We start from the raw sequence: 56,154 nt of genomic DNA, 5'->3' as shown, positions 1-56,154 counted from the left end.
GGCTGCATCAGCCTGCACCAGCAGGCGCGTACTCTGCAGCAGCGCCGCCCGCGCGTCGGCATCCAGCCGGGCTGCATCGCTCGCGCGGGAGAGGCGGCCGAATAGGTCCAGTTCATACGAGAGGTTCAGTCCTGCCGTTCCGAGCGTGGCGGGTGCGCTGCCTCCCGTGGTGCCGGCACCGGCCTGGCGTGCCACGCCGGTGCTGGCGCCGACCTGCGGCGAACGGTCGGCGTTGGCCGACCGCAGCAGGGCCCGGGCCTGCGCCAAGCGCGCCGCGGCCTGGCCCACATCGGTGTTGGCCTCGCCAGCGCGCTCGACCAATGCACTCAGCACGGGATCTCCAAAGGCCAGCCACCAGGCGCCGCGCGCCTGGGCCTCCGCAGGCAACGCGGTGGTCCAGGGCACCGCCCCTGCGGCGGCCTGCGCGAACGCCGAAGGCACGGCCACACCCGCGTGGGGGTCGGGAGGTGACAGCGGCGTGCCCATGCAACCGGCCAGGGCCAGGGCTGCCACCAGGGGCGCCAGCCTCGGCAGGCGCGCGGAAGACTTCATCCAGGAGGAGTTCATGGCTGCAATTCCTTGTTCACGAAGAGCGTTCATTCGTGGGCTCCGCGGGGTGCCGCCAGCACGGGATGGGCACTTGCGCCCGGCCCCGCGTCGGAGAGGGGCGCGGTGTGCCCGCCGTGGTGCTGCAGCGGTCGGTTGCCGGCCAGCCGGCGCAGCACCACGTAGAAGACGGGCGTGAGGAACAGGCCGAAGGCCGTGACACCGATCATTCCTGCGAAGACCGCCACGCCCATGGCGCTGCGCATCTCCGAACCCGCGCCCGTCGACAGCACCAGCGGCAGCACGCCCATCACGAAAGCCAGGGAGGTCATGAGGATGGGCCGCAGGCGCAGCCGGCTGGCCTCGATGGCGGCCTGCACGGGTGTGCGCCCGGCGAATTCGAGTTCGCGCGCGAACTCCACGATCAGGATGGCATTCTTTGCAGACAGCCCCACCAGCACGATGAGCCCGATCTGCGTGAACACGTTGTTGTCTCCGCCGGACATCCACACGCCAGCCATTGCAGCCAGCAGGCCCATCGGCACGATGAGGATGATGGCGATCGGCAGCGTCAGGCTCTCGTATTGCGCAGCCAGCACCAGGAACACCAGCAGGATCGCGATGGGGAACACCAGCACCGCAGAATTGCCCGCCAGGATCTCCTGGTAGGTCAGTTCCGTCCATTCGAAGCCAATGCCCTGCGGCAGCGTTTCGGCGGCAACGCGTTCGATGGCTGCCTGCGCCTGCCCCGACGAGAAGCCGGGCGCGGGCCCGCCGTTCACGTCGGCGGACAGGAACCCGTTGTAGCGCATGGCACGCTCCGGACCGAAGCTGGGCTCGACCTTCATCAGCGCCGACAGCGGCACCATCTCGCCCGAGGCCGACCGCACCTTGAGCAGCCCCACGTCTTCGGGCCGGGCGCGGTAGGCCGCGTCGGCCTGCACGCGCACGCTGTAGGTACGGCCGAACTGGTTAAAGTCGTTGGCGTAAAGGCTGCCCAGGTAGATCTGCAGGGTTTCGAAAATGTCCGTCACCGGCACCCCGAGCTGGCGCGCCTTGGTGCGATCGATGTGGGCATAGAGCTGCGGCACGTTCACTTGCCAGCTCGTGAAAAGGCCCGCCAACTCGGGCGTCTGGTAGGCCTTCGCCATGAAAGCCTTCATGGCCGCATCCATGGCCTCGTAGCCGAGCGAGGCCCGGTCCTCGATCTGCAGCTTGAAACCACCCGTGGTCCCCAATCCCGCAACCGGCGGCGGCGGGAACATCGCGATGAACGCATCCTGGATGCTGCCGAAGGCCTGGTTCAACTGCCCTGCGACCGCACCGCCGCTCTGGTCCGCGCGCTTGCGCTCGGCGAACGGCTTGAGCGTGACGAACACGATGCCTGCGTTGGAGCTGTTGGTGAAGCCATTGATGGACAGCCCCGGGAAGGCGATGGCGTCTTCGACGTTCGGGTTCTTCTTCACGATGTCGCCCATGCGGCGGATCACATCTTCGGTGCGGTCCAGCGTGGCGCCGTCCGGCAACTGGGCGAAGCCCACCAGGTACTGTTTGTCCTGCGCAGGCACGAAGCCACCCGGCACGGCCTTGAACAGTCCCCACGTGGCGCCCACGAGCACGAGGTACACCGCCAGCATCAGCGCCTTGCGTCCGATCACACGGCGCACACCGCCGCTGTAGGCGTCCGACCCCCTGTGAAACACCGCGTTGAAGCGGCGGAAGAACCCGCCCAGCACCCGGTCCATGCCCCGCGTGAGCGCATCCTTGGGCTCATGATGTCCCTTGAGAAGCAGCGCGCTGAGCGCCGGCGACAGCGTGAGCGAATTGATGGCCGAGATCACCGTGGAGATCGCGATGGTCACCGCGAACTGGCGGTAGAACTGCCCGGTGAGTCCGCTGATGAAGGCCAGCGGCACGAACACCGCCACCAGCACGAGAGCGATGGCGATGATGGGCCCGGAGACCTCGCGCATCGCGCGGTAGGTTGCCTCGCGCGGGGTGAGGCCGGCCTCGATGTTGCGTTCCACGTTCTCCACCACCACGATGGCGTCGTCCACCACGATGCCGATGGCCAGCACCAGGCCGAAGAGCGACAGCGCGTTGATCGAAAAACCCAGCAGGTGCAGCACGGCGAACGTGCCCACCACCGACACCGGCACGGCCAGCAGCGGAATGATGGAAGCGCGCCAGGTCTGCAGGAACAGGATCACCACGACCACCACCAGCGCAATGGCCTCCAGCAGCGTCTGCACCACCGACTTGATCGATGCACGCACGAATTGCGTCGGGTCATAAGCGATGCGGAACTCCACACCTTCCGGCATGTTTTTCTGCAGCTCTTGCATGGTGGCGCGCACGTTCGAAGAAATGTCGAGCGCGTTCGATCCCGGGGCCTGGAAAATGCCCATGCCCACCGCCGGATCGTTGTTGAGGAGCGACCGCAGCGAATAGTCCGCGGCACCCAGTTCCAGGCGCGCGACATCGCGCAGGCGCGTCACCGCACCATCGCTACCGGCCTTGACGATGATGTCGCCGAACTCTTCTTCGGTCGCTAGACGGCCTTGCGCGTTGATCGACAGCTGCATGTCCACGCCGGGCAGTCCCGGAGAGGCACCGACCACCCCGGCCGCAGCCTGCACGTTCTGGCCACGAATGGCCGCCACCACGTCGCTGGCCGAAAGCCCGCGCTGTGCCACTTTCTGCGGATCGAGCCAGGCACGCATGGAATAGTCGCCACCCCCGAAGATCTGCACCTGCCCCACACCCTGGATGCGCGCCAGCCGGTCCTTCACGTTGAGTACGGCGTAGTTGCGCAGGTAGTCGATGCCATAACGGCCATTGGGCGACACCATGTGCACCACCATGGTCAGGTCGGGCGCGCTCTTGACGGTCGTCACCCCCAGGCGACGCACTTCTTCCGGCAGGCGTGGCTCGGCCTGGGAAACACGGTTCTGCACGAGCTGCTGCGCCTTGTCCGGATCCGTGCCCAGCTTGAAGGTGACGGTCAGGGTCATCACGCCGTCCGTCGTGGCCTGGCTGCCCATGTAGAGCATGCCTTCCACGCCGTTGATGGATTCCTCCAGTGGCGTGGCCACCGTTTCGGCGATCACCTTCGGGTTGGCACCCGGATAGGTGGCGCGCACCACCACGGAGGGCGGTGCCACTTCCGGATACTCCGAAATGGGCAGCACGCGCATGGCGATGAGCCCGGCCAGGAAGATGATCACCGACAGCACCCCGGCGAAGATGGGGCGATCGATGAAGAAGCGGGAGAGATTCATTGCGGTATGTCTTTCTCTGCGGAACAGGGCCCTGTGCTCAGGCCGCCGGCTGGCGCGCTGCGGCACGCGCCTGGGCGCCTTCGCCGGCCAGTTCGGCCTTGGTGGCCATCGGCACGTCTTGCGGAGCGACCTGCATGCCCGGGCGCACACGCTGCAGACCGTTGACGACCACGCGGTCGCCCACCTTGAGGCCAGCGGTCACCACGCGCAGTCCGTTGACCGGCGCACCCAGCTGCACTTCGCGGTACTCGGCCTGGTTGCCAGCGCCGACCACCAGCACGAATTTCTTGCTTTGGTCGGTACCCACTGCACGCTCGTTGACCAGAATGGCTTGCGTACTGCGGGCCTGCGCCATGCGGATGCGAGCGAATTGCCCGGGAATGAGCGCCCCGTCCGCGTTGTCGAACACGGCGCGCACCCGCACCGTGCCGCTGCGGGCATCCACCTGGTTGTCGATGAGCTGGAGGTGCCCGGCATGGGGCGTGCCGCCGCTCGTGCCGGTGCCCATCTGCACGTCGATGCTCTCGATCAAGGCACGCGCGCTCTTGCCGGAGCGCAAGCCTTCCAGGGCCCGCGTCACCACCTGCTCATCGGTGTCGAAGCTCGCATAGATCGGGCTCACCGATACCAGCGTGGTCAACACCGGGGCACCGGCGCCGGAAGCCACGAGGTTGCCCTGCGTGACTTCGATGCGGCCGACACGGCCGGCCACCGGGGCCCGCACCTGCGTGTAGCCCAGATTGAGGCGCGCCGTCTGCAGGGCGGCCTGGGCCGCGCGCAGGTTGGCATCGGCCTCGCGCTGGGCGTTCACGCGTTCATCGCGCTCGCGCTGGGCAATGGCCCGCTCTTCCCAGAGGCGTGCGGAGCGCTCCATCTCGCTGCGCGTGTACGACTGGCGGGCCTGCGCCGCGACCACCTGTGCCTCGGCACGGTCCACTTCGGCCGCGTAGGGCGCCGGATCCACGGTGAAGAGCAGCTCGCCCTGCTTCACGAGGGCCCCTTCCCGGAAATGCACGGACTGGACCGCTCCGGCCACGCGCGGCCGGACCTCCACGCGCTGCACGGCCTCCAAACGGCCCGAGAACTCGTCCCAGAGAGTGATCTCCTGCTGCAGTACCGAGGCCACGGAAACGGGCACCGCCGGGGGCGCTGCGTTCGCGGCGGGCGCCTCGGCGTGCGAGTTGGACAGACCGAACACCGCGCCGGCAGTGGCGACAAGCGCCCCCGCAGCGCCTGCAGCGGTCCACCACCGGCGTGCGGGCGAAAAAAGGGATGGCTTCGTTGATGGCATGGCAGATCCTCCGGGTCCTTGGAAACAGATTCAGTGAACAGAAAAAAGCGGTCGAAGGCCGGCTTCGGGCAAAGCCGTGCCCCTCCAGCGTCGTGGCTGGAAAAAACGTCAATCAGATGGGCGCCGTGCTGCTGCAGCGGCGAATGTCAGTCACCGGTCCGCCGGGTCACACCCCAGCCACCGTCGAAGTCACCGCACCGGCCCGCGGGCCGGAGGGCATCAGGTCTCGAGCAAAGTCATCGTGGCACCGGACATCGGGACGCATCGCTGAAGAACTGGCGGAACCGCTCTCGCGCCTCGTCCGCGCAGGGGCACGGCTGGGGGCCGGGCTCCAGCAACGCATCCGGCCAGCGCTCTGCCTTGCGCAGCACATGCAGATCCACGGCAAGGCCGGCAGCCTTGAGCCGCGCCGCATAGGCCAGCGTTTCGTCGTGCATCGGATCGGTATCGCCCACCAGTAACAGCGTGGCCGGCAGGCCCGCCAGCCGCTGCGCCGTACCCGGCACGGCATACGGGTGTTCGGCATCGCGCGCGCAGCGCAGGAACTTCTCCCAACCGTCAGCCCATCGGCACGTCGCACCATCGAAGCTCGCTGCGCGCAGCGACGGGGTACCGGCGCAAGGATCGAGCATGGGCGACACCAGAATCTGCCCCGCCAGCGGCGGATGGGACTGGTCGCGCGCCATGAGGCAGACACCCGCGGCGAGATTGCCCCCCGCCTCCTCGCCCGCCACGTACACCGGCGCTCCAGCGCCCGCGAGCCGCGTACGGTACCGGTAGACCCACTGCAGGACGGCATACCCCGTTTCCAGCGGCTGCGGGAACGGATGCTCCGGCGAGAGCGGATAGGCCACCGACACCACCAGGGCCCCCGCCTCCTGCAGCAGCCCCGCGATGGTGCATCCGGTGTCGAGATCTCCCGACACGAACGCGCCTCCGTGGAAATGCACGACCAGCGGCGACGTCTCGCCTGTCTTCTTGCGGCCGTACATGCGCACGGCGACGTCCTGTCCCGGCGCCACCGCAATGGTGGATTCGGAACGGGCGCCGGCACGGGATGAAAGGGTTGGGGTGGTGGTGGGCATGGGGATCGACCGGGGGGATACCGGTGCAGCAAATGTAGATGCGCAGGTTGCGACGATAAACCAGCCCCGGCGGGCCGCACTGTTTCCAAACCCCGAACAATCCGCCCCTTGCAGCGTGTGAGAATTCGCCGGCCCGACCAGGACCCAAAGAAGGACCGCCATGGACCAGATCCAGGCCATGCGCATCTATGCGCGGGTGGTGGAAGCCGGCACGTTCACGCGCGCTGCCGACTCCCTGCAGCTACCCAAAGCCACCGTGACCAAGCACATCCAGGCGCTGGAAGCGCGCCTGCGCGTGCGCCTGCTCAACCGCACCACGCGCCGCGTCACCGTGACGCCCGATGGCGCGGCCTACTACGACCGCGCGGTGCGGCTGCTGGCCGACTTCGACGACATCGAGGCCAGCATGACGCATGCACGCGCCACCCCCAGCGGCCGCCTGCGTGTGGACGTGGGCACCGCCATGGCCCGGCTGCTCATCATCCCGAACCTCGAGGAGTTCCAGTCCCGCTATCCGGACATCCAGCTCGACCTGGGCGTGAGCGACCGCATCGTGGACCTGCTCAGCGACAACGTGGACTGCGTGATCCGCGGCGGCGAACTGACCGACCAATCCCTCGTCGCGCGCCGCATCGGCATGCTGGACTTCATCACCGTCGCGGCGCCCGCCTACCTCGCGCGCCACGGCACGCCTCGCGATCCGCTGGAACTGGAGCGTGGCCACAAGAACGTCATCTACTTCTCGCCGCGCACCTCGCGCCGCTACCCGCTCGAATTCCACCGCGACGGAGAATCGATAGAAATCGGCGGACCGTCGCAGTTGTCGGTGAATGAAAGCAATGCCTATCTGGCGGCCTTGCTCGCCGGGCGCGGCGTGGGCCAGGTCACCACGCTGCAGGCCCATGGCCATCTGGAGCGCGGTGAGCTGGTGCGGCTGCTTCCAGAGTGGTCGCACCCGCTCCTGCCGGTCTACGTGGTGTACCCGCCCAACCGGCACCTGAGCGCCAAGGTGCGCGCATTCGTCGACTGGGCTGCAGAACTGTTCGCACGGGAGCGCCACCTCCAGGGTTGAGCTTCGGGCGGAAGCGATCGCGGACGCCCGCGCACGGCGGGCCTATGCTCGGCACCTATGACCGCCTCACCTCCCCCCTCTCCCCGTCCGCCCCAACCGGACCAGACACCGCCGGCAGCAGTCCTGCCCGCTTCCATCGCCCCGGCACAACCCCGCAACCCACTGCACGGCGTCACCCTGGAGGCCATCGTGGTCGCACTGCAGCAGCACTACGGATGGAACGGACTGGCCGAGCGCGCGCCCATGCGCTGCTTCCAGAGCGACCCCAGCGTCGCCTCCAGCCTGAAATTCTTGCGCAAGACGCCGTGGGCGCGAGAGAAGGTGGAAAGCCTCTACCTGTTCATGCTGCGGGAGCAGCGGCGGCAGGGCGGCGGCCGCTGAAGCGGGCGGCCGCGGCGACCAGGGGCTTGCGTGCCCCGGGCTGCACGCTGCCTGAAAGCCCCATGCGCCGCGCGCAGCCTGTGCCCGCCAAACGGTATCCCGCGCCCTCGGCAGGCCGTTTCGTCGCATCCCGTTGGGCACGGCGCGGTGCGCGCCGCACAGTGGAGGCACGGAAGGCATGGCGCCTCCCGGCCACCACCGAAGGACACCGCACCATGCCGCATTCCACCCACACCCCGCTCCACCTCCACTCCCTGCGCCTGGCGCGCTTCGGCACCTGCGCCGCACTGGCGTTGATGGCTTTCGCCGCCGTACCTGCGCAAGCGGCCGATGCCCCCGCCATGGTGACGGACACGGTCGCTGCGGCCCCTGCCAGCGTGGCCCCACCGCCGGTGCAGACCGGGCGAACGCGCGCCGAAGTGGTTGCCGAACTGGCCTGCGCACGGGCCTCCGGCGAGCAGCAAGCCCTGGCGCTGGAAGGCTACGGCTTCATGGGCGGGCGCGCCATCGACCGCAGCGTGCCCGAATGCGCGCCCCTGGGCACCGCCGTCGCCGGCAGCAGCGCGGCGCGTTGATCCGCGCCCTTTGTACCGGACGCGCAGGAAGCGCGGCACCGTGCGCGCCCTGCGGTCTCAGGCCCGCACCGGTACCAGGAAGTCGCGGCTGATGCCCGCGCCGAGATGGCTCACGCGGTCGAGGAACTGCGTGAGGTACGCATGCAGGCCCGTCGCGAGGATCTCGTCGATGCGGCCATAGCGCAGATCGGCCAGCAGCCGGCCGGCCTTGCGCTGCGTCTCGGACGACTGGTCGTTGGCCACCACGGCCAGGTTGTCGGCCACCTCGCGCAGGCTGGCGTGCAGCGAACGCGGCATGTCGGCGCGCAGGATCAGCAGGTCTGCCACGCGCTCGGGCGTGATGACGTCGCGGTACACCTTGCGGTACACCTCGAAGGCCGACACGCTGCGCAGGATCGCGCTCCAGTGATAGAAGTCGAACTCCTGCGGCGCGGCGCGGCCCCGCTCGCGCAGGGATCCATGGAAGTCGCTCTGCACCGCGTGGAACTTCACGTCCAGCAGGCGCGCCGTGTTGTCGGAGCGTTCCAGGAACGTGCCCAGCCGCAGGAAGTGGAAGGCCTCGTCCTGCAGCATCGTGCCCAGCGTCACGCCGCGCGACAGGTGCGAACGGTGCTTGACCCACTCGAAGAAAGCGCCCGGGTCGCGCTCAAAATCGCGGCCCTGCAGCTGGCGGTGCAGTTCCAGCCAGGTCTGGTTCTGCGTCTCCCACACCTCGGTGGTGAGCGCGCCCCGCACGGCACGCGCGTTCTCGCGCGCGGCCCGCAGGCACGAGAGGATCGACGACGGGTTGTTGCCGTCGCGCACCATGAACTCCAGCACCCCTTCGCGCGTGACTTCGCCGTGGCGCTCGGTGTAGGCCGGGATCAGCTCGCTGATCGACAGCAGCCCCAGCCAGCTCTCCTGCGCCACGTCGGCCGACTGCGGCAGCAGCGAGGTCTCGTAGCTCACGTTGAGCATGCGGGCGGTGTTTTCTGCCCGCTCGGTGTAGCGGGACATCCAGAACAAATGATCGGCAGTGCGGCTCAGCATGCGTCCTCCCCGGGCAGAAAACCCCGCACGCGCTGCGCGCGCAGGCCGTGTTTTTGCGAAAGCGCGCCTGGGGCACGCTTTTCGGCCCGCTCGGTGTAGCGGGACATCCAGAACAAATGATCGGCAGTGCGGCTCAGCATCTTATTTCCCTCCCATCGTCTGCGACATCGCCCCGGAGCCGGGAGCGCCCATGGACTGCGACATCCCGCCCAGCGATTGCGCCTGCATGGCGCCCTGCGGCAGGTCGTCGTCGCCCAGCACCCAGGTGTCCTTGGTGCCTCCGCCCTGCGACGAGTTGACGACCAGCGAGCCTTCCTTGAGTGCCACGCGCGTGAGGCCGCCGGCCACCATCTGCACCTTCTGGCCCGAGAGCACGAAGGGCCGCAGGTCGATGTGGCGCGGGGCGATGCCCGATTCCACATAGGTCGGGCAGCTCGAAAGAGACAGCGTGGGCTGCGCGATGTAGCCCGCGGGGTTGGCCAGCAGCGCGGCGCGGAATTCCTCGATCTCGGCGCGGGTGGCGGCGGGGCCGATGAGCATGCCGTAGCCGCCAGCGCCGTGCACCTCCTTCACCACCAGTTCGTGCAGGTGGTCCAGCACGTACTTCAGGTCGTCGGGCTTGCGGCACATCCAGGTGGGCACGTTGGCGAGGATCGGCTCTTCGCCCAGATAGAAGCGGATCATCTCCGGCACATAGGGATAGACGGACTTGTCATCCGCGATGCCCGTGCCCACGGCGTTGCAGATCGCGACGTTGCCCGCGCGGTAGGCCGCCATGAGGCCCGCGCAGCCCAGCGTGGACGTGGGCCGGAAAACCTGCGGGTCAAGGAAGTCGTCGTCCACGCGTCGGTAGATCACATCCACGCGCTGCAGGCCGCGCGTGGTGCGCATGTAGACGAAGTTGTCCTTGACGACCAGGTCCTGACCCTCCACCAGCTCCACGCCCATCTGCTGCGCGAGGAAGGCATGCTCGAAATACGCGCTGTTGTACATGCCGGGCGTGAGGACCACCACCGAGGGCTCGGCCGCGCCGGCCGGCGCGCTGGCGCGCAGCGTGTCCAGCAGCAGGTCGGGGTAATGGGCCACGGGCGCCACGCGGTGGCTGCGGAACAGCTCGGGGAAGAGCCGCATCATCATCTTGCGGTTCTCCAGCATGTACGACACGCCGGAAGGCACGCGCAGGTTGTCTTCCAGCACGTAGTAGATGCCGTTGCCCTGGCCGTCCGGGGCACGCACGATGTCGATGCCGGCGATGTGCGCATACACGTCACGCGGGACGTCCACGCCCACCATGTCGGGCCGGAACTGCGCATTGCCCACGATGAGGTCGGAAGGCACGATGCCCGCGCGCAGGATCTCCTGCCCGTGGTAGATGTCGTGGATGAAACGGTTGAGCGCCGTCACGCGCTGCACCAGGCCCTGCTGCATGCGCGCCCACTCGTGGGCGGGGATCACGCGGGGGATCAGGTCGAAGGGGATGAGCCGCTCGGTGCCCGCCCCGTCCTCGTCCTTGGCGCCGTACACCGCGAAGGTGATGCCCACGCGCCGGAAAATCATCTCGGCCTCGGCGCGGCGCGCCTGCATCATCTCGGCCGGCTGCTGCGCCAGCCATTGGGCATAGCGCTCGTAATGGGGGCGCACATCGCTGCCATCGAAAGGCAGCATCTCGTACATCTCGTCGAACTTCTGCATCAGTGGTGCCTCCTGCAGGCAGCATAGCAAGTTGCAAGCCTGCTCAGCGGCAGATGACAGGGCGCGCGTGCAGGACGGCACCGGATGCGGCGGTCGGCGATCGGCGGTCAGTGGCCCTCGGCGGCAGGCGGAGGTGCGTGGTGCCAGTAGCGCCGCGCGGCTTCGCGCTCGCAGCGCCAATGCAGTGGCCGCTCCGATTGCCACCGCATCGCGCCGCACGATGCCGAATTCACCACCTGCGCGCCGCGCACTGCGTAGCGGCCGACCACCTCCGGCGCGGGGTGGCCGAAGCGGTTGCGGTAGCCAGCCTGCACCACGGCGGTGCGTGGCCGGACGGCGTCGAGAAAGGCATCGCTCGACGAGGTCTTGCTGCCATGGTGCGGAACCAGCAGCACGTCGGCCGGCGCCATCCCGCCCGCGGCCAGCACGGCCTCCTGCGCCCGCTCGATGTCGCCCAGCAGCAGCGCGGAGGGGCCGTCGCCTTCACCGTTGCCCTCGCCCTCGCCCGTTGCCCCGCCTTCGTCCCGGCCGGCGCGGCGCCCGTCCGCCGCGGGCGCCGCCGTCACGCGCAGCACGCAACTCAAGGTGTTGGGTTTCACCGCGCGCGGCCCGGCGGGCGCGGCGCCCGCCTCCGCCGGCATGGCGGCGCCGAACGCCCCCGGCGGCGGATGCAGCACCTCGAAACGCACGCCGTCCCAGGTCCACCGCTGGCCCGCCGCGCAACGGGTGATGGCGCGCGTGCCCTGCGCTTCCAGCGGATGCCCCGGCTCCAGCGAACCCCACAGCTGTGCGCCCGGGTGCGCCGCCAGCACCGCCTGCGCACCGCCCGTGTGGTCGCTGTCGCGGTGGCTCAGCACCAGCCGATCCAGCCGCTCGCCCCGGTCACGCAGCAGCGGCACCAGCACGCGGTCGCCCGCATCGCTGTCGGGGCCGTAGCGCGGGCCGGCGTCGTACAGCAGCGCGTGGCCGGCCGTGCGCACCAGCACGGCCTGGCCCTGGCCCACGTCGGGCGCCAGCAGTTCGAACTGCCCCGGCACAGGCCGCACCGGCTGCCACCAGAGCACGGGCAGCAGCAGCGGCAGGCCCTGCAGCCGCAGGCCCCAGGGCAGGCGCGCCACCAGCAGCGTGCCGCCCGCCACCCCGGCCACGCCCGCCCAGAGCGGCGCGGCCGGCAGCGCCAGCGTGGCCCATTCCCAGCCCGCCATCCACTGCAGCAGCGCCGCGAAAGGCGCCAGGCACGCGGCAGCCGCCGTCCACAGCGGCGCCCACAGCACGCCCAGCAACGCCAGCGGCGTGACCACCAGCGTCATCCACGGAATCGCCACCAGATTGGCCGCCAGCCCCACCACCGACATCTGACCGAACAGCAGCAGCGTGAGCGGCGTCAGCGCCAGCGTGACCACCCACTGTTCCCGCAGCAGTGCCCAAGCCCGGGACTTCAAGCCAAACAGGCCAGATGCCGCCGGTTCCATTGAATAGTTTGCTATCGAATTTGAAGCAAACAGGACCGCCACCGCCACGAAGCTGAGCCAGAACCCCGCCTGCAGCAGCGCCCACGGATCGGCCGCCACCACCGCCGCGCAGGCCAGCAGCCACACCTGCGGCCACGGCCACCGCCGCCCCGACAGCCGCAGCAGGCCCACCACCGCCAGCATGCCCACGGTGCGCTGCGCGGGCACGCCCCAGCCGCTGAACAGCGCATAGGCCGCCGCCAGCAGCACCCCGCCCGCCAGCGCCGCCGAAGGGGCCGGCACCGCCAGGCACAGGCGCGGCGAGCGCCGCCACAGCCAGCCCACAGCCCCGGCCGCGACCCAGGCGAACAACGTGATGTGCAAGCCGGAGATGCTCACCAGGTGCGCCACCCCGGTCGCGCGGAACACGTCCCAGTCGGCCCGGTCGATCATGCGCTGGTCGCCCGTGACCAGCGCCGCCACCACGCCCGCCGTGCGCAGCCGCGCCGCGCCCTCGGGATCGCCGCGCCCCGCCATCCCTTCGGGTGCCAGCCGCGCCAGGATCGCATCGCGCACCCGCTGCCGCGCCTGCTCCACCGGATGCCGCCACCAGGGCGCGGCCTGCAGCAGCGCGGGCGGCGCATCGCGCGCACCGGCCCGCACGTAGCCGGTGGCCTGCACGCCCTGCTCCCACAGCCACAGCTCCGCATCGAAGCCGCCCGGATTGCGCAGGCCGTGCGGCGCCTTGAGGCGCACCGTGAATGACCAGCGCTCGCCCGCGCGCACGGGCGGCAAGGCTGCGGCCGCAGCATCGCCCAGCCAGGCCGTGCGGGCCTCCGCAGCGGGCTCTCCGGTGCCGCCCTGCGCGAACCAGGGCGCGGTCGCGGCATACCAGGCCACGTCGATCACCGGCGGAATGCGCGCCGGCGGCTGCGCGGCATCGCTGCCGGATGGCGGAGCCGCCGCCGCGGCACCTGCCCGCCCGGCCCGCCCCCGCCCCCGCCCCTCGCCCTCCAGCCGCGCCGACTCCACGGCCAGCCGCAGGCGCAGGCCCGCATCGGTGGATTGGGGCATCGCCGCGACCACCGCGGTGATGCGCAGATCGCGGCCTTCGAGCGCCGGGTCCAGCGCATCGGCCAGAAATGCCCCGGCACGCAGGCCGCAGACCGCGAAGGCCGCCAGCGCAGCCGCCAGGAAAGCGAGCCCCCGCAGCACTCCATGGGGCGCCCGGGTCGGGCCCATGGCCTCGCCGGGCCGTGGGGCGCGCACATACCGGGCGCTCACGAAAAAAGCCATCCCCGCGATCAGCAGGGCCGCGTAGATGCGCGGGAACCAGAGTGCCGGCTGCGTGACCTGCACGAGCGCACCGGCGATGCTGCCCAAGAGCAAGGCGGGCCAGAGCCAGGGCAGCGGGTGGGCCCGCCGGGGCAGCGGAGGAAGGGGATCGGCATGGACTTGCGAGGAGGCGTCGGCAGGACTGGGCAAGTGCATGGGGCAACGATGCTAGGCAGAGCCGCGTTGCGGGAGAAGGTGCGGATCGGCATGCAATGCATGCTGTTTAGTAGCAGCCGATCTCAAAGCAGTTTGGGACTACTGCGGCGGCCGCCGAGGGGCTCCCACCACTCTTCTCGGTGGCAGCGCCTTTGCTGCGGTCTGGGGTGTGCAGCGCCTGCTACGTTGCATACGACACCTTGTTGCAGAAAGCGGGAAGACGCCCATCGAGTGCATCGATAGCATTCGCGCCCATTCAATCAACGAACCGGGAGGATGGGGATGAGTGCGGAACTGGCGGCAACGTTTTTCAACATGGGGTACGGCCAATCTTTGGCGCAAACCATGGACAGAAATCAGGTCGATGTGCTGGTACTCACGCAGAGCCAGTACCTGAGCATCCTGCAGGACAAGGCCAGAAACAATCCAGCCCTGGAGTTCACCATCCGGAAGATACTTTCTCAATCGAGCTTCGGGCAGTACTGGCAACAGTCGTTCAGCCCGAATGCCTCAGAACCATGGGTGGGGCCTGTCGCACAGGGTGCTAACGATGCAATCACCATCACGCGAACGCTCAACACCATCGGCATGGCAGGAATCACGACCTATGTGAAGTCCACAGCCACCGGCACCTACATCATCATCAAAGGCTACTCGGCCAAGCGCAGCAGCGCATTGCAGGGCACGCGCTACCTTGCGACACACCCAAAGATGATCCAGTTGGGGCTTGGGATGACAAGCCTGCAGGGCATCGCGAAAGGTGGTTTTATGCTCGGCGTCGTGGTCTCCACTGGCATCGAATTGATGGATTTCATGTTCAACAACGAGAAGACCATGTATGACTTGGTTGGAGGAATCGGCGTGGAGGCGGTCAAGGGGGGACTGGCGGGACTTGTGGCATATGGTCTAGCGGCCTCCATCGCTGGCGTCACAACCATCGCGGTGCTTCCATTGGCGTTCATGGCGGTGGTAGCGGTAACGGGAGGCATCGCACTGAATGCCCTGGACAGCCACTACGGTGTCAAAGGCAAGGTCATCGCGGCACTGAGGCTAATTCCTGAGCAGACTGCCCAAGGTGTGTATTACATAAACACCCAGGCTCAATCATGGGAAACAGAATTGCGCAGGGCCATTCAACAGAAAAAGGTAGACATCGGCCGCGCCATGGAGCAAGGAATGAGAGATTGGCTCTGCCGTATCACCTGCATCAACTATTAGATCTTGAGCCCCTCATACCGACACCATGCTGGACATCCACAAAGTTCGCAAAACCCTGCTCTGGGGCATTCCACTCAACCTCGGCATGACAGTGGTGTGCATCCTGCTCATCGGGCACCTGATCGTGCCGACCCTGGACGCCATGGCAGCACGCGCACCCGTGCTGCGAGTCGCCCCTGCTGCGCAATTGGCGCCCTTCGTCGGCATCGCTTGCCTGCTGGTGGTAGCCCTTGGCCTGCTGCGGGCCGTGCCCTGCAGCGAGCGCAGCATTCGGCGTTGCGAGCGCATGCTGGTGGCAGCCGTGCTGGCCAGCGTGGTCGCCATGGCGCTGATCCCCGTCACATCGATGGCTACCAGCCACTACCTGACCCGATGGGGCTACTCGGCCTGCTATGCCCTGCAGGGCAACCCGACGCTGTGGTTCACCGACTGGGTGCGCGACCCGGCGTGGTGCGTGAAGGGGAAGACGGTGGATTGGGTGAACGAACAGGCGCGCTCGCCTCAGCCATGAGCAGCCTGCCATCGCGGTCGCAGCCCGTGAACGCGTTGGCGTTAGTTACAGCCAGGCAGGCAACCAAGCAGACGATTGGGCCGGCATGGTGGTCACCACCTGCCCGGCGCAAAATGGCCCGCACGGGCACCCTGCCCTCCGAGGAAAGACACCCCCATGAAAGTGGACGGCCAATGCCATTGCGGCGCCATCGCCTATGAAGCCGAGGTCCAGCCGGGCAGTATCACCATCTGCCACTGCACCGACTGCCAGACCCATTCTGGCTCCGCGTTCCGCGCGAACATTCCTGCGCCGGCGGACGGCTTCCGGCTGACGAAGGGTGCGCCGCGCACCTACGTCAAGACCGCGGCCAGCGGGGCGAAGCGGCTGCTGGCGTTTTGCGAGCACTGCGGAACGCCGTTGTATGCGTGCGCGGTGGAGGCGCCTGCGGCGTACTCGCTGCGGATCGGGGCGATACGGCAGCGGCACGAGTTGGGTGGGCCGAAGCGGCAGATTTGGGCGAAGCGGAGGCTGGCGTGGGTGGGGTTTTCTGAAGAGGTGGACTGCTTTGAAGGACAGCCGTGAGGCCAGTGCAACACGTCGGCCTTGGACAATTGCCGCTTGTTCAGCGGGGCGGGCACTGCAGCAAGATGCTGCTTCAGGCGGATAGCTGACGTTTACGCGACCAGATTCAGCGGCCGCAAAGGGCCCAAAGCAGCCGATCGCCATTGATTGCTGACTGGCTGCTTTGCATTTCTACCTCACGCCGGACGCGCAAACCACGGTGACCATCCCAACATGCTCCGCCGCCTTCGGACGGCTGCCAATGAAAGAAAGCGTTGTGAACGGATGGAGACCGGCATCGGTCACAGTGGATTGCAAATGGATTGCGCCTGAGGTGGTTGGCAAGCCCCCTCTGCTCAGGCAAAGGGTGCCAAGTGCTTGCCACATGATTCGCGCGGCCGCTGCGCTCTGGGTTCGCCGCTCCAGTGGTGCGCCGCGGAGAACACATCACTTCACATGCTTGTCCAGGAAGTCGCGGATGACCGGACCGATTTCTTCCCCATGGGTCTCGAGCGCCAGGTGACCGGTGTCGTAGAAGCGCACATCTGCGCTCGGGATGTCGCGTTTCCATGCCTGTGCACCTGCGGGCAGGAAGAAGGGGTCGTTCTTGCCCCAAACAGCAAGCAAAGGCGGCTGGTGCTTTCTGAAGTAAGCCTGGAACTCGGGGTACTTGGCCACATTGGAGGCGTAGTCCAACAGCAGGTCCAGCTGCACCTCGGCATTGCCAGCGCGGGCGACCAGCATGCTCTCGAGCGCGATGGCGTCGGGGGCCACCAAGCTCGCATCACGGACGCCCTCAAGGTACTGCCACTTGATGGAAGCAGGCGTGGGAAAGTCGTGCAGCGCTTCGCGATTGGCCTTCGTTGGTTCCTTCCAGTACTTCTGAATGGGCGCCCATCCCGGGCCCAAGCCCTCTTCGTAAGCGTTGCCATTTTGGGAAACGATGGCGCTCACGCGTGAGGGGTTGGCCACAGCCATGCGCCACCCCACCGGCGCGCCGTAGTCGAAGACCTGCATCGCATAGCGGCTCAGCTTGAGCTGCTCCGTGAACTGGGTCATGGTTTTCGCGAGCTGGTCGAACGTGTAGTCGTACTTGCCGCGCTCGGGCGCTTCGGTGAAGCCGAAGCCAGGCAAGTCCGGTGCTATGACGTGGTACTTGTCCGCGAGTTTCGGAATGAGGTCGCGGTACATGAAAGAGGAAGCCGCGAACCCATGCAACAGCAGAACCGTCGGGGCATTGCGGTTGCCGGCCTCCCGGTAAAACACTTTCACGTCGCCCACCTGTTCGAACCGATGGCGCACCTGAAGGTCTGCGGCATGCGTTCCACCGGACAGCACTGCGGCTGACAGGCCCACTGCGGCCAGGGAAATGTGAGAAGTCATGGTCGATTCCTTGTAACCTTTAAAAAAGAAATTAAAGGTTACTCTGGCATGAAGTAACTGGTCAAGCTATTTTTAATGGGTTACATTGGGGCATGCCTGAAAGCCATACCAGCCAGCAAGTCCCCCCGTTCGTGGGCGACAACTTGGCGCTCGATTTCATTAACACGCAGTACGGCGTGGGGACTGCGCACCGAGAGTGCCTGGTCGATGACGCCAGCGTGGTCGCCTGGCTGAAACTGGCCAGGGTTCTGCCAGAGGATTTCGAAGCGACACCCAAGGGGCTGCTGAAGCTCGCACTGGAGCTGCGTGCGAGCGCCCAGTCGCTGGTGAATGCAGCCAAATCGGACGGGGACGCTTCCGTTGACGTGGTGAACCGCGTGCTGGAGGCGGGGCGGGCAGCGAAAGTGCTGGACTGGGATCGCGCCAACCAGTCCTTCAAGGTGGTCGTGCAGCGCCGGAACGACGGCGCTGCGAGCCTGCTCGAGCCTGTCGCTCAGGCACTGGTGGATTTGTTGACAGGCACGCAGCTGGAACTGGTGCGCCAGTGCGAGGCCCACGACTGCACGCTGCTGTTCCACGACCTGACGAAATCGCACCGCCGCCGCTGGTGCAGCATGGCGGTGTGCGGGAACCGGATGAAGGTCGCGGCGTTCCGGTCCCGGAAGAACAAGGAATAGTGCTTCCGGCAGCGCCACCACTTGCCGCTGTCGGGTTGGGCGCCGCTGCGTGACTCGCAAAGCCGAGGCGCTGCCATGCGTTCTGCCCCTGGGGCGAGCGCGGCGTGCACTGGAATGCCCTTCGGCAGGGCTCTGCAGGTGGTAACTTTGCCTTGACGGCCGGCTGGCCGAGCGCCGCTGCGGCGCCGCGCTGCCCGTGCCGTTGATCCATCCATCCCCACCTCCGACAAGGCCTCCCATGAAAATGGACAACATCCCCTTTGCCACCACCGATTGGTCCGGCGTGCCCCGCACCGAGCACTCTGCCGAGGCCGGCCAGGCGTTCTGGCAGACACAGAATTTCGGCGGCATCCGCGTGCGGATGGTGGAGTACACCCCCGGCTATGTGTCCGACCACTGGTGCAGCAAGGGCCATGTGCTGCTGTGCCTGGAGGGCGAGATGGAAACCGAGCTGGAGGACGGCCGCACGTTCCTCCTGAAGCCCGGCATGAGCTACCAGGTGGCGGACAACGCGGAGCCGCACCGCTCGCGTTCGCCCAAGGGGGCCAGGCTGTTCATCGTCGATTGAGCGCCCGCGCCGCCGCTCCAAGGGGTGGCCCGCGCGCGCTGTGTACCATCATGCGTTCCGGCCGAAGCTTCCCGGTGCGGCCTCCGGCATGAACCGCGCCTCGGGGCTGTTTTCTTTCCTACCTTCCTCTGCGACAACACCATGAGCGTTTACGACAAACTCACCGCCCTCAACATCACGCTGCCCCCGGTCGCCACGCCGGCCGCGGCCTATGTGCCCTACGTGCAGACGGGCAACCTGGTCTTCCTGAGCGGCCACATCGCGCGCAAGGACGGCAAGCCGTGGGTGGGCCAGTTCGGCCGCGACATCTCGACGGAAGAAGGCAAGGCCGCGGCGCGTGCCGTGGCGATCGACCTGATGGGCACGCTGCACGCGGCCACGGGCGGTGACCTGAACCGCATCCAGCGCATCGTGAAGGTGATGAGCCTCGTGAACTCCACCGGCGATTTCACCGAGCAGCACCTGGTGACCAACGGCGCGAGCGAGCTGCTGGGCGAGGTGTTCGGCGAGAGGGGCAAGCATGCGCGCAGCGCGTTCGGCGTGGCACAGATCCCGATGGGCTCCTGCGTGGAGATCGAGCTGATCGCCGAGCTGGGCTGATCGGTTCCGGCCCGGGGCACTCCACGCCGGGCCGCGAAAAAGCAAAAAGCCATAGCGCCGCTACCCGCGGCGCTTTTTTCTGGGGGACGTGCGTCGGCCCCCAAGGTGTCGTGTCAGAACGTCTCCCAGTCGCTGTCGGCACCGGCGGCCTGCGTGGCCGGTGCGGGGGCGGGGCGGGTTTTGCCGGCCGGCGCCGTGGCAAGCGCCGGCTTCGCCGCGGGCGCAGCGCGCGCAGCGCGCGCAGCCAGTGGCACCGCGGCCGATGGCGCTCTTACCGCCGCAGGGCGCGGCAGCGGGGTGCGTTGCGCCGCAGGCGCGGCGCGGAGGGTGTGGGCCGGCAGGGTGGCCGGTGCCCGTGCGATGGCGCCCTGCGGTGCCATTGCCGCGGCCTGCCCCGGCGCAGGTGCGGGCGCGCCGCCCCCGCCTGCCGCCGTGCCGGCCACGCGGAACAGTGCGGTGGCCTGCGCGAGCTGCTGCGCCTGGTCGCGCAGGCTTTGCGCGGCGGCGGCGCTTTCTTCGACCAGCGCGGCGTTCTGCTGGGTCATCTGGTCGAGCGCGCCCACGGACTGGTTCACCTGGGCCACGCGGGCGTTCTGCTCGGTGGTGGCGGCGGTGATCTCGCCGATCATGTCGGTCACGCGCTGCACCGATTGCACGATGTCGGTCATGGTGGTGCCAGCCTCCTGCACGAGCCGCGCGCCGCTTTCCACGCGCTCGACCGAGGCGCCGATCAGCTGCTTGATTTCCTGCGCGGCCGATGCGCTGCGCTGCGCGAGGCTGCGCACCTCGCCCGCCACCACGGCGAAACCGCGGCCCTGCTCGCCCGCACGCGCGGCTTCCACGGCGGCATTGAGCGCCAGGATGTTGGTCTGGAAGGCGATGGAGTCGATCACGCCGATGATGTCGGCGATCTTGCGGCTGCTGGCGTGGATGTCTTCCATGGTGCTCACCACGCCGCCCACCACTTCGCCGCCGCGCCGCGCCACGTCGGAGGCGCTGGCCGCGAGCGCGCTGGCCTGCCGCGCGCTGCCCACGCTCTGGGCGATGGTGCCGGCGAACTGGTCCATGGCCACGGCCGTCTGCTGCAGGTTGCCCGAGGCCTGCTCGGTGCGCGTGGAGAGGTCCTGGTTGCCGGCCGCGATCTCGGCGCTGGCGGTGGCGATGCCGTCGGTGCCCTGGCGCACCTGCCGCACCATGCGCGCGAGCGATTCGCCCATGGCGTGCAGCGAGCGCAGCAGCTCCCCGAATTCATCGCCGCGGCCCTGCGGCACGGGGGTGGCCAGGTCGCCGGCCGCGATGCGCGCGGCCACGGCGTTGGCCTGCGCCAGCGGCCCCTGGATGCCGCGGATCAGCACCATGCCGCCCGCGACCACGCCGGCCAGCATCAGCGCGATGGCGCCGGCCGCGGCCAGCAGGGTGCGCTGCAGCGCCGCGGCGGTGCCAGCGCGCAAGGCGTCGGCGGCCTGCGACTGCGATTGCGCAAATTCGCGCAGCGCCTGCAGGTAGGCGCCCACGGCAGGCTGGTAGCGCTGCAGCACCAGGGCCTGGGCCTCGTCGCGGCGGCCGCCGGCCGCGAGCTGGCGGGCCTGGCCGCGCAGGTCCAGCGTGGCCTGACGCGCAGCGGCGATGCGCGCCATCTGCGCCTTGTCGGCATCGGTCAGGTCCATGGCGGCGAGCGCCTTCTGGGTTTCGGAGATCTGCGCCGAGGTGGCGGCGATGGCGTCCTTGAACTGCGCTTCCAGCAGCGGCTCGCCGCTCAGGATGACGGACAGCGTGCGGGCCGCGTTGGTCTCGGTCAGGCCAGCCCAGCGCAGCGCGGCCTGGGTGCGCAGGTCCATCTGCGCGCGCGCCGCTTCGGCGTCCGCCTGCTGGCGCTGGTACCGATGGCCGGCGATGCCCAGCACCGCGGTGAGCGCGATCACCAGTGCGGCGACGGCGATCCAGAGTTTGTGCACGACACGCAGCGTTCGGGGCATGGCGGATTCCTTTCCAAGGGTCGCAAACGGTCGCGTTGCCCGAGCATCGTGCCCCATCGGCGGGAGGCCCGGCTCGGTAGTTTCACCAGCGCAACCGATTCCGCCTGCCGCAGGCCTGGCGGCTGCGCGGCGCGATTCCGTCAGCCGGCAATCCCAGGCGGCGGGCGCCCGCGCGGGCCGGTGCGCGGGGAGCGCTCAGAACGTTTCCCAGTCATCGTCGCTGCCGCCCTTGCGCGGCGGGGTGGCGGGTGCCGCGGCGGCCGCGGGTGCCGGAGTCGCGCGCGCGGTCAGGGCGGGTGCGGGCGCGCGTGCAGGCCCGGGGCGGGCCGTTGCCGCCACGGCCTTCGGGGCCGCGATCGGAGCGCGGGCCTTGGCCAGGGCCGGCGCCGGTGCGGGCCGGCCGGGCACCGGCACGGCGGCGGGCCGAGCGGGCGGAGCCGATGGTGGCACCGGCGACGGGGCCGGAATGGCGCCGCTGCCCTCGCGCAGGCGGAAGGCGGAGACCACTTCGGCCAGCAGGGCCGCCTGCGACTTGAGGGCGCCGGTGGCGGCCGCGGCCTCCTCGACCAGGGCGGCGTTCTGCTGCGTGACCTGGTCCATCTGGCCGATCGCCTGGCTCACCTGCGCGATGCCGGAGCTTTGCTCTTCGCTCGCGGCGCTGATCTCGCCCATGATGTCGGCCACGCGCCGGATGCTGTCCACCACGGTTTCCATGGTGCGGCCGGCCTGCGCCACCTGCTGGGAGCCTTCGTCCACCTTGGCGACCGAATCGCCAATGAGCGTCTTGATGTCCTTGGCGGCCTCGGCGCTGCGCCCGGCCAGCGCGCGCACCTCGCCGGCCACCACGGCGAAGCCCCGGCCCTGCTCTCCCGCGCGGGCCGCCTCCACGGCCGCATTGAGCGCCAGGATGTTGGTCTGGAAGGCGATGCCGTCGATCACGCCGATGATGTCCGCGATGCGGCGCGAGGACGCATCGATGGCGCCCATGGTCTGCACCACGCCCGCCACCACCTGCCCGCCCTCGCCCGCCACCTGCGAGGCGTGCGCGGCCAACTGGTTGGCCTGGCGCGCGCTGTCGGCGTTCTGGCGCACGGCGCTGGTGAGCTGCTCGATGGAGGCCGCCGTCTGCTGCAGCGCGCTCGCCTGGTGCTCGGTGCGGGACGACAGGTCCTGGTTGCCCGCGTCGATCTCGCGCGCGGCGACGGCGATGCTGTCCGCGCCGTTGCGCACGCGGCCCGTGACCTGCGCCAGGTTGTCGTTCATCTGGCGCAGCGCATCGAGCATCTGGCCGGTTTCGTCGCGCCCGTGCACGGTGATCGTGCTCGTGAGGTCGTTGTCCGCCACGGCGCGCGCCACGCGCACGGCCTCGCCCAGCGGCCGCGAGATGCTGCGCGTGATCCACCAGCCCACGCCCGCGCCCAGGAAAAGGGCCAGCACGGTGGCGGCCACCACGGCGATGCGGGTTTCGCCGTAGCCGGACTCCACGTGCGCCAGGGCGCCGTCGATGTTGGCGCGCTGCAGGTCCAGCAGTTGTTGCACGGTCTTGAGGTATTGCTCGGTCAGCGGCTGGAATTCCTGCGCGAACAGGCGCTGCGCGTCGTCCAGGCGCCCTTCGCGCTTGGCCTTGTAGAGCGCGTCGCGCGACGCGAGGTAGCTGGTGCGGATTTTCTGGATATCGGCCATCAGGGCCTTCTCCTGCCCGGTCTGCGACATGGCGTCGATGCGCTTGAGCAGATCCGCCGACTGCGTCGACGAGGCCGCGGCCTCCTGCGCGAACCGCTCGCTCAGCGACGCGTCGGTGCTCAGCGCCACGGCCTTGGTGCGCTGCACGCTGGTGTAGATGTTGCGTGACCAGTCGCTGATCAGGCGCTCCTTGACGAGCGATTCGGAGGCGATGCCGTTCACGGAGCGGACCATCGCCCCCATGTTGCTGAGGCCCAGCAGGTTCATGAGGAACATGACCAGCAGGATGAGCGAGAAGCCCAGCGCGAGCCGGGTGGCGATTTTCATGTCTTTCACGGTAGGTGCTCCTTGGCCGCATCACACGGAATGCACGACCGGGCAGCCCCGGTTCCGGTGCCGTGCCGGCCGATGGTGCGCGGATACATGCAGAAACACCAATCGGCATTTACACCATGGCGCCGGGGCGATGCGGCAGCGCAACAAAAAAGGGCTGCCCTGCGGGGCAGCCCTTTCCGGGTCACGGAACGGTCACGGAAAAGGGCTGCGGCAACGGCACGCCTCTCCCGCCCGCGGCACTACTCGACACGCACCACGGCGGTCGGCTTGAAGCCCAGGTCCGCCGCCTTGCCCTTGCGGCCGCGCGGGAAGCGGGCGTTGTTCAGGCTGCGGATCTCCAGCGTCTCGTCGCGCTCCTTGCCGCCGCGGCCCACGCCCGCGATGCGCACGCTGCGCGTGTAGGCGGCGGCCCCGGCCAGCGTGTCCTTGGGCTCCAGGTCGATGAGCATCAGGCCCCGGCCGCCGTTGGCCATCTGCTTGAGTTCGGCGATCTCGAAGGTGAGGATGCGCCCGCCCGCCGAGGCGCAGCAGACGTGCGTGGCCGGCGCCAGCGGCTGGCCGCCGTTCGAGAACGCGGCGTGCGAGGGGCGGCACAGCTGCTCGCCCTCGCCCAGCGTGACGAAGGCCTTGCCGCCGCGGTTGCGCGCGGTCATGTGCTCCACGGCGGCGATGAAGCCATAGCCGCCCGAGCCGGCCAGCAGCAGCGCCGCGTTGGCCGGGCCCGCGAAGTAGTGCACGGGCTGCGTGCCGGCTTCCAGGTCGATGAGCGTGGTGATGGGCTGGCCGTCGCCGCGCGCGCCGGGCAATTGCGCCACGGCCACGGAGTACACGCGCCCGTTGCTGCCGAAGGCGATGAGCGTGTCCACCGTGCGGCATTCGAAGGTGGCGTAGAGCGCATCGCCGGCCTTGAAGGCGAAGGTGCCCGCGTCGTGCCCATGGCCCTGGCGCGCGCGCACCCAGCCCTTCTGCGAGACGACCACCGTGACGGGCTCATCGACCACCTTGACCTCGGCCACGGCCTTCTTCTCGGCCTGGATGAGGGTGCGGCGCGCATCGGCGAACTGCTTCGCGTCCTGCTCGATCTCCCGGGCCATCAAGCGGCGCAGCGACGCGGGGTTGCCGAGGATGTCTTCGAGCTTGCCCTGCTCTTCGCGCAGTTCCTTCAGTTCCTGCTCGATCTTGATGGCTTCGAGCCGCGCGAGCTGGCGCAGTCGGATTTCGAGGATGTCCTCGGCCTGCCGGTCCGAGAGGTCGAAGCGTGCGATCAGCGCGGCCTTGGGTTCGTCGGCCGCGCGGATGATGGCGATCACCTCGTCGATGTTGAGCAGCACGGTCTGCCGCCCCTCGAGGATGTGGATGCGGTCCAGCACCTTGGCCAAACGGTGCTGGCTGCGGCGCGTGATGGTCTGCTGGCGGAAGGCGACCCATTCCTCCAGCATGCGGCGCAGCGATTTCTGCGTGGGCTTGCCGTCCAGGCCCACCATGGTGAGGTTGATCGGCGCGGAGGTCTCCAGGCTGGTGTGCGCGAGCAGCGTGGTGATCAGTTCCTGCTGCGGCACGCGGCCGGTCTTGGGCTCGAACACGAGCCGCACGGGCGCGTCCTTACTCGATTCGTCGCGCACCACGTCGAGCACGCCGAGCACCGTGGCCTTGAGCTGCGTCTGCTCCTGCGAGAGCGCCTTCTTGCCGGCCTTCACCTTCGGGTTGGTGAGTTCCTCGATCTCTTCGAGCACCTTCTGCGACGAGACGCCGGGCGGCAGTTCGGTGACCACCAGTTGCCACTGGCCGCGCGCGAGGTCCTCGATCTTCCAGCGGGCGCGCACCTTCAGGCTGCCGCGGCCGGTGCGGTAGGCGTCCTGGATGTCGCCGGCGCTGCTGATGATCTGGCCGCCGCCGGGGTAGTCGGGGCCGGGCACGAAGGCGTACAGCTCCTCGTCCGTGAGCTTGGGGTTCTTCACCAGCGCCACGCAGGCGTCGGCCACCTCGCGCAGGTTGTGGCTCGGGATCTCGGTGGCCAGGCCCACGGCGATGCCGCTCGCGCCGTTCAGCAGCGCGAACGGCAGGCGCGCGGGCAACTGGCGGGGCTCCTCGGTGGAGCCGTCGTAGTTGGGCACGAAGTCCACGGTGCCCTGGTCGATCTCGTCCAGCAGCAGGCCCGCGATGCGCGTGAGCCGCGCCTCGGTGTAGCGCATGGCCGCGGCGCCGTCGCCGTCGCGGCTGCCGAAGTTGCCCTGGCCATCGATGAGCGGATAGCGCTGGCTGAAGTCCTGCGCGAGCCGCACCAGCGCGTCGTAGGCCGACTGGTCGCCGTGCGGGTGGAAGCGGCCCAGCACGTCGCCCACCACGCGCGCGCTCTTGACGGGCTTGGCGGGCACGTTGCGCGTGGGGCCGCCGTAGGCCAAGCCCATGCGCTCCATCGCGAACAGGATGCGGCGCTGCACGGGCTTCATGCCGTCGCACACATCGGGCAGCGCGCGGCCCTTGACCACGGAGAGTGCGTATTCCAGGTAGGCGCGCTGCGCGTAGCCGGCCAGACCCAGCGAGTCGCCGGACTCGGGCTGGGAGAAGTCGAGGGTGGGTTGGTCGTTGTCGCTCATGCGTCGGAAGGGATGGGAAAAGGGAGGCGGCGCACGGTGCGCCGGACGGTCGTCGGTCGGAGGCGGCTCACGGCGCGGCGGGCGCCGCCAGCTCCATGCGCACGCGGCCGGCCGCGGCACCCCGGCCGCCCGGCAGGGCCGCCGGTGCCCGGGCCGATGCGGCGGCCGGCGCGGCGGCCGGCTTGAGCAGCGCGTAGAGGCCGAGCACGCTCTTCACGTAGTTCTGCGTCTCGCGGTAGGCGGGAATGCGGTGGCCGGCGCGCTGCACGGCGCCCTCGCCCGCGTTGTAGGCGGCCAGGGCCAGGTCGAGCCGGCCCTCGAAGAGATCGATGAGGTGGCGCAGGTAGCGCGCACCGGCGGCGATGTTGGTGCCGGGGTCGGTGAGCTTCTGCTCCACCGAGCGTCGGGGCTCGCGCGCGACGCCGAAGCGCTCCGCCGTGGCCGGCATGACCTGCATCAGCCCCACCGCGCCGCGCGGCGAGACGGCCTGCGGATCGAACCCCGATTCGGTGGCGATCACCGCCTGCAGCAGCTCGTAGTCGAGCCCGTGCCGGGTGGCGGACGCGCGCAGGTGGTGCTTCACGCGCTTGACCTCGGGGGCGATGTCGAAATACGCGAGCCGCCGCGCCCCCGCCGCCGTGGCCGCGGGCGCCACGCCCGGCGGCACGATGCCGGTGCCCGACGGCGCCGCGCGCCCGTCGGTGGCCGAATCGAATACGTCGCCGCGGAAATACAGCGCATAGCGCTCGTCGATGCGCTCCGCCGCGAAGTGCGTCACGCCGCGCTCGTCCACGTAGGCCCACAGGTCGGCATGGGCGGTTTGCTGCAAAAACAATAGCAAACTTCCTAATAAAACCGGCGGCATGGAGGCAAAAACACCCTTGAACCAGCGCAGCAGGCGCCCCACACGCGGCGGGCGCGGGGCAGCGGCTGCCAAGGGGGGCGGTGCGGTGGGGGCGGGCATGGCGCGATGTTCGCCGGTTTCAGATGTCCACTTCCACGGCGTCGCCATGCAGTTCCATCAGTTCGCGCCGCGCGGCGGCCTCGCCCTTGCCCATGAGCTTGGTGATGAGGCCCTCGGTCTCGGCGAAGCCCAGCACGCCCAGTTGCACGGGCAGCAGGCGGCGCGTGTCGGGGTTGAGCGTGGTCTCCCAGAGCTGCTCGGCGTTCATCTCGCCCAGGCCCTTGAAGCGGCTGATCTGGCACTTCTCGCGCGCCACGCCGTCGGAGGCAGCCTTGTCGAGGATGGCTTCCAGCTCGCCGTCGTCCAGCGCATAGAGCTTGGACGCGGGCTTCTTGCCGCGCGCGGGCACGTCCACGCGGTAGAGCGGCGGCCGGGCCACGTAGATGTGGCCGGTCTCGATGAGCTTGGGGAAGTGGCGGAAGAACAGCGTGAGCAGCAGCACCTGGATGTGCGAGCCGTCCACGTCGGCATCGGACAGGATGCAGACCTTGCCGTAGCGCAGGCCCGACAGGTCGGGCGTGTCGCCCGGGCCGTGCGGATCGACGCCCAGCGCCACGGAGATGTCGTGGATCTCGTTGTTGGCGAAGAGCCGGTCGCGGTCCACCTCCCAGGTGTTGAGCACCTTGCCGCGCAGCGGCAGCACGGCTTGGCATTCCTTGTCGCGGCCCATCTTGGCGCTGCCGCCGGCGGAGTCGCCCTCGACCAGGAAGACCTCGTTGTGCGAGAGATCGCGGCTTTCGCAGTCGGTCAGCTTGCCGGGCAGCACGGCCACGCCGGAGCCCTTCTTCTTCTCGACCTTCTGGCCGGCCTTCTGGCGTGTCTGCGCGGCGCGGATGGCGAGTTCGGCGAGCTTGCGCCCGTAGTCCACGTGCTGGTGCAGCCAGAGTTCGAGCGCGGGGCGCACGAAGCCGCTCACCAGCCGCACGGCATCGCGCGAATTGAGGCGCTCCTTGATCTGGCCCTGGAACTGCGGATCGAGCACCTTGGCCGACAGCACGTAGGAGGCGCGTGCGAACACGTCCTCGGGCAGCAACTTCACGCCCTTGGGCAGCAGCGAGTGCAGTTCGATGAAGCTCTTGACGGCGTTGAACAGGCCGTCGCGCAGGCCGCTCTCGTGCGTGCCGCCCGCGCTGGTGGGGATGAGGTTGACGTAGCTCTCGCGCATGGGCTGGCCTTCCTCGGTGAAGGCCACGCACCACGCGGCGCCCTCGCCCTCGGCGAAGCTTTCGTTGTGGCGGTCGGCATAGCCCTCGCCCTCGAACAGCGGGATCACCGGGTCGGCCGCGAGGTTCTGGCCCAGGTAGTCGCGCAGGCCGCCCTTGTACTGCCAGGTCTGCGTTTCCTTGCTCTTCTCGTTGACGAGCGACACGGTGACGCCCGGCATCAGCACGGCCTTGCTGCGCAGCAGGTGCACCAGTTCGCCCATCGGCAGCGCGGACGATTCGAAGTATTTGGGGTCGGGCCAGACGCGCACCGAAGTGCCCTGGCGGCGCTCGCCGGCCGCCAGGGGCCGGGCCACGAGCGGTTCGACCACGTCGCCGCCGGCGAACACCAGGCGTGCGATCTGCCCCCCGCGGTGGGTGGTGGCCTCCAGCCGCAGCGCGAGCGCGTTGGTGACCGAGACCCCCACGCCGTGCAGGCCGCCCGAGAAGCTGTAGGCGCCGCCCTTGCCCTTGTCGAACTTGCCGCCCGCGTGCAGCCGCGTGAAGACCAGCTCGATCACGGGCGCCTTCTCCTCGGGGTGCAGCCCGAACGGAATGCCGCGGCCGTCGTCCTCGATGCCCACCGAGCCGTCGGCGTGCAGCGTGACCTTGATGCGCTTGCCGTGCCCGGCCAGGGCCTCGTCGGCCGCGTTGTCGAGCACTTCCTGGATGATGTGGAGCGGGTTGTCCGTGCGGGTGTACATGCCCGGCCGCTGCTTCACGGGCTCCAGGCCCTTGAGCACGCGGATCGAACCTTCGGAATAGTCGCCGGGCGACACAGGAGAGGGTTTGGCTGCCATGGGCGCGGATTGTAGTGCGGCGCCCTCGCCAGCACTGGATATAAAGACAGCCGCCCCGGGAAATGCGGGTTAACCCGCAGCACGCGGCCAGCGGCGGAAGACGCTTTTGGCTACATTCGACCGATGTCCTCCGAACCGCAAAAACTGTCCATGGTGCAGGTGCTCGCCTGCGGCGCCGCCATCGTCACGCTCTCCATGGGCATCCGCCACGGCTTCGGCCTGTGGCTGCAGCCCATCACCCAGGACATGGGCTGGACCCGTCAGACCTTCGCGCTGGCGATCGCCGTGCAGAACATCGCCTGGGGCATCTTCGGCATCTTCGCGGGCATGGCGGCCGACCGCTTCGGCGCCTTCCGCGTGCTGATCGGCGGCGCGGTGCTCTACGCGTTCGGGCTGGCCGGCATGGCGCTCTCGCCCACGCCGCTGCTGTTCGCGCTGACGGCGGGCGTGCTGATCGGCGCGGCGCAGGCCGGCACCACCTACGCGGTGATCTACGGCGTGCTGGGCCGGCAGATCGCGCCCGAGAAACGCTCATGGGCTATGGGGGTGGCGGCCGCGGCCGGATCGTTCGGCCAGTTCCTCATGGTGCCCGTGGAAGGCCAGTTGATCGCGCGCCTGGGCTGGCAGGAATCGCTGCTCGCCCTCTCGGCCATGGTGCTGCTCATCGTGCCCCTGGCCTTCGGCCTGCGCGAGCCGGGCTTCGGCCGCGCGGCCGGCGCCGCCGCCGGAGCGCCGCGCAAACAGACCGTGGGCGAGGCGCTCTCCGAGGCCCTGCGCTACCCCAGCTTCCTGCTGCTCACGGCCGGGTATTTCGTGTGCGGCTTCCAGGTGGTGTTCATCGGCGTGCACATGCCCAGCTACCTGAAGGACCACGGCCTCTCGCCCCAGGTGGCCAGCTATGCGCTGGCGCTGATCGGGCTCTTCAACGTGTTCGGCACCTACATCGCCGGCACGCTCGGCCAGCGCATGGCGCGGCGGCACATCCTGGCCTTCATCTACTTCGCGCGGGCCGTGGCGATCACGGTGTTCCTGCTCGTGCCGCTCTCGCCGGTGTCGGTCTACGTGTTCTCGGCGGTGATCGGCGCGCTCTGGCTCTCCACCGTGCCGCCCACCAATGCGACGGTGGCGCAGATCTTCGGCGTGCAGCACCTCTCGATGCTGGGAGGCTTCGTGTTCTTCAGCCACCAGATCGGCAGCTTCCTGGGCGTCTGGCTGGGCGGGTACCTGTACGACCGCACGGGCAGCTACGACGTGGTCTGGTACCTCTCCATCGCGCTCGGCGTGGCGGCGGGGCTCATCAACCTGCCGATCCGCGAGGCGCCCATCCGCCGCGCGGAAGTCCGGCCCGTTTGAGGCGCGACGCTCCGCTCGCCATGCACGTCATGCACGCCTCCGCACCGCCCCCTTCCCCCGTCCACCCCGGCCGCCCCGCCCGGCCTGCGCCGTGGGGCCGCCGGCTGGCCTGGGGCGCAGCCGCGGCAGCCGTGCTCGCCGCGGCCTTCGCGCTCTATGCCGAGCCAGGCTTCGTCGTGATGATGGCGGACCAGGTCTGGTCCTGCTTCTGACCGGTGCCGCGGTCTGCTCGCAGCGCGGGGTTCATGCCGGCCCGCGGCGCGTCCGGCGCAGGCCGGCCAAGCCCATGGCTGCCACGAGCAGGGCCATGAGCCCCAGGCCCCACCCGCCCGCCACGGGAACCGCCTGGATACCGCCCGCCGCCGCCAGCACCACCGCGGCCAGCCGGCCTTCGACGGCTCCCGCGGCGACGGTGTCCCCATCGAAGGCCCCGTCGTCCGCCACGGCGTAGGTCACCGTGCGGCGGTCGGCGCTCAGGCTGGCGCCGGCAGGTTCCGACCAGGCAGCCGCCTGGCCGGCCACCGGCGGGCCGTACTGGTAGATGCGCGCCCCGGCGGGCAGCGGCCCGGGATAGGTCACCGACACCGTCAACGCGGCGCCCGCGCACCCCTCGGCACGGAAGCGGAAGACACCGGCCGCCAACGTCGCCCCCGCGGGCAGGCCCGCCGGCACGGCGGCGCCGAAACCCGTGGCTGCGGGCACCAGCGCGCACCCGCTGCCGCCGCCCGACACCACCGTGCCGGCCGCTCCCGCCATGCCGGGCACGGCACCGGCGGAGGCCACCTGCACGGCATCGGAGGCCGCGCTGTCCCCGGCGCCGCTCGTGGCCCGGACGGTGAAGCGGTAGACCACTCCGTCGCCCAGGCCGGCGGCCGTGCATTGGGTCGCTGGCGCCGTGGCCGCGCAGGAGACGGCCGCGCCGCCCCCGACCGGCGTACCGGTGGCCGTGTAGCCCGACACGGGGCTGGAGCCCGCATCGGCCGGCGCAGTCCACGCGAGGCGGGCCTGCCCGTCGCTGGCGGTGGCGCCCAGGCCCGTGGGCGCCCCTGGCGGGATCGGCAGGGAAACCAGCCGGGTCCGGAAATTGGCCGAATCCGCCAGGTACAGAAGCCCGCGGTTGCGCAGCGCCAGGGCGAACGGGAACTGCAGCTGCGCCGCGGTGGCAGGGCCGCCGTCGCCGCCGTATCCCGACGTGCCCGTGCCGGCCACGGTGCTGACCGTACCGGCCGCGTCCACCCGGCGGATGCGGTTGTTGCCCGCGTCGGCGATGTAGAGCACGCCGGTGCCGTCGGCCACCACCCCCGAAGGGAAATTGAGCTGGGCCGCCGCGGCGCTGCCGCCGTCGCCACCGAAGCCGCTCGCGCCCGTGCCGGCCACGGTGGCCATGGTGCCCCCGGCATCCACCCGGCGGATGCGGTGGTTGTTGCCATCCGCCAGGAAGAAATTGCCCGCGCCGTCGAGGACGATGCCGAAGACGAACTGGAACTGCGCCGCCAGGGCGGGCCCGTTGTCCCCGCCGTAGCCCGGCGCCCCGGTTCCCGCGATGGTGGTGATGGTGCCGCCCGTGTCCACGCGCCGCACGCGGTAGTTGGCGCTGTCGGCGATGTAGATCCGGCCCGCGCCGTCCGTGGCCACGCCGAAGGGGCTGTTGAGCTGCGCCGCGGTGGCCGCGCCGCCGTCGCCCGAGAAGCCGGCCGCGCCCGTGCCCGCGACGGTGGTGATGGTGCCGCCCGCATCCACGCGCCGGATGCGGTGGTTGTTCAGGTCGGCCACGTACAGATTGCCCGCCGCATCCACAGCGATGCCGCGCGGCTCGTTGAGCTGCGCCGCCACGGCCGGCCCGCCGTCGCCCCCGTAGCCCGCCACGCCGGTCCCGGCGACGGTGACGATGGTGCCCGCCGCATCCACCCGGCGCACGCGGTGGTTGCCGCTGTCGACGATGTAGAGAGCGCCCGCCGCGTCGGCCGCCACGCCGTAGGAGAAATTCAGTTGCGCGGAAACGGCCGGCCCTCCGTCTCCGCCGAAACCCTGGACGCCCGTGCCCGCCACGGTGGAGATGGTCTGTGCCCGGGCGGCCGGCACGCCGCCCAGTCCCGCCAGGGCCACCAGGGCCACCAAAAGCAGCCGGCACAGTGAGGCTCCGCGGGCCCCCGGGCGGCCCCACCCGGCCACGCCACCACGGCGATGAAACGACAGCTTATGCACCTGAATCCCCCGATGACTGGTGGGTCATCTTAGAACCGCCTTCGGCCCGCACAGCCCCGAAAATCCCCAGGTCGGGAAAAAGCAACGGACGCACGCCTCCCCGCTCGGCCGCAGGGGCGGGCGATTGCTGGCCGCGCGCCCAGTCCATGGTGTTTTTTGCTCCATGCCGCCGTATCCATTGGATTTTTAGCTACAAAAAACATAGCAACATGCATTCTCTCGGCACCCCTTCGGATTGGATCGTGCGCTGGGCGCACCTCGTGCCTTCGGCCGGCACGGTGCTGGACGTGGCCTGCGGCACGGGCCGGCACCTGCGCTGGTTCCATGCGCGCGGCCACCGCGTGGCCGGCGTGGACCGCTCAGCGGAGGCGATCGAGGCGCTCGGGGCGCTGGGCCAGGAAGCGGAACGGGTGTGCGCGGACATCGAACAGGGCCCCTGGCCGTTCGCGGGGCGCCGCTTCGGCGCGGTGGTGGTCACCCACTACCTCTGGCGGCCGCTGCTGCCGGCCATCGTGGAGGCCGTGGCGCCCGGCGGCGTGCTGCTGTATGAGACCTTCGCGCAGGGCAACGAGACCGTGGGCCGCCCGGCCCGGCCGGACTTTCTGCTCGCGCCCGGGGAACTGCTGAGGGCCTGCGAGGGTCTGCGGGTGGTGGCCTACGAGGATGGCTTCCTGCCCTCGCCGGACCGTTTCGTCCAGCGCGTGGCGGCCGTCCGCGAAGCCCCCGGCGCCGCCCCGCCGCGCCACGGCCTGGAGCCCCGGGGGGCGTAACCCCTGCATCCGGGCCTGTTACGCACTCGTTAGAATGCTCTTTTACCGTTTTCCTTCGTGGACATGACCTCTTCCAGCGCCACTCTCACCGGCAGCATCGTCGCCCTCGTCACGCCCATGCACGAGGATGGCAGCGTGGATTACCCCACCCTGCGCAAGCTGATCGACTGGCACGTCGCCGAAGGCACCGACTGCATCGGCGTGGTGGGCACCACCGGCGAATCGCCCACCGTCAACGTCGAGGAGCACTGCGAGATCATCCGCGTGGCCGTCGAGCAATCCGCCGGGCGCGTGCCCATCATGGCGGGCTGCGGCGCCAACTCCACCTCGGAAGCCATCGAACTGGCGCGCTTCGCCAAGAAGGTGGGCGCCGACAGCCAGCTCCAGGTGGTGCCCTACTACAACAAGCCCACGCAGGAAGGGCAGTACCAGCACTTCAAGGCCATCGCCGAGGCCGTGGGCGACCTGCCCACCGTGCTCTACAACGTGCCCGGCCGCTCGGTCGCCGATATGCAGCACGACACCGTGCTGCGCCTGGCCCAGGTGCCCGGCATCGTCGGCATCAAGGAAGCCACCGGCAACATCGAACGCGCCCAGTGGCTCATCCGCGACCTGCCGCAGGGCTTCGCGGTCTACTCGGGCGACGACCCCACGGCCGTGGCGCTCATGCTCTGCGGCGGCCAGGGCAACATCAGCGTGACGGCCAACGTGGCCCCGCGCGCCATGCACGACCTCTGCGTGGCCGCCCTCGCGGGCGATGTGCGCCGCGCCATGGAAATCCAGTTCCGCCTGATGCCCGTGCACAAGCACCTGTTCGTCGAGGCCAACCCCATCCCCGTGAAGTGGGCCATGCAGCGCATGGGCCTGTGCGGCGGCACGCTGCGCCTGCCCATGACGCCGCTCTCCACCGGCAGCGAAGCCGTCGTGGAAGGCGCCCTGCGCTCCGCCGGCCTGCTCTGAACCGCACCGCACTGCCGCACCGGCGCTCCCTTTCCGCACCCGCCTGCTTCCAGAGACACCGCAAAGGATTTTTCGCGTGAACGCTATCAACCGCCTGGGCCTGCTGGGCCTTGCCATGGCCCTGTCCGCCTGCTCCGTCCTGGAGAGCGACAAGATCGACTACAAGAGCGCCACCAAGGGCGTGACGCTGGAGGTGCCCCCCGACCTGACCCAGCTCTCGCGCGATTCGCGCTATGCCGTGCAGGGCGGCGTGGTGTCCGCGGCCGCCTTCCAGGCGGGCCAGGCGCAGAAGGCGCCCGGCGCGGTCAACGCCGCCACCAAGTCGCTGGGCGACGTGCGCATCGAACGCGACGGCAACCAGCGCTGGCTGGTCGTGAGCCGCCCGGCCGACGCACTCTGGGAGCCCGTGCGCGACTTCTGGAACGAGAACGGCTTCGTGCTGGTCCAGGACCAGCCCAACCTCGGCATCATGGAAACCGACTGGGCCGAGAACCGCGCCAAGCTGCCGCAGGACATCATCCGCTCCACGATCGGCAAGCTGTTCGAATCGGCCTATTCGACCGGCGAGCGCGACAAGTTCCGCACGCGCCTGGAGCGCGGCGCCAACGGCGGCACCGAGATCTTCATCAGCCACCGCGGCATGATCGAGGTCTACACTTCCAGCCAGAAGGACAACACGGTCTGGCAGCCCCGCCCCGTCGATCCCGAACTCGAGACCGAATTCCTGCGCCGCCTGATGGTCAAGCTCGGCGTGAGCGAAGAGCAGTCCCGCGCCGTGGCGGCCGCCCCGGTGCAGCCGCTGCCCTCGGCCCGCGCCGGCCGCGTGGGCAATGCCCCGGTGGTGGAGCTGGAAGAGAACTTCGACCGCGCATGGCGCCGCGTGGGTCTGGCGCTCGACCGCACGGGCTTCACCGTCGAGGACCGCGACCGCGCCCAGGGCGTGTACTTCGTGCGCTACGTGGAGCCCACCGAGAAGAAGGACCCCGGCTTCTTCGGCAAGCTGCTGGGCCGCTCGAACGACGCGTCGGCGCCGGTCAAGTACCGCATCCAGGTGCGCAGCGTGGACAACAAGAGCACGGTCTCGGTGCTCAACGCCGCGGGTGCGCCCGAGTCGTCGGCCAACGCGGAACGCATCGTCCGCGTGCTGACCGACGACCTCAAGTAACCGGCTGCACCGAAGGACCCCGGACCGCGTGCTGCGTTTCAAGAACCTGGGCAGCGGCAGTTCGGGCAACGCCACGGTCGTGGAGGGGCGCAGCGGCACGCAGGTGCGCCGCCTGCTCATCGATTGCGGCCTCGGCCCGCGGCAGCTTGCCGGACGCCTCGGCGACGCGGGCTTGGCCATTGGCGACATCGACGCGATCTTCATCACGCACGAGCACTCCGACCACGTGGGCTGCATGCAGAAGATCGCGCTGCGCCACCGCATTCCGACCTGGATGAGCCACGGCACGCATGCCGCGATCGGCGCGCCCGACCTCGACGGCCTGCTGCGCCTGGCCGCCGATGGCGAAGCGATCGACCTCGGCGCCTTCGAGGCACGCCCTTTCACCGTGCCGCACGATGCGCGCGAACCCCTGCACCTGCGCTGCAGCGACGGGGCCACGCACATCGGCCTGCTCACCGACCTGGGCCATGCCACCGAGCACGTGCTGGCCCACCTGCGCGATTGCCACGCGCTGATGCTGGAGACCAACCACGACCGCGAAATGCTCTCGGTGTCGCCCTACCCGGCTTTCCTCAAGCGGCGCATCGGCGGTGCCTATGGCCACCTGGGCAATCACGTGGCCGCCGAGATACTGCGGGCCGTGCACCACGGCGGCCTGCGCCGCGTGGCCGCGGCCCACCTGAGCCTGCAGAACAACCACCCGGACCTGGCGCGCGCGGCGCTCTCGCAAGCGATCGGCTGGCAGCCGGAGCAGATCGACGTGGCGGACCCGCGCACCGGCACGGACTGGATTTCCGGCGCCTGACGCCTGAAGCGACCGGGGCATCCGTGCGCCTGGTGCGCCTGCGCATGTACATAGGGGTACCGCCCCACCGGCGCGGCGCGCGGCAGGAGACCCATCGATCCGCCACGGCCGCCCTGCCAGAAGTCCTTCGCCCACCCGCGCGTGCCGGCACACCGTGCAGGGTGGCTCGGCATCCTGCCCCCTCCGCAGCCGCGCCCGCGACGGCGCATAAAAAAAGCCCCGACCTTGCGATACGGGGCTTTTGCCGGCATCCCTGCCGCAGGCTGGTGGCCCAGCGGCGAGGATGAGCGGGCGAAGGGCTTACTTGGCAGCGGATGCGCCACCAGCGGCGGCAGCGGCTGCGGCATCGGCAGCAGCCTTGGCGGCGTCGCTGGCAGGAGCCGAAGCTTCGGTGGCGGGAGCCACCACGGCGCCAGCGGCAGCCGATGCGTCGGAAGCGGGAGCTTCTGCAGGAGCCGGCACCGGAGCAGGTGCGGGAGCCGGTGCTTCGACGGGTGCCGGTGCAGGCGCAGGTGCTTCTTCCTTCTTGCCGCAAGCGGCGAGAGCGACGGACGCGACCAGGGCAGCCAGAACGAGAGAGTTCTTCATTTCGGTTTTTTCCTATTGGACAGACGGATCTTGAAATTTGCCGCGACGCCGCCCTCTTTCAGCGATGCGCGTTGGCCTCTTGTGGTGCGCCCCATGGCGCTTTTGACATCAACCGCAAATTATAGGGAGATTGCGTCAATACTGACTAACACTGACGGGCGGCAGTGTCACATCACAGCCCGAGGGTCGTGGCCGGGAAGGCCGGCGCGCTGCGGCGCAGCAGCCATTCGTCCAGCGCCTCGCGCACCAGCAGCCGGCGCTCGGGTTCGCTGCCCGCCACGCCCGTGCAGCGTTGCGGATCGAGCCGCTGCAGCACCCAGCGGTCCGACCACAGTACGCTGGGCAGCTCCAGCCGGTCCGTGACCGGGGCCTTGCGGCACTGAACGATGTGATCCCAGGTGGTGCGCCATTGCACGAAACGGGCGTGGCGGCGGACCACTTCGTCGTAGCCCGCGGCCAGCAGCGTCAGCCTGCGGCCCCGCCCCGCCCAGGCCTGCAGCGAGGCCTCCACCTCGCGCTCGCCGAGCGGCCAGTCGTGGAAATCGAAATCGCAGAGCACCAGTTCCTGCCATCCTTCGCGCGCAGCGCAGGCCAGCGCCGCGCGCACACCAGCGGCGAATGCGCTGCGCCCCTCGAAGCGGCCATGGGGCAGCGGTGCGGGTGCGGAGCCGGCCAGGCCATCGGAAACGTCCATGCGAAAACTCCCATGTTCAGCGGCAGCGCCGCGGATTTCCGGTGGCTCTGCGCCAGGCGTTCAGGCGCCCGCGTGCACCCATCCGGATTCGCACCATGAGCCCAAGAGGTCGAGCGCATCGCAACTGGCACGGGCCAGTTCGCGCGCGGTCAGCGCGCGCTGGTCGGCCAGCCGGCGCATCAGCGTGGCATCGCGCCCGCCGGCCAGATAGCTCTCGCCATTGATGAACACATGGCGTGCGTCGTACATCATGCGCGTGCGGCGGTCGAGCCGCACGCCTTGCGCCACATCCCCCGCGTCGCCCGGCTCGAACCAGACATTGGGCTTGGGCTCGGTGAAGCTCTCGCCCACCGCCCGCTCGACGGCCAGCGGCTCGGCCAGTGCGCGCGCCAGGGCATCCCGGGCGAACTCCAGCAGGGCTGGCGGCATTTCACCCGGATGGTCCACCGCACCTTGCGACGGATCGCGGTAGAGCTGCGGCGGCGCATCCTCATCGTCATCCGCGCCGTCGGCCAGCCGCGTGAGCAGGTCCTGGGCCAGCCCGGTCCGCGACGGAGAGCGGAACCCGACGGAATACGTCATGCACTCGCCCTCGGCGATGCCGTCGTGTGCGTAGCGTGGAGGCAGGTAGAGCATGTCGCCGGGCTCCAGCACGAACTCCTGCTCGGGCTCGAAGCGATCGAGGATCTTGAGCGGAATACCGTTCTTGAGCGACAGGTCCTTCTGGCGGCCGATGCGCCAGCGACGGCGGCCATGGGCCTGCAGCAGGAAGACGTCGTAGCTGTCGAAATGCGGCCCCACGCCGCCGCCGTCGGAGGCATAGCTGATCATGAGATCGTCCAGCCGGGCCTGGGGAACGAAGCGGAACTGCTGCAGCAGCGCATGCACCGCGTCATCGTGCAGATCCACGCCCTGCACCAGCAGCGTCCAGTCGGGCGTGGTCATCGGGGGCAGCGCACGGCGCGCGAAAGGGCCGTGCCGCAGGCTCCACATGCCCTTTTTCTGCTGAACGAGGCGGGACTCCACCGACTCCTGCGCGGCCAGGGCGAACAGTTCGGCACGCCCCACGGGCGGCGCGAAGGAAGGAATGGCCTGGCGCACCAGCAGGGGCTTTTTCTGCCAGTGGCGGCGCATGAACTGCGCGGGAGTGAGTCCGCCCAGCAGGGCGAGGGGGGTATGGGCTGGCATGGAGAGAAAGCGTGCCGACGCACGGGGCGCGGCCGGCCGGTGATGAACTGCGACAATTCTCCTATGGAAATCAACCAACAATGCGTGGTCGCTTTGACCTGGATCTTGAAAGACACATTGGGCGAGGAACTCGATGTGCTCGACGAGCCCGTGGAATTCCTCGTCGGTGGCGACGACCTGCTCGCCCGCATCGAGGAGGCCCTGCAGGGCCACTCCGCGGGCGCCGCGCTCTCGCTGCACCTCGAACCCGAAGAGGCCTTCGGCGACTACCAGGACAAGCTGCTGTTCCTAGAACCGCGCGATCGCTTTCCTGAAGACATCGAGGAAGGGATGACCTTCGAAGGCAGCGCCCTGCCCGAAGGCACCAACCCCGAAGCACCGCGCGACCTGCTCTACACCGTGGCGCAGATCTACCCCGAGCACGTGGTGCTCGACGCCAACCATCCTCTCGCGGGCATCGCGCTGCGGTTGCACCTCACCGTGCAGGGCGTGCGCGAAGCCACCGAGGAAGAGATCGGACGCGGGACGGCGGGCACGGGCTTTTTCCGCATCCAGGCGCCGGACAGCGGCGAACCGCTGCTGCACTGACCCACGCCGCCACGCTCGCGGCACGGGAGCGGGCGGCACAGTTGCCCACCAATGCAAAAGGGGCCCGAAGGCCCCTCGGTTGCGATCGGAGCGATGGGCGAAACGCCGCACCGTCCGCCGCGCATCACATGCGGGAAATCTGCCCGCCGTTCAGGCGCACGCGGTCGCCGGGACGCAGATCGCCGGGCGAGCTGACATCAAAGGCACGCTGGCCGCCCTGGTCGAGCTGCACCGTGATGCGATAACCCTCGACCCGTCCGTCGTTGTTGCCGGTACGTCCCTCGACCTGGTTGCCCACCACGCCGCCGCCCACGGCGCCGATCACGGTGGCGGCAGCACGACCGCTGCCCTTGCCCACCTGGTTGCCCAGCACGCCGCCGAGAACCGCGCCGGCCACGGCACCCACACCGCTCGTGCCGCTGCGGGCCTGCAGGGTTTCGATGTTGGAGACCGTACCGTATTCCATGCCTGCCGGTGCCGGAGCGGGGTAGCCCGCATTGGTGGTCGGGTAGGTGGACTGCGCCGGGTACTGCGATCCGTAGCGCGGCTGGTCTGCGCAGGCGGCGAGTGCGCCTGCCAGCGCCACGGTCACGGCCACTGCGGTGGTACGGGAAAACTTCTTCATGTTCGACTCCTTCTTGCGGAATATGGGCAAGGCCCCGGCCCCGCCATGCGATCCATTGAAGCATGGGGCCGATGGCACACGTCGCCGGGCGATGGCCGTGCCCCCCGTAGGCACCATCGCCACGGGCGGATAGGACGATACCTACACCTTGCCGGTCGAACCGTAACCATTCTCCCCGCGCTCGGACGCCGGAAACTCATCCACCACGTTGAACTGCGCCTGCACGACCGGCACGATGACGAGCTGCGCCAGGCGGTCCATCGGCTGCAGCGTGAAGGCTTCGCTGCTGCGGTTCCACGCGCTCACCATCAGCTGGCCCTGGTAGTCGCTGTCGATGAGCCCGACGAGGTTGCCCAGCACGATGCCGTGCTTGTGGCCCAGTCCGGAGCGCGGCAAGATCAGCGCAGCGTAGCCGGGGTCCTGGAGGTAGATCGCGATACCCGTGGGCACCAGTTGCCAGGCATTGGGCGCGAGCGTGAGCGGCTCGTCCAGGCAGGCACGCAGGTCGAGCCCCGCGCTGCCGGGCGTGGCGTAAGCGGGCAGTTGCCGCGCCATGCGCGGGTCCAGAATCTTGACGTCGATTTTCACAAGAGCTTTCAATTGGTGATGCGGGCGCGCAACGCAGGGCGCTGGGCACGCCGCAGGGCGGGCCTTCAGGACCCGGCGGCCAGCCGCTGCGCGATGTCCGCCATGAGTTGCCGCGCCAGCTCGCGCTTGGTGGCGCGCGGGAGCATGCGGTGCCCTTCGGCATCCACGAGCATCAGCGCATTGTCGTCCTGGCCGAAGGTGTCGGGACCGATGTTGCCCACCAGCAGCGGCACGCCCTTGCGCACGCGCTTAGCCGTTGCATGATCCAGCAGGTTGTCGCTCTCGGCGGCGAAGCCCACGCAATACAAGGCCCCGCTGCGCGCGCGGCCCGAGGCTGCGATGGTGGCCAGGATGTCGGGGTTCTCGACGAAGGCCAGCGCGGGCACCGCTCCGCTGCCGTCCTTCTTGATCTTGCGCGTGGCCGCCTCTGCGGGGCGCCAGTCGGCCACGGCCGCCGTCGCCACGAAAACGGTGGCCTGCTGGGCCAGCGTGGCCGCGGCTTCCAGCATCTCGCGCGCCGAGCGCACGTCCACGCGGCGCACGCCGCGCGGCGTGGCCAGGTGCACGGGGCCGACCACGAGGTCCACGGCGGCGCCCGCCTCGCGTGCGGCCCGCGCTATGGCGAATCCCATCTTGCCGCTGGACAGGTTGGTGATGCCGCGCACCGGGTCGATCGCCTCGAACGTGGGCCCGGCCGTGACCAGCACGCGCTGGCCGGCGAGCGGCTTGGGCGCGAAGAACGCCACCAGGTCTTCCAAGAGCTCGGCGGGCTCCAGCATGCGCCCGTCGCCGGTCTCTCCGCAGGCCTGGTCGCCCGAACCCACGCCCAGCACCACGGCGCCATCGGCCGCGGCCTGCGCAAGATTGCGCTGCGTGGCGGGGTGTGCCCACATCTCGCGGTTCATGGCGGGCGCCAGCAGCAGCGGCACCCGCTGCGCGGGGCGCGCCAGGCACAACAGGCTGAGCAGTTCGTCGGAGCGGCCCTGCACCAGCCGCGCGATGAAATCGGCGCTGCATGGCGCGATCAGGATGGCATCGGCCTCGCGCCCCAGGTTGATGTGCGGCATGTTGTTGGGCTCGCGCGCGTCCCACTGCGAGGTGTAGACCGTGCGGCCCGTCAGCGCCTGCATCGTGACGGGCGTGATGAAGCGTTCCGCGGCTTCGGTCATGACCACCTGCACGGTGGCGCCGGCCTTCGACAGCAGGCGGGCCAGCTCGGCCGATTTGTAGCAGGCGACGCCGCCCGAGAGGCCCAAGAGGATGTGTTTGCCGGCCAGTTCGTTCATGGGCGCGCAATTTAGCAGACACCCCGAGGCCAGGCAGGGGCTAGGGCTCGGCCACGCCGGGCAGGCATGGGCCGGCCTCTATAATCCCGATTTCCCACCACCAAAAAATGACATGACCAAATTTGTCTTCGTCACCGGCGGTGTGGTGTCTTCCCTGGGCAAGGGAATCGCCTCAGCCTCCCTTGCTGCGATCCTCGAATCGCGCGGTCTCAAAGTCACCCTCATCAAGCTCGATCCGTACATCAACGTGGATCCGGGCACCATGTCTCCCTTCCAGCATGGCGAGGTCTTCGTGACCGACGACGGGGCCGAGACCGATCTCGACCTGGGCCACTACGAGCGTTTCATCGAAACGCGCATGAAGAAGACCAACAACTTCACCACGGGCCGCATCTACCAGTCCGTGCTGGAGAAGGAACGCCGCGGCGACTACCTCGGCAAGACCGTGCAGGTGATCCCGCACGTCACCAACGAGATCCAGGAATACGTCAAGCGCGGTGCGGGCATCGGCACCGATGACGCCGTGGACGTGGCGATCGTCGAGATCGGCGGCACCGTGGGCGACATCGAGTCCCTGCCCTTCCTGGAAGCCGTACGCCAGATGAGCCTGCGCATGGGCCCGAACAATTCCGCGTTCGTTCACCTCACCTATCTGCCGTTCATCGCCGCGGCGGGCGAACTCAAGACCAAGCCCACGCAGCACACGGTCCAGAAGCTGCGCGAGATCGGCATCCAGCCGGACGCCCTGCTCTGCCGCGCAGACCGCCGCATTCCCGAGGAGGAGCGCGGCAAGATCTCGCTGTTCACCAACGTGCCCGAATGGGGCGTGATCAGCATGTGGGACGTGGACACCATCTACAAGGTGCCGCGCATGCTCCACGAGCAGGGCCTGGACGGCCTCATCTGCGACAAGCTGCGCCTGAACACCCCGCCCACGATCCTCCGGCGCTGGGACCAGTTGGTCTATGAAACCGAGCACCCCCAGGGCGAGGTGACCATCGCCATGGTGGGCAAGTACGTCGATCTCTCCGACAGCTACAAGTCGGTGAACGAGGCGTTGCGCCACGCGGGCATGAAGAACCATGTGCGCGTGAAGATCGAACACGTGGACTCCGAAACCATCGCCCCGGGCGATGCGGCCGAGAAGCTCGCCAAGTACGACGCCATCCTCGTGCCCGGCGGCTTCGGCGCACGCGGCGTGGAAGGCAAGATCTGCACCGCGCGCTTCGCACGCGAGCAAAAGGTGCCCTACCTCGGCATCTGCCTGGGCATGCAGGTCGCCACCATCGAGTACGCGCGGCACGTGGCGGGCCTGAAGGACGCCAACAGCACTGAATTCGAGCCTGGCACGCCGCACCCCGTGATCGCGCTCATCACCGAATGGAAGGATGCCGACGGCACCATCCAGACGCGCAACGAGACCTCCGACCTGGGCGGCACCATGCGCCTGGGCGCGCAGAGTTCCGACGTGGCGGCCGGCACGCTGGCGCACGAGATCTACGGCAACATCGTGACGGAGCGCCACCGCCACCGCTACGAAGCCAACGTGAACTACCTCGACCAGTTGCGCCGCGCCGGTCTCGTGATCTCCGCGCTCACGCAGCGCGAGCAGCTCACCGAGATCGTCGAGTTGCCGCGCGACGTGCATCCGTGGTTCATCGGCGTGCAGTTCCACCCCGAGTTCAAGTCCACGCCCTGGGACGGCCATCCGCTCTTCAACGCTTTCATCAAGGCGGCCGTGGAACACCAGAAGAGCCGCCAGCCCGCCCTGGCCGCTGCCTGAAGCGGCGGCGGCATCCACCAGACACAAGGCAAAGCCATGAAACTCTGCGGCTTCGACGTCGGCCTCGAACACCCCTTCTTCCTCATCGCGGGCCCGTGCGTCATCGAGTCCGAGCAACTGCAGATGGACGTGGCCGGCCGGCTCAAGGAAACAGCGGCGGCACTGGGCGTGCCCTTCATCTTCAAGAGCAGCTTCGACAAGGCCAACCGTTCCTCGGGCACCAGCTTCCGGGGCCCGGGCCGAGAAAAGGGCCTGGAGATCCTGGCCAAGATCCGGCGTGAACTGGGCGTGCCCGTGCTCACCGACGTGCACACCGAGGAAGACATCACCGAGGCCGCGAAGGTGGTCGACGTGCTGCAGACGCCGGCCTTCCTGTGCCGCCAGACCGACTTCATCCGCGCCGTGGCCCAATCGGGCAAGCCGGTGAACATCAAGAAGGGGCAGTTCCTCGCGCCCCACGACATGAAGAACGTCATCGACAAGGCCCGCGCCGCCGCGCGCGATGCGGGCCTGCCGGAAGACAGCTTCATGGCCTGCGAGCGCGGTGCGAGCTTCGGCTACAACAACCTCGTCTCCGACATGCGTGGCCTGGCCATCATGCGCGAGACCGGCGCGCCGGTGGTGTTCGACGCCACGCACAGCGTGCAGCTGCCCGGCGGGCAGGGCACCAGCAGCGGCGGACAGCGCGAGATGGTGCCCGTGCTGGCGCGCGCGGCCGTGGCCGTGGGCGTGGCCGGCCTTTTCATGGAAACGCACCCCGATCCGAGCAAGGCCTTATCGGACGGCCCCAACGCCGTGCCGCTGCAGCACATGAAGGCCCTGCTCGAAACCCTGGTCGCCCTGGATTCCGTCACCAAGCGGAACGGCTTTCTCGAAAACAACTTCGGAGCTTGAGACACCCATGAGCAGCGCCTACATCATCGCGTCCGTCACCGTCACCAACCCCGAGCAGTACGAGGAGTACCGCCGCCTCAGCACGCAGGCCATGCAGGCCCACGGCGCCGAAGTGTGCGTGCGCGGCGGCCGCGTCGAGGTGCTGGAAGGCGACTGGAACCCGGCCCGCACCGTGGTGCTGAAGTTCCCCTCGATGGACGCGGCGCGCGCCTTCTACGACTCGGCCGAATACCAGCAGGCCAAGGCCGCCCGCACCGGCGCGGCGGTGATGCGGATGGTGTGCGTCGAAGGGGTCTGAGGGTTGAACATACCGCCGAGCCCCCCGATGGTGGCCGCGAGCGACACCCACGGCGGTCCTGCGGCACGGCATGGGGTTCCCGGGAACCCTGCTGGAGTTTCTGTGCTGGCTGCCTCTGGCCGCCTTCCTGTTTTTTGCGTCGAATTTCACCCTGCTCTCGGGAATCGAGCGCATCGGTCTGTTCTGCGTCCTGCTCCTCGCGTCTTCGTTTCTGGTGGCATTGCCTGTGCTGCTGGCGCGCAGGCCAGCACTGCTCGGACGGGTCGAGCAATGGCCGTCCCCCCTGATCTGGACCTGGACACTGGCATCCGGCGGGCTGTCGGCCGCGCTGGCCGTGGCCTACGGCTTCAGTGCAAATTCCTTTTTCTGAAAATACCAAGCAACTGGAGAACCTGTAATGAGTGCCATCGTTGATATCGTCGGCCGCGAAGTGCTGGACAGCCGCGGCAACCCCACCGTCGAGTGCGACGTTCTGCTGGAATCGGGCGTGATGGGCCGCGCGGCCGTGCCGTCGGGCGCGTCCACCGGCAGCCGCGAAGCCATCGAGCTGCGCGACGGCGACAAGGGCCGCTACCTCGGCAAGGGCGTGTTGAAGGCCGTGGAGCACATCAACACCGAGATTTCCGAAGCCGTACTGGGCCTGGACGCTTCCGAGCAGGCCTTCCTCGACAAGACCCTGATCGACCTCGACGGCACGGACAACAAGAGCCGCCTGGGCGCCAACGCGATGCTGGCCGTCTCCATGGCCGTGGCCCGCGCCGCGGCGGAAGAATCCGGCCTGCCGCTGTACCGCTACCTGGGCGGCATGGGTGGCATGCAGTTGCCGGTGCCGATGATGAACGTCATCAACGGCGGCGCACATGCCAACAATAGCCTGGACCTGCAGGAATTCATGATCATCCCCGTGGGCGCGCCGAGCTTCCGCGAAGCCGTCCGCTGGGGCGCCGAGGTGTTCCATGCGCTCAAGAAGATCATCAACGACAAGGGCATGAGCACCGCCGTGGGTGACGAAGGCGGCTTCGCGCCCAGCGTCGAGAACCACGAGGCGGCCATCCAGCTGATCCTGCAGGCCATCGACCAGGCGGGCTACACGGCCGGCGACCAGATCGCCCTGGGCCTGGATTGCGCGGCCAGCGAGTTCTTCAAGGACGGCAAGTACGTGCTCGAAGGCGAAGGCGGCATCCAGCTCACGCCCCAGCAATGGACCGACATGCTCGCCGCCTGGGTGGACAAGTACCCGATCATCTCCATCGAGGACGGCATGGCCGAAGGCGACTGGGACGGCTGGAAGCACCTGACCGAGCGCCTGGGCGAGAAGGTCCAGCTGGTGGGCGACGACCTGTTCGTCACCAACACCAAGATCCTGAAGGAAGGCATCGACAAGCGCATCGCCAACTCGATCCTCATCAAGATCAACCAGATCGGCACGCTGACCGAAACCTTCGCCGCCATCGAGATGGCCAAGCGCGCCGGCTACACGGCCGTGATCTCGCACCGCTCGGGCGAGACGGAAGACTCCACCATCGCCGACATCGCCGTGGGCACCAACGCGGGCCAGATCAAGACCGGCTCGCTGAGCCGCTCGGACCGCGTCGCCAAGTACAACCAACTGCTGCGCATCGAGGAAGACCTGGGCGACATCGCGCACTACCCCGGCCGCGAAGCGTTCTACAACCTGCGCTGATGCCGGGCTGAAGTCCGGCCCGATCCGGACACCGGCCTCCTGCACCGCACCATGTCCGCCCGCGACACGCAAGCCCCTGCTGGCCACCGGTATCCGGCGGCACGCCGGGCGGCCTGCGGGCCGCGGGCGTGCAGCCGATGCGGCCCGCAGGCCGGCCCCCTCTTCTCCGATCCACGCTTTCGCGGCACCTGCGCTCCATGAATCCCCGTATCGTCCCCTTGGTGCTGCTGCTTCTGCTGGTGGCCGTGCAGGCTCAGCTCTGGACGGGCCGCGGCAGCGTGGGCCACGTGCAGGAGATGAAAGACAAGATCTCCGCGCAGAAGCAGGCGAACGACCGCGCGCGGCAGGAAAACGAGCGGCTGTCCTCGGAAGTGAGCGACCTGCGCGACGGCCTCGACATGGTCGAGGAAAAGGCCCGCAGCGAACTGGGCATGGTCAAGCCCAACGAGGTCTACGTCCACGTGGCGCCGCGCTGACCGGCAACGGCCGCTGCAGCGCCCCCAACCCTCCCGCCTTCGCGCGGAGCCAGACACCCCCTGCCCCGATGCCTTCGCGCCCCGCCACGCCAGAGGCCGCCGCCCGCCCCCTTCGCATCGCGGTGCTGGGCGCTCCCGGCACGGGTGCCGGGACGCTCGTCGATGCACTGCGCACGCACGCGGCGCTGCCGCAGAACCTCCGGCAGGCGGCCATGCTTCTGGCCCCGCCTTTCGGAGGCCCGGAGGCAGCAGCGGCCCGGCAGGTCCTGCAGGCCAGCGGATGCACGCAGGCCTGGCTGATGGGCCTGGACGGCCTGCCTGCGGACGGCCGCGCAACCGCAGAGCGGCACGACGCCGCGCTGCGCGCCTTGTTGCAGACGACAGGCTGGCCCTACCAGGTGTTCTATGGCCCCGCCCCCGCCCGGCTGCGGCAGGCCCTGCGGCTGCTGGGGGCGGCAGAAGCACCGACAGACCATCGCAATGCTATTAAAAACATAGCAAACAATTCAATGGATCCGGCGGCACGAGGCACTTTTCACTCCCATGCCACAGAGGCACCCGTGTGGGAATGCGGCAAATGCAGCGATCCGGAGTGCGAGCACCGGCTGTTCCAGCGGTTGCTCGCCCGGCCGGGGGAGTGAACAAGGTCCCCACTCCGCCCCGCGCCGGGGCGGCCATCCGCCAAGGTCCCACTACTGGACGGCCTTGGTGCCCGGCAGCAGCTCCGCGGCGTTGGTGAAGATCTGCGCGGCGTCCACGGGGTCGAAGCGGTATTGCTGGCCGCAGTATTCGCAGGCCACCTCGATCTCGCCACGTTCGGCGATGATGCTTTCGGCCTCTTCGGCGCCCAGGCTGCGCAGCATGGAACTCACGCGCTCGCGGCTGCAGGTGCAGGCGAAGCGCGGGCCGTCCGCCCCTTCCTTGGGCACGAAGCGCAGCAGCTTTTCTTCCCAGAAGAGGCGGTGCAGCACGGTGTCGACGTCCAGCGACAGCAGCTCTTCGCGGGTCAGGCTGGCCGCCAGCGTGGAGATGCGGTTGTAGTCCTCGTTGCGGCCGATCTCGTCCTCGTTCTCGCTCTGGCTCATCTCCCGGCCGGCCAGGTTGGCCTCGCCCTTGATGGGCATGCGCTGGATCAGCAGGCCTGCCGCCACCTTGTCGTCGGCCGCCAGCACCAGCGTCGTGTCGAGCTGCTCGGACTGCAGCATGTAGTGCTGCAGCACGTCGCTGAGCTTGTCGAGCTTCTCGTGCTGGTCGCCGTGCAGCGGCACCACGCCCTGGTAGGGCTGCTGGCCCGGCAGGCGGTCCTTCGGATCGAGCGTGATCGCGCAGCGGCCGCCGCCACCCACGTTCACCATGTCGGGCAGGCGCGCGCCCACCGGCACCTCGCCCTGGATGGAGGCCGTGGCCCGCAGCGCCAGGTCGGACTGCACCTCCGCCACGGCCAGTTTCACCGGGCCGTCGCCGAACACCTGCAGCACCAGCGCACCGTTGAATTTGATGTTGGACTGCATGAGCACGCCCGCCGCGGCCATCTCGCCCAGCAGTTCGCGCACCTCGGGTGGGTAGGCGCCCGTGGACGTGTTGCCGGCGCGGCGCGCGAGGATCTCGGTCCAGGCGTCCGTGAGGCGGACGATCATGCCGCGCACCGGCAGGCCATCGAAGAGGAACTTGTGGAGTTCTGACACCCTGGAATCTTTCTGCAATCTGCGATCAATGGGCTGTCTTGCGCCGGGCCCGTTCAGCCCGTGCGGTGCAGCCCCGCCCGGAAGCGCCGGGCATTGGCGATATAGGTCTGCGCGCTCTTGCGCAGGCCCTCGATTTGTTCCGGCGTGAGCTGCCGCACCGCCTTGGCCGGACTGCCGAGGATCATCGAGCCGTCCGGGAACTCCTTGCCTTCCGTCACCAGCGCGCCGGCGCCCACGAGGCAGTGCCGGCCGATCTTCGCACCATTGAGCACCACCGCGCCAATGCCGATCAGCGATTCGTCGCCGACCGTACAGCCGTGCAGCACGACCTTGTGGCCCACCGTCACGCGCTCGCCGAGCACGAGCGGCTGGCCCAGGTCGGAATGCAGCACGCTGCCGTCCTGCACATTGGTGCCGGCACCGATCGACAGCGTCTCGTTGTCGCCGCGCAGCACCGCGCCGAACCAGATGCTGGCATCCTCGCCCAGCACCACGTTGCCCATCACTTCGGCACTGTCCGCCACCCAGGCCGATTCGGCCACGCGGGGGGTTGTACCGTCGAGTTCGTAAAGCGCCATCGTGTCGTCTCCGGTCGGGGCGGACCACGGCCCACCGTTTGTCTGCCGCCCCGGACTGCATCTGGGGGCGGAAAACTAGAATTGTAGGTATGGAGCTTCGCCAATGCGCCCTGCAGGCCCTGTGCCTCACCGATCCCGAAGAAAAGGCCGCGCGGACGCTCGCGCTGCATGCCGCCGCCGAAGGCCTGCCCCTGGCCGCGCACGCCCCGCCGCCCCCCGCCCCGCCAGGGCTGCCGGGCCGCCCTGACCGCCCCGAACTGCGGCACCACACCGCGGTGGCGCGGCGCTCGCCGGCCACGCCGCTCGGCCGTGCCGTGCTGCTGCATGCCATCGCCCACATCGAGTTCAACGCCATCAACCTGGCGCTCGATGCCGTCTGGCGCTTCAGCGGCATGCCGGACGCCTATTACCGCGACTGGATGCGCGTCGCCGCCGAGGAAGCCTCCCACTTCCGAATGCTGCGCGAACACCTGCGCGGCACGGGCCACGACTACGGCGACTTCCCGGCGCACCAGGGCCTGTGGACCATGTGCGAGAAAACCGCCCACGACATCGTGGCGCGCATGGCGTTGGTGCCGCGCACGCTGGAAGCGCGTGGGCTGGACGCAACGCCGCTGATCCAGCGCAAGCTCACCCAGGTGGGCACCCCCGACGCGCTGGCGGCCGTGGCCATCCTGGACGTGATCCTGCGCGAGGAGGTCGGCCATGTGGCCATCGGCAACCACTGGTACCGCTGGCTGTGCGAGCGCGGCGGGCACGACCCGGAGAGCTACTACGGCGACCTCGTGCAGCGCTACGAAGCCCCGCGCCTGAAACCCCCGTTCAACGCAGCGGCGCGGCGTGCCGCAGGCTTCAGCGAGGCCGAACTGCGCTGGCTGCAGGCCGAATGAGGGGATCGCTATCGGGGGCATGGGGAATTTTCTACAATGGCCCGGACTCCCTCGCATGCCGCGAGGTGGCTTCCGTCGACGGATCCGGCATGCCTTCCAACCCACCTACCCTCACCCCCCAGAGCCCCGCCAGCACAGCCCCCGGCGCCGGCCCGTCGGGCGCCATGATCGCCCGCCAGGCGATCGTGAACGGCCAGCATTCCGTGATCGGCTACGAGCTGTTCAACCGCTCGCGCGCGGGCGTGGCGCACACGGCCGCCACGGACGTGTTCCTGGTATTCACGGCCCTCTCGCACGCGGGCACCGAAGAGCTGGTGGGCAAGAAGCTCATCTTCGTGAACTGCACGCACGAAAGCCTGGCCGGCGGCCACCTCGAACTGGTGGACCCGGACAAGGTCGTGCTGGAGATTCCGCCCCTGGGCCATTCGGCTGCGGCCGAGGTGAGCACGCGGCTGCCGATCCTGCAGGCCCTGCGCGAGCGCGGTTTCCACCTCGCGTTCAACCACACGGTGCTCGAATCGGCCTACGCCCCCTGGCTGCCGCTCGCCGACTACATCAAGCTCGACCTCTCGCTGCTGGCGCCCGACCAGCTCGCCGTGCTCATCAAGTACGCAGGCCGCCATACCAAGGCGGAGCTGATCGCCGAGAAGGTCGAGAGCGCCCAGCAGTACGACATGGCATCGAGCATGGGCGTGCAGCTCTTCCAGGGCTTCTGGTTCTCGCGCCCCGCCGTGGTCGAGGCCCGGTTGCTCACGCCCTCGCAGTCCAGCATCCTGCAGCTCATCAACCTGGTGCGGCAGCAGGCCAGCACGGACGAGATCGAGGAAGTGCTCAAGAAGGATGCAGGGCTGGCCTTCAACCTGATGCGCCTCATCAACTCGTCGGGATTCGGTCTGGCACGCGAGATCACCTCGTTCCGCCAGGCGGTGATGCTGATGGGGCTCAAGAAGCTGTTCCGCTGGGCGGCACTGCTGCTCACGGCCTCGCGCATCGGCGGCATTCCGGCATCGGTGGGCCACACGGCGGTGGTGCGCGGCCGCCTCATGGAACTGCTGGCGCTCGAGACCCTCTCGCAGGACGACGCCGACCAGGCCTTCGTGGTGGGCATCTTCTCGATGCTGGACGTCATGCTCAGCATGCCGATCGAATCGGCCATCGGGCTGCTGCACGTTCCCGAGCCCGTGGCCGACGCCCTGCTGCGACGCGAGGGCGTGCTCGGCGAGCTGCTGCGCCTCGCCGAGGCCTGCGAATCGAGCGACGACGCGCTGTTCGACCAGGCCGCGACCACGCTGCACCTCACCAGCCAGCAGATCAACTGGGCCCACCTGCAGGCGCTGGCCTGGGCCGACCAGCTGACGGACTGACGGCGCGGCAACCGCGCTCCGCTGGCGCACGGAGGGCCTCCTTGGTGGTAAGGTGGGAGGCTTGAAAAGGGCATCTTCGCTCCGGTCTTTCATTCTCTTCACGCCCATGTCGAGCAATAACGAAAATGCACCGGCTTTCGAGCCGACCCAACCCCAGGACGGAGCCGACCCCGCGGCAGACGATGGCAACCTGTCCATCATCGCGCGCCAGGCCATCGTGGACGAACACCGCGCCGTCTTCGGCTACGAGCTGTTCGACCGCTCCACCGCCTCCGACGCGCACACGGCCGCCAGCGACGCGGCCCTGCTCTTCAACGCCCTCTCCTACGCCGGCACCGAGGCGCTGGTGGGCAAGAAGACCGTCTTCATCAACTGCACGCACGAGAGCCTCGCGGGCGGCCACCTGGAACTCATCCACCCTGAGAAGGTGGTGCTGGAAGTGCCCACGCTGGCCGACACGGCCACCCTCGAGGAGATCGAAGGCCGCCTGTCCACGCTCGAAGGCCTGCGCACGCGGGGTTTCCGGCTGGCGTTCAGCCAGAACGTGCTGCGGCGCAACTACGGCAGCTGGCTGCGCATGGCCTCGTTCGTCAAGCTCGACATGCAGGCATTCCGCCCCGAACTGGCCGAGCCGCTCGTGAAGTTCGCGCGGGCCAACAGCCAGGCCACGCTGGTCGCCGAAAAGGTCGAAACGGCCGAGCAGCACGAACGCATGTCTGCACTCGGCGTGAAGCTGTTCCAGGGTTTCTGGTTCGCCAAGCCGGCACTGGTGAAGGCGCAGACCATCCGGCCGTCGCAGGCCACGATCATCCAGCTCATCAACCTGGTGCGCAAACAGGCCAGCACGGCGGAGATCGAGGAGCTGCTCAAGAAGGACCCCACACTGTCCTTCAACCTGCTGCGCTTCATCAATTCGTCGGGCTTCGGCCTGTCGTGCGAGGTCACTTCGTTCCGCCACGCGGTGATGATCCTGGGCCTCAAGAAGCTCTTCCGCTGGGCGGCGCTGCTGATGACCACGTCGCGGGCCGGCGGATCGCCCCCGGCCGTGGGCCAGACGGCGGTGGTGCGCGGGCGCCTCATGGAGTTGCTGGCGGCCGAACTGCTGCCGCCCGAGGAGTGCGACAACGCCTTCGTGGTGGGCGTGTTCTCGCTGCTGGACACCATGCTCGGCGTGCCCCTCGAAAAGGCCCTGGAATCGGTGGCCCTGCCCCAGCCGGTGGTCGATGCGCTGCTGCACAACACGGGCGTTTTCGCACCGTTCCTCGACCTCACCAAGGCCTGCGAGAGCGGCGACGAAGTGGCCTTCGCCCGCGCCGCCGAAGCGCTCCACCTGTCGAACCGCCAGGTCAACTGGGCGCATCTGCAGGCCCTCACCTGGGCCGAAAGCCTCGGCGAATAACCGCTGCCGGGCCGTCGAGGCGGGCAGCGCCGCCGCGCTTGTGCATGCCGGCGCGGCGCCCTGCCGGGCCACGGGGGCCCGGCCGCTGCCCGCTCAATTCATCTGGATGTTCGCTGCGCGGATCACGCGCGCGTTGCCCTGCGACTCCTGCGCGATCTGCCGGGCGAAGTCGGCCGCCGTCCCGCCCGTGGGCACGTTGTCCGTGGCGGCCAATCTGGCGCGCAGGTCCTGCTGGTCCAGCGCCTTGCGGGTCTCGGCATTCAGCCGTTCCAGCACCGCCGCCGGCGTCCGGGCGGGCGCGAACAGGCCGAATTGCGAACTCAGGTTCGCGGCCGGCAGGCCCAGCTCGGCCAGCGTAGGCACCGCCGCCAACGCTTCGAGCCGGCCCGGCGCCCCCACGGCCAGCGCGCGCAGCTTGCCGGCCTGGATGTGCTGCATGACCGCAGGCCCGGCGTTGGTGGACAGGATCTCGAATTGCCCGCTGAGCGCATCGTTGAGCTGCTGCCCGCCGCCCTTGTAGGGCACGTGCGTGATGCGCGCCTGCGTCCCCTGCTGGATCTGCTCCAGCATGATGTGGCCCAGCGAAGCGAGCCCCGACGTCGCCCAGCGCACCTCGCCCGGCCTCGCCTTGGCCTGTGCGATGAGGGCCGCGAAATCTTTGGCATCGCAGGCGGGCGTCGCCAGCAGCAGCACGGGCGAGACCATCACGCTCGCCACCGGAGCGATGTCGCGCACGGGGTCGAATGGCAGCTTGCCCAGATGGGGGCTCAGCACCAGCGGGCTGATCGAGGAGAAACCGAGCGTGTAGCCATCGGCCGGCGCCTTGGCGACCATGTCCATGGCGATGGCACCTCCCGCGCCCGCCTTGTTCTCCACGACCACCGGCGTGCCCAGTTGCGTGGAGAGCTTGTCGGCCAGCGCGCGCGCCACGACATCGCTCACGCCGCCGGCCGGGTAGGCCACGACGATGCGCACGGGCTTGGACCCTGCGGGCCACTGCGCGGCGGAGGCTTGCGCCCGGGCTTGGGAAGAAGCTCCCGCAGCGGCGGCCAGGCCGGCCGATGCGCACAGCGACAGCATGCGCCTGCGCGATAACGATTCAATCATCACAACCACCGTTTCCAGAGAAAGACCACGATGGAGCGATTGTGCGTGCCCATCGTCCGCGATGGCCGCACGGCATGTGATGCGGGCTGCGGTTTCGGAGGATTCCGCGTGGGAGTGCCCTGCGCCGCCCCTGCCCGCCCGACCGCCGGCTGACCGGCTCAACCGCGCGGATGGTGCTGAGCATGCAGGGCTTTGAGCCGCTCGCGCGCCACGTGGGTGTAGATCGTGGTGGTGGAGATGTCCGCATGCCCCAGCAGCAACTGCACCACGCGCAGGTCCGCCCCATGGTTGAGCAGGTGGGTGGCGAAGGCGTGCCGCAGCGTGTGCGGCGAGAGCGGCACGGTGATGCCGGCGCCCTGCGCGTGCTTTTTCACGACCACCCAGAACATCGCGCGGGTCATGCCCGCGCCGCGCCGCGTGACGAACAGATCGTCGGTCTGCTGGCCCGCGAGGATCTCCGCACGCGCTTGCGACAGATACCGCTGCAGCCATTCCGCCGCCACCTCGCCGAACGGCACCAGCCGCTCCTTGCTGCCCTTGCCCATCACGCGCAGCACCCCTTCGGACAGCGCCGCGTGGTAGGTCTTGAGCGTGACCAGTTCCGTCACGCGCAGGCCGCTGGCATACATCAGTTCGAGCATCGCCCGATCGCGCAAGCCCAGCGGCGTGCCGGTGTCGGGAGCGTGCAGCAGGGCTTCGACCTGGGCGGCCGACAAGGTCTTGGGCACCCGCAGCGGTTGCCTGGCCGCCTGCAGCCGCACGGTCGGATCGGCGGCGATGCGGCGTTCGCGCAGGGACCACTGGAAATAGCGCCGCAGCACCGTCAGGCGCCGGTTCGCCGACGTGGCGCGGGTGACCGCATGGCGGGCGGCGAAATAGGCCTGCAGGTGGTGCTCCGCCGTCGCGTCGAGAGCGCCCGCGGTGCCGGGCATGTGCTCCTGCAGCCACGCTGCATAGAGCGACAGGTCGCGGCGATAGGCCGCCAGCGTATTGCGGGAGAGGCCGTCCTCCAGCCACACGGCATCGATGAAGGCGTCGATGGCGTCCTGGCTGGCTTGCGAAAGGGTCATGGCGCGACGTTAGCACGCGGCCGGACCGCCCATGGAAAAGGCCACGGCGGTGGCCCGCCGTGGCCCGGTGCACTGCGATCGGGAATCGGGGCGCTCAGTCGAGCACGAGCTTCTGCTTTTGCACGACGCCCTTATAGACCTCGAACTCGGCCTTGATCTGCTCGGTGAACTGCTCGGGCGTATTGGCCACGATGAGCGAGCCGGTGTCCTCGATGCGCTTGCGCACGGCGGGGTCTTCCAGGGCCTTGCGCACGCCCGCGTTGATCTTGTCCACAACGTCCTTCGGCAGGCCCTTGGGTCCCAGGATGCCGTAGTAGGCCATGCGGTTCACCGGCTCCAGCCCGATCTCCTTGAAGGTCGGCACGTTCGGCAGGGCGGCCACACGCTGAGGCGCCGCCACGACGATCGGCACCAGGCGGTTCTCCTTGATGAAAGGCAGCGCCGACGGCAGGTTGTCGAAGATCATCGGCACCTGCCCCGCCACGGTGTCGTTGAGCGCCGGGCCCGCGCCGCGATAGGGAATGTGCGTGACGAAGGTGTTGGTGAGGCTCTTGTAGAGCTCCATCTGCAGGTGCCCGATGCCGCCCGTGCCGGAGGTCGAATACGAATATTTGCCCGGCACCTTCTTGATTTCCGCGAAGAAGCTTTTGTAGTCCTTGGCGGGGAAGTTGGGGTGCACTGCGATGATGTTCGGCGTCGCGGCGATGTTGATGATCGGCGTGAAGTCGGTCAGCGGGTTGTAGGGCGTGCGCGGGTTGATGGCCGGATTGGCGGCGGTGGTCGATACCGTGGCGATCCCGAGCGAATAACCGTCCGGCGTGGCCTTCGCCGTCTCCGCGGCACCGATGATGCCGCCGCCACCCGCCTTGTTTTCGACGATCACCGGTTGCCCGATGGCACGCGACAGCGGGTCGGCGATGACCCGCGCAATGATGTCCGTGGTGCCGCCCGGTGCGAAAGGCACCACCAGCTTGACCGGCTTCGAAGGATAGGCCTGGGCCCAGGCGCAGCCCGCAGTGGCGAAGAGGACGAGTCCAACCCAATTTCGGCGGTGCATGAATTCTCCTTGTAACTGCATGAAAACAACGTCAGCGCATCCTAAGCGTTGATGCGCCGACATCGTTCCATGCAGCCCCCTCCCTGGATGAGGGATTTC

Annotated in this window: 51 protein-coding genes and 1 pseudogene (1 of these 52 running past the window's edge); 26 read left to right on the top strand and 26 right to left on the bottom strand. The window is 69.0% G+C overall.

All coding sequences use genetic code 11. The features are described from left to right. From BM144_RS02245 to BM144_RS02230, 4 genes are all read right to left on the bottom strand, one after another. Positions 1-567, bottom strand: partial view of an efflux transporter outer membrane subunit gene (locus BM144_RS02245; RefSeq protein ID WP_139225614.1) — the 5' end (the start) only. It extends 894 nt beyond the left edge of the window; the window shows 567 of its 1,461 coding nt (coding positions 1-567); its start codon is at positions 565-567; its stop codon lies beyond the left edge, outside the window. Between the two features lie 29 nt (positions 568-596). Beyond that, on the bottom strand, positions 597-3,827 hold the full coding sequence (locus tag BM144_RS02240; RefSeq protein ID WP_092949348.1) for an efflux RND transporter permease subunit: 3,231 nt from the start codon (positions 3,825-3,827) through the stop codon (positions 597-599). Positions 3,828-3,864: 37 nt separating this feature from the next. Beyond that, entirely contained in the window at positions 3,865-5,118 is a 1,254-nt protein-coding gene (locus BM144_RS02235; RefSeq protein WP_092949346.1) for an efflux RND transporter periplasmic adaptor subunit, read from the bottom strand. A 236-nt stretch (positions 5,119-5,354) separates the two neighbouring features. Continuing rightward, complete coding sequence (locus BM144_RS02230) at positions 5,355-6,203, bottom strand: alpha/beta hydrolase (RefSeq protein ID WP_092949344.1); 849 nt, start codon at positions 6,201-6,203, stop codon at positions 5,355-5,357. Between the two features lie 160 nt (positions 6,204-6,363). Here BM144_RS02230 and BM144_RS02225 point away from each other — a divergent pair, with 160 nt between their 5' ends. The 3 genes from BM144_RS02225 (at position 6,364) to BM144_RS23340 (ending at position 8,231) form a co-directional block, all read left to right on the top strand. Then, positions 6,364-7,275: a LysR family transcriptional regulator gene (locus BM144_RS02225; protein ID WP_092949342.1), complete on the top strand. Its 912-nt coding sequence runs from the start codon at positions 6,364-6,366 to the stop codon at positions 7,273-7,275. A 57-nt stretch (positions 7,276-7,332) separates the two neighbouring features. Continuing rightward, complete coding sequence (locus tag BM144_RS02220) at positions 7,333-7,656, top strand: VF530 family protein (protein WP_092949340.1); 324 nt, start codon at positions 7,333-7,335, stop codon at positions 7,654-7,656. Positions 7,657-7,871: 215 nt separating this feature from the next. After that, positions 7,872-8,231: a DUF4148 domain-containing protein gene (locus tag BM144_RS23340; protein ID WP_245783485.1), complete on the top strand. Its 360-nt coding sequence runs from the start codon at positions 7,872-7,874 to the stop codon at positions 8,229-8,231. 57 nt (positions 8,232-8,288) lie between these two features. On the opposite strand, the gene BM144_RS02210 is transcribed toward BM144_RS23340, so the two are convergent. The 4 genes and pseudogenes from BM144_RS02210 to BM144_RS02195 form a co-directional block, all read right to left on the bottom strand. Then, positions 8,289-9,260 carry an alpha-E domain-containing protein gene (locus BM144_RS02210; protein ID WP_092949338.1) on the bottom strand — a complete coding sequence of 324 codons (972 nt, stop codon included), beginning with the start codon at positions 9,258-9,260 and terminating at the stop codon, positions 8,289-8,291. 71 nt (positions 9,261-9,331) lie between these two features. Further along, positions 9,332-9,400: pseudogene (locus BM144_RS23755) on the bottom strand (alpha-E domain-containing protein); the annotation flags it as partial. 1 nt (position 9,401) lies between these two features. After that, on the bottom strand, positions 9,402-10,952 hold the full coding sequence (locus tag BM144_RS02200; RefSeq protein ID WP_092949334.1) for a circularly permuted type 2 ATP-grasp protein: 1,551 nt from the start codon (positions 10,950-10,952) through the stop codon (positions 9,402-9,404). 107 nt (positions 10,953-11,059) lie between these two features. Continuing rightward, entirely contained in the window at positions 11,060-13,894 is a 2,835-nt protein-coding gene (locus tag BM144_RS02195; RefSeq protein WP_092949332.1) for a DNA internalization-related competence protein ComEC/Rec2, read from the bottom strand. A gap of 282 nt (positions 13,895-14,176) precedes the next feature. On the opposite strand from BM144_RS02195, the gene BM144_RS02190 reads away from it, so the two are divergent. The 3 genes from BM144_RS02190 to BM144_RS02180 all read left to right on the top strand — a co-directional run bounded on the left by BM144_RS02190 (position 14,177) and on the right by BM144_RS02180 (position 16,187). Next, entirely contained in the window at positions 14,177-15,112 is a 936-nt protein-coding gene (locus BM144_RS02190) for a hypothetical protein (RefSeq protein WP_092949562.1), read from the top strand. Between the two features lie 25 nt (positions 15,113-15,137). Next, positions 15,138-15,623: a hypothetical protein gene (locus BM144_RS02185; RefSeq protein WP_092949330.1), complete on the top strand. Its 486-nt coding sequence runs from the start codon at positions 15,138-15,140 to the stop codon at positions 15,621-15,623. A 156-nt stretch (positions 15,624-15,779) separates the two neighbouring features. Further along, positions 15,780-16,187 (top strand): GFA family protein, encoded by a 408-nt coding sequence (locus BM144_RS02180; protein ID WP_092949328.1) that lies wholly within the window; start codon positions 15,780-15,782, stop codon positions 16,185-16,187. Between the two features lie 426 nt (positions 16,188-16,613). Here BM144_RS02180 and BM144_RS02175 read toward each other — a convergent pair whose 3' ends face one another. Continuing rightward, on the bottom strand, positions 16,614-17,549 hold the full coding sequence (locus tag BM144_RS02175; protein WP_092949326.1) for an alpha/beta fold hydrolase: 936 nt from the start codon (positions 17,547-17,549) through the stop codon (positions 16,614-16,616). Positions 17,550-17,692: 143 nt separating this feature from the next. Here BM144_RS02175 and BM144_RS02170 point away from each other — a divergent pair, with 143 nt between their 5' ends. From BM144_RS02170 to BM144_RS02160, 3 genes are all read left to right on the top strand, one after another. Continuing rightward, positions 17,693-18,226, top strand: a complete 534-nt coding sequence (locus BM144_RS02170; RefSeq protein WP_245783484.1) for a CGNR zinc finger domain-containing protein — start codon at positions 17,693-17,695, stop codon at positions 18,224-18,226. Positions 18,227-18,464: 238 nt separating this feature from the next. Next, positions 18,465-18,794 (top strand): DHCW motif cupin fold protein, encoded by a 330-nt coding sequence (locus BM144_RS02165; RefSeq protein ID WP_092949321.1) that lies wholly within the window; start codon positions 18,465-18,467, stop codon positions 18,792-18,794. A 141-nt stretch (positions 18,795-18,935) separates the two neighbouring features. Beyond that, complete coding sequence (locus tag BM144_RS02160) at positions 18,936-19,394, top strand: RidA family protein (RefSeq protein ID WP_092949319.1); 459 nt, start codon at positions 18,936-18,938, stop codon at positions 19,392-19,394. Positions 19,395-19,507: 113 nt separating this feature from the next. Here BM144_RS02160 and BM144_RS02155 read toward each other — a convergent pair whose 3' ends face one another. From BM144_RS02155 to BM144_RS02135, 5 genes are all read right to left on the bottom strand, one after another. Then, positions 19,508-21,370, bottom strand: a complete 1,863-nt coding sequence (locus BM144_RS02155; RefSeq protein ID WP_092949317.1) for a methyl-accepting chemotaxis protein — start codon at positions 21,368-21,370, stop codon at positions 19,508-19,510. Positions 21,371-21,565: 195 nt separating this feature from the next. Continuing rightward, the gene (locus tag BM144_RS02150; RefSeq protein ID WP_175525914.1) at positions 21,566-23,389 is read right to left on the bottom strand and encodes a methyl-accepting chemotaxis protein; all 1,824 of its coding nucleotides are present in this window, start codon (positions 23,387-23,389) and stop codon (positions 21,566-21,568) included. Positions 23,390-23,628: 239 nt separating this feature from the next. Further along, positions 23,629-25,986 carry a DNA topoisomerase IV subunit A gene (gene parC, locus BM144_RS02145; RefSeq protein ID WP_092949315.1) on the bottom strand — a complete coding sequence of 786 codons (2,358 nt, stop codon included), beginning with the start codon at positions 25,984-25,986 and terminating at the stop codon, positions 23,629-23,631. A 67-nt stretch (positions 25,987-26,053) separates the two neighbouring features. After that, a complete protein-coding gene (locus BM144_RS02140) occupies positions 26,054-26,851 on the bottom strand; it encodes a lytic transglycosylase domain-containing protein (RefSeq protein WP_092949560.1) in 798 nt (265 codons plus the stop codon). Positions 26,852-26,969: 118 nt separating this feature from the next. Beyond that, positions 26,970-28,952: a DNA topoisomerase IV subunit B gene (locus BM144_RS02135; RefSeq protein WP_092949313.1), complete on the bottom strand. Its 1,983-nt coding sequence runs from the start codon at positions 28,950-28,952 to the stop codon at positions 26,970-26,972. 123 nt (positions 28,953-29,075) lie between these two features. Between BM144_RS02135 and BM144_RS02130 the strand changes: the two genes are divergently transcribed. Both BM144_RS02130 and BM144_RS02125 read left to right on the top strand, forming a co-directional pair. Beyond that, positions 29,076-30,305, top strand: a complete 1,230-nt coding sequence (locus BM144_RS02130) for an MFS transporter (RefSeq protein WP_092949311.1) — start codon at positions 29,076-29,078, stop codon at positions 30,303-30,305. 20 nt (positions 30,306-30,325) lie between these two features. Next, positions 30,326-30,517, top strand: coding sequence for a hypothetical protein (locus BM144_RS02125; protein WP_245783498.1), 192 nt, complete (start codon positions 30,326-30,328; stop codon positions 30,515-30,517). 31 nt (positions 30,518-30,548) lie between these two features. On the opposite strand, the gene BM144_RS02120 is transcribed toward BM144_RS02125, so the two are convergent. Then, the gene (locus BM144_RS02120) at positions 30,549-32,420 is read right to left on the bottom strand and encodes an NHL domain-containing protein (protein WP_139225613.1); all 1,872 of its coding nucleotides are present in this window, start codon (positions 32,418-32,420) and stop codon (positions 30,549-30,551) included. A 299-nt stretch (positions 32,421-32,719) separates the two neighbouring features. Between BM144_RS02120 and BM144_RS02115 the strand changes: the two genes are divergently transcribed. From BM144_RS02115 to BM144_RS02100, 4 genes are all read left to right on the top strand, one after another. Further along, the gene (locus BM144_RS02115; RefSeq protein ID WP_092949307.1) at positions 32,720-33,280 is read left to right on the top strand and encodes a class I SAM-dependent methyltransferase; all 561 of its coding nucleotides are present in this window, start codon (positions 32,720-32,722) and stop codon (positions 33,278-33,280) included. Positions 33,281-33,343: 63 nt separating this feature from the next. After that, the gene (gene dapA, locus BM144_RS02110; protein ID WP_092949305.1) at positions 33,344-34,240 is read left to right on the top strand and encodes a 4-hydroxy-tetrahydrodipicolinate synthase; all 897 of its coding nucleotides are present in this window, start codon (positions 33,344-33,346) and stop codon (positions 34,238-34,240) included. Positions 34,241-34,316: 76 nt separating this feature from the next. Then, positions 34,317-35,405, top strand: coding sequence for an NlpB/DapX family lipoprotein (gene bamC / locus BM144_RS02105; RefSeq protein ID WP_092949303.1), 1,089 nt, complete (start codon positions 34,317-34,319; stop codon positions 35,403-35,405). Between the two features lie 28 nt (positions 35,406-35,433). Further along, positions 35,434-36,213 carry an MBL fold metallo-hydrolase gene (locus BM144_RS02100; RefSeq protein WP_092949301.1) on the top strand — a complete coding sequence of 260 codons (780 nt, stop codon included), beginning with the start codon at positions 35,434-35,436 and terminating at the stop codon, positions 36,211-36,213. A 300-nt stretch (positions 36,214-36,513) separates the two neighbouring features. Here the strand turns inward: BM144_RS02100 and BM144_RS02095 are convergent, their stop codons facing one another. From BM144_RS02095 to BM144_RS02085, 3 genes are all read right to left on the bottom strand, one after another. After that, positions 36,514-36,801, bottom strand: coding sequence for a hypothetical protein (locus tag BM144_RS02095; RefSeq protein WP_092949299.1), 288 nt, complete (start codon positions 36,799-36,801; stop codon positions 36,514-36,516). A gap of 172 nt (positions 36,802-36,973) precedes the next feature. Continuing rightward, positions 36,974-37,495: a hypothetical protein gene (locus tag BM144_RS02090; RefSeq protein ID WP_092949297.1), complete on the bottom strand. Its 522-nt coding sequence runs from the start codon at positions 37,493-37,495 to the stop codon at positions 36,974-36,976. 60 nt (positions 37,496-37,555) lie between these two features. Further along, complete coding sequence (locus tag BM144_RS02085; protein WP_092949295.1) at positions 37,556-38,683, bottom strand: cupin domain-containing protein; 1,128 nt, start codon at positions 38,681-38,683, stop codon at positions 37,556-37,558. 63 nt (positions 38,684-38,746) lie between these two features. On the opposite strand from BM144_RS02085, the gene BM144_RS02080 reads away from it, so the two are divergent. Then, positions 38,747-39,271, top strand: coding sequence for an FKBP-type peptidyl-prolyl cis-trans isomerase (locus BM144_RS02080; RefSeq protein WP_092949293.1), 525 nt, complete (start codon positions 38,747-38,749; stop codon positions 39,269-39,271). A gap of 124 nt (positions 39,272-39,395) precedes the next feature. Here BM144_RS02080 and BM144_RS02075 read toward each other — a convergent pair whose 3' ends face one another. The 3 genes from BM144_RS02075 to coaBC form a co-directional block, all read right to left on the bottom strand. Beyond that, a complete protein-coding gene (locus BM144_RS02075; protein ID WP_092949556.1) occupies positions 39,396-39,896 on the bottom strand; it encodes an outer membrane lipoprotein in 501 nt (166 codons plus the stop codon). A gap of 141 nt (positions 39,897-40,037) precedes the next feature. Next, on the bottom strand, positions 40,038-40,484 hold the full coding sequence (gene dut / locus BM144_RS02070) for a dUTP diphosphatase (protein WP_092949291.1): 447 nt from the start codon (positions 40,482-40,484) through the stop codon (positions 40,038-40,040). A gap of 65 nt (positions 40,485-40,549) precedes the next feature. Beyond that, positions 40,550-41,770 carry a bifunctional phosphopantothenoylcysteine decarboxylase/phosphopantothenate--cysteine ligase CoaBC gene (coaBC, locus tag BM144_RS02065; protein WP_092949289.1) on the bottom strand — a complete coding sequence of 407 codons (1,221 nt, stop codon included), beginning with the start codon at positions 41,768-41,770 and terminating at the stop codon, positions 40,550-40,552. A gap of 112 nt (positions 41,771-41,882) precedes the next feature. On the opposite strand from coaBC, the gene pyrG reads away from it, so the two are divergent. The 7 genes from pyrG to BM144_RS02030 all read left to right on the top strand — a co-directional run bounded on the left by pyrG (position 41,883) and on the right by BM144_RS02030 (position 47,546). After that, positions 41,883-43,553 carry a CTP synthase gene (gene pyrG, locus BM144_RS02060; protein ID WP_092949287.1) on the top strand — a complete coding sequence of 557 codons (1,671 nt, stop codon included), beginning with the start codon at positions 41,883-41,885 and terminating at the stop codon, positions 43,551-43,553. A gap of 36 nt (positions 43,554-43,589) precedes the next feature. After that, entirely contained in the window at positions 43,590-44,447 is an 858-nt protein-coding gene (kdsA, locus tag BM144_RS02055; protein ID WP_092949285.1) for a 3-deoxy-8-phosphooctulonate synthase, read from the top strand. A 7-nt stretch (positions 44,448-44,454) separates the two neighbouring features. Continuing rightward, complete coding sequence (locus BM144_RS02050; protein WP_092949283.1) at positions 44,455-44,745, top strand: DUF1330 domain-containing protein; 291 nt, start codon at positions 44,455-44,457, stop codon at positions 44,743-44,745. A 70-nt stretch (positions 44,746-44,815) separates the two neighbouring features. Further along, a complete protein-coding gene (locus tag BM144_RS02045; protein ID WP_092949281.1) occupies positions 44,816-45,115 on the top strand; it encodes a hypothetical protein in 300 nt (99 codons plus the stop codon). Positions 45,116-45,142: 27 nt separating this feature from the next. Then, positions 45,143-46,429, top strand: coding sequence for a phosphopyruvate hydratase (gene eno, locus BM144_RS02040; protein WP_092949279.1), 1,287 nt, complete (start codon positions 45,143-45,145; stop codon positions 46,427-46,429). 197 nt (positions 46,430-46,626) lie between these two features. Further along, positions 46,627-46,905, top strand: coding sequence for a septum formation initiator family protein (locus BM144_RS02035; protein WP_092949277.1), 279 nt, complete (start codon positions 46,627-46,629; stop codon positions 46,903-46,905). A gap of 68 nt (positions 46,906-46,973) precedes the next feature. Then, entirely contained in the window at positions 46,974-47,546 is a 573-nt protein-coding gene (locus BM144_RS02030; protein ID WP_092949275.1) for a hypothetical protein, read from the top strand. A gap of 51 nt (positions 47,547-47,597) precedes the next feature. On the opposite strand, the gene hslO is transcribed toward BM144_RS02030, so the two are convergent. Together hslO and BM144_RS02020 are read right to left on the bottom strand one after the other, a co-directional pair. Continuing rightward, positions 47,598-48,590, bottom strand: coding sequence for an Hsp33 family molecular chaperone HslO (hslO, locus tag BM144_RS02025; protein WP_092949273.1), 993 nt, complete (start codon positions 48,588-48,590; stop codon positions 47,598-47,600). 53 nt (positions 48,591-48,643) lie between these two features. Next, entirely contained in the window at positions 48,644-49,168 is a 525-nt protein-coding gene (locus BM144_RS02020) for a gamma carbonic anhydrase family protein (protein WP_092949271.1), read from the bottom strand. Positions 49,169-49,257: 89 nt separating this feature from the next. Here BM144_RS02020 and BM144_RS02015 point away from each other — a divergent pair, with 89 nt between their 5' ends. The 3 genes from BM144_RS02015 to BM144_RS02005 all read left to right on the top strand — a co-directional run bounded on the left by BM144_RS02015 (position 49,258) and on the right by BM144_RS02005 (position 52,821). After that, positions 49,258-50,058, top strand: a complete 801-nt coding sequence (locus tag BM144_RS02015; protein ID WP_092949269.1) for a ferritin-like domain-containing protein — start codon at positions 49,258-49,260, stop codon at positions 50,056-50,058. A gap of 89 nt (positions 50,059-50,147) precedes the next feature. Beyond that, complete coding sequence (locus BM144_RS02010; RefSeq protein WP_092949267.1) at positions 50,148-51,422, top strand: EAL and HDOD domain-containing protein; 1,275 nt, start codon at positions 50,148-50,150, stop codon at positions 51,420-51,422. A gap of 106 nt (positions 51,423-51,528) precedes the next feature. Then, the gene (locus BM144_RS02005; RefSeq protein WP_092949265.1) at positions 51,529-52,821 is read left to right on the top strand and encodes an EAL and HDOD domain-containing protein; all 1,293 of its coding nucleotides are present in this window, start codon (positions 51,529-51,531) and stop codon (positions 52,819-52,821) included. A gap of 93 nt (positions 52,822-52,914) precedes the next feature. Here BM144_RS02005 and BM144_RS02000 read toward each other — a convergent pair whose 3' ends face one another. The 3 genes from BM144_RS02000 to BM144_RS01990 all read right to left on the bottom strand — a co-directional run bounded on the left by BM144_RS02000 (position 52,915) and on the right by BM144_RS01990 (position 56,055). Continuing rightward, a complete protein-coding gene (locus BM144_RS02000; protein ID WP_092949263.1) occupies positions 52,915-53,928 on the bottom strand; it encodes a Bug family tripartite tricarboxylate transporter substrate binding protein in 1,014 nt (337 codons plus the stop codon). Positions 53,929-54,086: 158 nt separating this feature from the next. Next, positions 54,087-54,998, bottom strand: a complete 912-nt coding sequence (xerD, locus tag BM144_RS01995; RefSeq protein WP_092949261.1) for a site-specific tyrosine recombinase XerD — start codon at positions 54,996-54,998, stop codon at positions 54,087-54,089. Between the two features lie 94 nt (positions 54,999-55,092). Then, positions 55,093-56,055 carry a tripartite tricarboxylate transporter substrate binding protein BugE gene (locus tag BM144_RS01990; RefSeq protein WP_092949259.1) on the bottom strand — a complete coding sequence of 321 codons (963 nt, stop codon included), beginning with the start codon at positions 56,053-56,055 and terminating at the stop codon, positions 55,093-55,095. Between the last annotated feature and the right edge of the window lie 99 nt (positions 56,056-56,154).

Source organism: Paracidovorax konjaci, assembly GCF_900112675.1.
Lineage (GTDB): Bacteria > Pseudomonadota > Gammaproteobacteria > Burkholderiales > Burkholderiaceae_C > Paracidovorax > Paracidovorax konjaci.
Note: the sequence above shows the minus strand (reverse complement) of the source record. Positions and strands in the feature narration are given on the sequence as shown.

Coding starts and splice junctions, on each gene's coding strand:
- BM144_RS02240 (WP_092949348.1), bottom strand. CDS start 3,827: ATGAATCTCTCCCGCTTCTTCATCGATCGCCCCATCTTCGCCGGGGTG.
- BM144_RS02235 (WP_092949346.1), bottom strand. CDS start 5,118: ATGCCATCAACGAAGCCATCCCTTTTTTCGCCCGCACGCCGGTGGTGG.
- BM144_RS02230 (WP_092949344.1), bottom strand. CDS start 6,203: ATGCCCACCACCACCCCAACCCTTTCATCCCGTGCCGGCGCCCGTTCC.
- BM144_RS02225 (WP_092949342.1), top strand. CDS start 6,364: ATGGACCAGATCCAGGCCATGCGCATCTATGCGCGGGTGGTGGAAGCC.
- BM144_RS02220 (WP_092949340.1), top strand. CDS start 7,333: ATGACCGCCTCACCTCCCCCCTCTCCCCGTCCGCCCCAACCGGACCAG.
- BM144_RS23340 (WP_245783485.1), top strand. CDS start 7,872: ATGCCGCATTCCACCCACACCCCGCTCCACCTCCACTCCCTGCGCCTG.
- BM144_RS02210 (WP_092949338.1), bottom strand. CDS start 9,260: ATGCTGAGCCGCACTGCCGATCATTTGTTCTGGATGTCCCGCTACACC.
- BM144_RS02200 (WP_092949334.1), bottom strand. CDS start 10,952: ATGCAGAAGTTCGACGAGATGTACGAGATGCTGCCTTTCGATGGCAGC.
- BM144_RS02195 (WP_092949332.1), bottom strand. CDS start 13,894: ATGCACTTGCCCAGTCCTGCCGACGCCTCCTCGCAAGTCCATGCCGAT.
- BM144_RS02190 (WP_092949562.1), top strand. CDS start 14,177: ATGAGTGCGGAACTGGCGGCAACGTTTTTCAACATGGGGTACGGCCAA.
- BM144_RS02185 (WP_092949330.1), top strand. CDS start 15,138: ATGCTGGACATCCACAAAGTTCGCAAAACCCTGCTCTGGGGCATTCCA.
- BM144_RS02180 (WP_092949328.1), top strand. CDS start 15,780: ATGAAAGTGGACGGCCAATGCCATTGCGGCGCCATCGCCTATGAAGCC.
- BM144_RS02175 (WP_092949326.1), bottom strand. CDS start 17,549: ATGACTTCTCACATTTCCCTGGCCGCAGTGGGCCTGTCAGCCGCAGTG.
- BM144_RS02165 (WP_092949321.1), top strand. CDS start 18,465: ATGAAAATGGACAACATCCCCTTTGCCACCACCGATTGGTCCGGCGTG.
- BM144_RS02160 (WP_092949319.1), top strand. CDS start 18,936: ATGAGCGTTTACGACAAACTCACCGCCCTCAACATCACGCTGCCCCCG.
- BM144_RS02155 (WP_092949317.1), bottom strand. CDS start 21,370: ATGCCCCGAACGCTGCGTGTCGTGCACAAACTCTGGATCGCCGTCGCC.
- parC (WP_092949315.1), bottom strand. CDS start 25,986: ATGAGCGACAACGACCAACCCACCCTCGACTTCTCCCAGCCCGAGTCC.
- BM144_RS02140 (WP_092949560.1), bottom strand. CDS start 26,851: ATGCCGCCGGTTTTATTAGGAAGTTTGCTATTGTTTTTGCAGCAAACC.
- BM144_RS02135 (WP_092949313.1), bottom strand. CDS start 28,952: ATGGCAGCCAAACCCTCTCCTGTGTCGCCCGGCGACTATTCCGAAGGT.
- BM144_RS02130 (WP_092949311.1), top strand. CDS start 29,076: ATGTCCTCCGAACCGCAAAAACTGTCCATGGTGCAGGTGCTCGCCTGC.
- BM144_RS02125 (WP_245783498.1), top strand. CDS start 30,326: ATGCACGTCATGCACGCCTCCGCACCGCCCCCTTCCCCCGTCCACCCC.
- BM144_RS02115 (WP_092949307.1), top strand. CDS start 32,720: ATGCATTCTCTCGGCACCCCTTCGGATTGGATCGTGCGCTGGGCGCAC.
- dapA (WP_092949305.1), top strand. CDS start 33,344: ATGACCTCTTCCAGCGCCACTCTCACCGGCAGCATCGTCGCCCTCGTC.
- BM144_RS02095 (WP_092949299.1), bottom strand. CDS start 36,801: ATGAAGAACTCTCTCGTTCTGGCTGCCCTGGTCGCGTCCGTCGCTCTC.
- BM144_RS02090 (WP_092949297.1), bottom strand. CDS start 37,495: ATGGACGTTTCCGATGGCCTGGCCGGCTCCGCACCCGCACCGCTGCCC.
- BM144_RS02085 (WP_092949295.1), bottom strand. CDS start 38,683: ATGCCAGCCCATACCCCCCTCGCCCTGCTGGGCGGACTCACTCCCGCG.
- BM144_RS02080 (WP_092949293.1), top strand. CDS start 38,747: ATGGAAATCAACCAACAATGCGTGGTCGCTTTGACCTGGATCTTGAAA.
- BM144_RS02075 (WP_092949556.1), bottom strand. CDS start 39,896: ATGAAGAAGTTTTCCCGTACCACCGCAGTGGCCGTGACCGTGGCGCTG.
- coaBC (WP_092949289.1), bottom strand. CDS start 41,770: ATGAACGAACTGGCCGGCAAACACATCCTCTTGGGCCTCTCGGGCGGC.
- pyrG (WP_092949287.1), top strand. CDS start 41,883: ATGACCAAATTTGTCTTCGTCACCGGCGGTGTGGTGTCTTCCCTGGGC.
- kdsA (WP_092949285.1), top strand. CDS start 43,590: ATGAAACTCTGCGGCTTCGACGTCGGCCTCGAACACCCCTTCTTCCTC.
- BM144_RS02050 (WP_092949283.1), top strand. CDS start 44,455: ATGAGCAGCGCCTACATCATCGCGTCCGTCACCGTCACCAACCCCGAG.
- BM144_RS02045 (WP_092949281.1), top strand. CDS start 44,816: ATGGGGTTCCCGGGAACCCTGCTGGAGTTTCTGTGCTGGCTGCCTCTG.
- eno (WP_092949279.1), top strand. CDS start 45,143: ATGAGTGCCATCGTTGATATCGTCGGCCGCGAAGTGCTGGACAGCCGC.
- BM144_RS02035 (WP_092949277.1), top strand. CDS start 46,627: ATGAATCCCCGTATCGTCCCCTTGGTGCTGCTGCTTCTGCTGGTGGCC.
- BM144_RS02030 (WP_092949275.1), top strand. CDS start 46,974: ATGCCTTCGCGCCCCGCCACGCCAGAGGCCGCCGCCCGCCCCCTTCGC.
- BM144_RS02020 (WP_092949271.1), bottom strand. CDS start 49,168: ATGGCGCTTTACGAACTCGACGGTACAACCCCCCGCGTGGCCGAATCG.
- BM144_RS02015 (WP_092949269.1), top strand. CDS start 49,258: ATGGAGCTTCGCCAATGCGCCCTGCAGGCCCTGTGCCTCACCGATCCC.
- BM144_RS02010 (WP_092949267.1), top strand. CDS start 50,148: ATGCCTTCCAACCCACCTACCCTCACCCCCCAGAGCCCCGCCAGCACA.
- BM144_RS02005 (WP_092949265.1), top strand. CDS start 51,529: ATGTCGAGCAATAACGAAAATGCACCGGCTTTCGAGCCGACCCAACCC.
- BM144_RS02000 (WP_092949263.1), bottom strand. CDS start 53,928: ATGATTGAATCGTTATCGCGCAGGCGCATGCTGTCGCTGTGCGCATCG.
- xerD (WP_092949261.1), bottom strand. CDS start 54,998: ATGACCCTTTCGCAAGCCAGCCAGGACGCCATCGACGCCTTCATCGAT.
- BM144_RS01990 (WP_092949259.1), bottom strand. CDS start 56,055: ATGCACCGCCGAAATTGGGTTGGACTCGTCCTCTTCGCCACTGCGGGC.